The organism is Pseudomonas sp. SDI (genome assembly GCF_003105155.1).
Lineage (GTDB): Bacteria > Pseudomonadota > Gammaproteobacteria > Pseudomonadales > Pseudomonadaceae > Aquipseudomonas.
Map to the genome: position 1 here is coordinate 1 of NZ_QETK01000030.1, position 55230 is coordinate 55230.

A 55230-nucleotide genomic window follows, 5' to 3' on the forward strand; every position below is an offset into this window, starting at 1 on the left:
CAAGGATCAGCGCGATCCCTGTGGGAGCGGGCTTGTCCCGCGAGGCCCTTTCAGCTCAATGCGCGCCAGCCGCCTTGTTCAGGTCGCTTTCCGCCCATTGCGTATACACACAGGCATCCGCCACCGCCCAGCGCACCTTCACGTTATCCCCCGGCTGCATTGGCATCCCCGTCGCCGACAGGGCTTTCACGGTCATCGCCGTGCCCCCTGCGGTGACCACGCTGCACGTCTGGCTCTCACCGAGGAACAACACCTCGCCCACCCGCGCGCTCAGCTCGTTCCAGCCCGCTGGCACTGGCTCGCGCAAGGCCTGTTCGGCGGTCAGCGCCAGGGCCTTCTCCGGCCGCACCATCAACAAGACTGGCTGATCCTGAGCCAACCCCGGCGTCAGCCGCATCGCCAGCGGTTGCCCCTCGAAGCGCGCCGCGCCATTGCCCTGCGCCTGCACCCGCAGGAAATTGGAGTTCCCCAGGAACGATGCCACAAAGGCATTCGGCGGGTTCTGGTAGAGGTCATAACCGCTGCCCAGCCCGACAATCTTGCCGTGACTGAAAATCGCGATCCGCTGCGACAGGCGCATCGCTTCTTCCTGGTCGTGGGTGACATAGACGATGGTGATGCCCAGGCGCCGGTGCAGCTGGCGCAGCTCATCCTGCAGGTCTTCGCGCAGCTTCTTGTCCAGCGCCCCGAGCGGCTCGTCCATCAACAGGATACGGGGCTCGTAGACCAGCGCCCGGGCGATGGCCACCCGTTGCTGCTGGCCACCGGACAGCTGCGCCGGGCGCCGATGGGCAAAGCTGTCCAGTTGTACCAGCTTGAGCATCGCGTCGACCTGCTTGTCGCGCTCGGCGGCATTGCGCTTGCGGATCGCCAGCGGGAAGGCGATGTTGTCGCGTACCGACAGGTGCGGGAACAGCGAATAGCGCTGGAAGACCATGCCGATATCGCGCTTGTGCGGCGGCACATTGACCAGTGACTGGCCGTTGACCAGGATCTCGCCGCTGCTCGGCGTCTCGAAGCCGGCGAGCATCGACAGGGTAGTGCTCTTGCCCGAGCCGCTGGAGCCGAGGAAGGTCAGGAACTCGCCGTCCTGGATGTCCAGCGAGATATCGTCCACGGCGGCAAAGTCGCCATAGTGCTTGTTCAGGTTACGCAGGCTGACGAGGGTCTTGGCCTGGCCGGGTTCTTGGATGACTGCACTCATTGTTGTTCTCTCCGGGCGCTCAGGCGCTGACTTGATTGCGCCGGCGCAGGGCGGCGGCGATCACCATGACCAATACCGACAGGCCGATCAGCAGCGTCGAAGCGACGGCGATCACCGGAGTCAGGTCCTGGCGCAAGGTGGTCCACATTTTTACCGGCAGGGTCTGCAGGTTGGGGCTGGCCATCATCACGCTGAGCACCACCTCGTCCCAGGAGACGAGGAAGGCGAACAGCCCGCCGGCAATCATGCCCGGGCGAATCGCCGGGAAGGTCACCTTGACGATGGCTTGCAGGCGCGAGGCGCCGCAGATCACTGCCGCATCCTCGATCGACTGGTCGAACAGCTTCAGCGAGTTGATGATCGAGATGATGGTGAAGGGCAGGGCGACGATCACATGGCTGACTACAAAGGCGAACAGCGTGCCGGTATAGCCCAGCTTGAGGAACAGCGCGTACACCGCCACCGCGATGATCACCAGCGGCACGATCATTGGCAGGGTAAACAGCCCGTAGAGCATTTCCCGGCCGGGGAAGCGCCCGCGCACCAGGGCGAAGGCGGTCGGCAGGCCGAGGGCGACGGCGCACAGCGTGGTCAGTATGGCCACCTTGAGGCTGGCGAAGGCGGCGTCCATCCACTCGGCATTCGAGAAGAACTGGCCGTACCACTTCAGCGTCCAGCCCGGCGGCGGGAACACCAGCCATTGCGACGAGCCGAACGACAGCAGCACGATGAACACGATCGGCAGCAGCAGAAACAGCGCGATCAGCCCGGTGGTGGTGTAGAGCCCGAAGCGCAGGCGTCGGCTCATGGCGTTGGGGGTCAGGAGCATGCGCGCTTACCTCGCGTTGCTGTTGCCGACCGGGGATTCCGGTTGCAGCTTCAGGTAGAAGTAGAACAGCACCAGGGTGATGGCGATCAGCAACGCGGCGGCGGCGCTGGCCAGGCCCCAGTTGAGGAACGACTGCACCTGCTGGACGATGAATTCCGGCAGCATCATGTTCTGCGCACCGCCGAGCAGTGCCGGGGTGACGTAGTAACCCAGCGACATCACGAACACCATCAGGGCGCCGGAGAACAACCCGGAGCGGCACAGCGGCAGGAACACCTTGAAGAAGTTACTCCACGGGCTGGCACCACAGATCGCACCGGCCTGCAGCACCATCGGGTCGATGGCCTGCATGGTTGCCTGCAACGGCAGCACGATGAACGGAATCATGATGTAGCTCATGCCGATCACCACGCCGGTGAGGTTGTGCACCATTTCCAGCGGCTGATCGATGATGCCCATGGCCATCAACGCCTTGTTGATCACCCCCGAGGCTTGCAGCAGCACCAGCCAGGAGTAGGTGCGCGCGAGCAGGCTGGTCCACATCGACAGCAGCACTATATTCAGCAGCCAGCGGCCCCAGCCACGCGGCACCAGGGTGATCGCCCAGGCCAGCGGAAAGCCCAGCAACACGCTGAACAGGGTGACCAGGCCGGCCACCGAGAACGTGTTGAACAGTACCCGCGCATAGGCCGAGTTGGCGAACAGCTGTTCGTAGTTGCCCAGGCCCGGCACGGGCTCCAGCACCCCGCGCAACAGCAGGCCGATCAGCGGGGCGAAGAAGAACAGGCCGAGAAACAGCAGCGCCGGCAGCAGGTTGCGGCTGCCGCGCCAGCGCTGGCGCAGCGACGACGATGGATTCATGGCCGTGCCCTTGGCGCCGGCGCCGCTGGCGGCGCCGGATGGGGTTTGCAAGGCATTGATGGCGACTTTCATTTGACCAGCCACTCATTCCAGCGGGTAGCGATGGCCGGGCCGTTCTTCGCCCAGTAGGCAAAGTCGAGGGTGACCTGATCTTGAGCGTAGGCGGTCGGCAGGTTCGACGCGAGCTCGGGTTTGAGCAGGCCGATGCTGTCGAGGTTGACCGGGGCATAGGCGGTCAGGTTGGCAAACTCGGCCTGGCCTTTGGCGCTGCTGGCGTTGGCCAGGAACTTCATCGCCGCGTCCTTGTTTTTTGCGCCTTTGGGGATGACCAGGAAGTCGGCCATGACCAGGTTCTGTTTCCAGCTCACGCCGACCGGTGCGCCGTCCTGCTGCAGGGCGTAGACGCGGCCGTTCCAGAACTGCCCGAGCGAGGCTTCGCCGGAGGCCAGCAACTGCTGCGATTGCGCGCCGCCGCCCCACCAGACGATGTCTTGCTTGATGGTGTCGAGTTTCTTGAAGGCGCGGTCCAGGTCCAGTGGGTAGAGCTTGTCGGCAGCGACGCCGTCGGCCAGCAGGGCCAGTTCCAGCACGCCGGGGCTCGGCCATTTGTACAGGGCGCGTTTGCCGGGGTAGGTCTTGGTGTCGAACAGTGCGCTCCAGTCCTGCGGTTTGTTGGCGCCGAGCTTGCCTTCGTTGAAGCCGAGCACGAAGGAGAAGAAGAACGAGCCGACGCCGTGGTCGGAAACAAAGCGCGGGTCGATGCGCTGCCGATCGATGGCGGTGAAATCCAGCGGTTCGAGCAGCCCTTCGCTGGCGGCACGCAGGGCGAAGTCGGCTTCGACGTCGACCACATCCCATTGCACGTTGCCGCTTTCGACCATGGCCTTGAGTTTGCCGTAGTCGGTCGGGCCGTCCTGGACCACGCGAATCTTGCTGCTGGCGCTGAAGGGTTCGGCCCAGGCGGCTTTTTGCGCGTCCTGGGTGGTGCCGCCCCAGCTGACGAAGTTCAGGCTGTCGGCGGCCAGGGCAGCCTGGCAGGAGATGGTCAGCAGGCTGGCAGCTAGCACTGCGCTAACGCGTTGGGTGAACAGCATGGATACGCCCTCATTTCTTGTGTTTTTGAGCGGGCTGTTGTTGCCCGCCATTTGATCGGGAGCACGAGCATTTCAAGGTCTACGGGATATCATATTATGGTATTCCAAACTTTTCGCAAGCGGCTTGATGCTACCGGCTATCCGGGTCCCTCTAGTCGCAGGCAAGCCAGCGCCTACAGCGATGAGGCCAACCGGTTCAGCCCAGGGCTTCAGCAGTAAACGGAATACTCTGCACCACCTCCAGGTCATACCCGGTCAGCCCCGCGTATTTCAACGGCGGCCCCAGGTGGCGCAGCTTGCCCACCCCCAGGTCTTGCAGGATCTGCGCGCCGGTACCGACTTCCGAGTAGGTCCGCGACTGCCCGCGCTGATACGGCCGGGGCGGTTGGGTCAGTTGCGGCACACGCTCCAGCAACGCCTGCGACGACTCGTGATTGGCCAGCACCACGACCACTCCGCAAGCCTCCGCCGCGACCTTCTGCAACGCCGCCCACAAGGTCCAGTTCGGCGGCCCGGCATACTCGGCGCCGACCAGGTCGCGCAGCGGGTCGATCACGTGCACGCGCACCAGGGTCGGTTGCTCGCGGCGGATCTCGCCCATCACCATCGCCATGTGCACGCCGCCGCCGATGCGGTCTTCATAAGTGACCAGGCGGAACGTGCCGTGCACCGTCGGCAGTTCGCGCTCGCCGATGCGTTTGACGGTTTGCTCGGTGCTCAGCCGGTAATGGATCAGGTCGGCAATGGTGCCGATCTTGATGCCGTGCCTGGCCGCGAAAATTTCCAGGTCCGGTCGACGTGCCATGCTGCCGTCATCGTTGAGCACTTCGACGATCACCGACGCCGGGCTGAACCCGGCCAGCCGTGCCAGGTCGCAACCCGCCTCGGTATGCCCGGCGCGGGTCAGCACGCCACCCTCGCGGGCGCGCAGGGGGAAGATATGCCCCGGCTGGACCAGGTCTTCGGCGCGGGCCCCGGGCGCCACCGCTGCTGCCACGGTGCAGGCACGGTCGGCCGCGGAAATGCCGGTGGTGACCCCACGCGCCGCTTCGATCGACACGGTAAAGGCGGTGCTGAAGGCGCTACCGTTAGTCGGCACCATCTGCTCCAGGCCGAGCCGCTGGCAGTGCTCCTCGTTCAGCGTCAGGCAGATCAGTCCGCGCGCCTCCCGGGCCATGAAGCTGATGACGCTGGCGTCGCAACGCTCGGCGGCGATCAGCAGGTCACCTTCGTTCTCCCGGTCCTCGTCGTCCACCAGCAGGACCATCTTGCCCTGGCGGTAGTCTTCGAGAATCTCTTCGATGCTGTTGAAAGCCATGCTGCAAGCTCACTATTGTTGGGTAGAAATAATGGTATACCATAATACCAATTTACCCCGTAGAGGAGCGTTGCGATGAAGGCGTACTGGATTGCTCACGTCGATGTCACCGATCCGCAGCAATACCTGCACTACACCCAGCGCGCGCCGGCGGCGTTCGCCGCGTTCGGCGGCAGGTTGCTGGCCCGTGGCGGGCGCAGCGAAGCGCTGGAGGGGCGAGCGACGCCGCAGCGCAGTGTGGTCATCGAGTTCGACTCCTACGCGCAGGCTCTGGCCTGCTACCACTCGCCGCAGTACCAGGAGGCCTGCCGTCACCGTGAGGGCGCGGCACGGGCCGAGGTGATTATCGTCGAGGGTTACCAGCCGTAGTCGCAGCGGCGTTGTGCCGAGTTCGTCATCTACTCCGGGCAAAGCGATCAAGCCGCTGGCGCCGGTATGCGGCAGGCTGAGCAGTCTGCCCAAGGAGATGACCATGACCCGACTGACCCTGTCCGAAGCGCACACGCTGGCCTATTCGATCCTGCTGCACAACGGCTTCGCCGCCGACCATGCGCGGGCGGTGAGCGACACCATCATTGCTGGCGAGCGCGACGGCTGCGCCTCCCACGGCCTGTACCGCGTGCTGGGGTGCGTCAGTTCGCTGAAGGCCGGCAAGGTGGCCGCCGATGCGCGGCCGGACGTGATCGACCAGGCGCCGTCGATCGTGCGTGTGGATGCTGCCGGCGGCTTCTCGCCACTGGCCTTCCAGGCCGGCTTGCCGTTGTTGCAGGCCAAAGCCCGGAGCAATGGCATTGCGGCCCTGGCGATCAATCGCTGTGTGCACTTTTCCGCACTGTGGGTGGAGATCGAGCAGTTGGCTGAGGCCGGTCTGGTAGCCTTGGCGTTTACCCCGAGCCATGCCTGGGTGGCTCCGGCCGGCGGTCATCGGCCGGTGTTCGGTACCAACCCGATTGCCTTCGGTTGGCCGCGTACGGGGGCGCTGCCGTTTGTCTTCGACTTCGCCACCAGTGCGATTGCCCGTGGCGACATCGAATTGCACCGGCGTGCCGGCAAGGCCATCCCCGAAGGCTGGGGGGTAGACGAGCAGGGCCAGCCGAGCACCGATCCGAACGTGGTGCTGGACCGTGGCGCCATGCTGACGTTTGGCGGGCACAAGGGCTCGGCGTTGGCGGCCATGGTGGAACTGATCGCCGGCCCGCTGATTGGCGACCTGACCAGCGCCGAATCGCTGGCGCATGCCGAGGGCAGCAAGTCGTCGCCCTATCACGGCGAGTTGCTGATTGCGCTGGATCCGCAGCGGTTCCTCGGGGCCGCTGCCGCCGAACATCTGGCGCGCGCCGAAACGCTATTTGAGCGGATCGAAGGGCAGGGCGCACGCTTGCCGTCACAACGGCGTTATGCAGCACGCGTGCGCAGCCTGGAAGAGGGGGTAGAGATTCCGCAGGCGTTGTATGAGGACTTGCAGGCGTTGCTGGGCTAGGGCGCTGGGCGGGCCTCATCGCGGGACGAGTCGTCCCGCGATGAGGTTGCGCTGCGACCGCTGTGTTACAACGCCTCGCGACTGTCCTGGCCATCCAGCAACCGCCTGATCCCCAGTGGATTGGCGTTCTGCAACGCTTGCGGTAGCAACTCATCCGGGCAGTTCTGGTAGCACACCGGGCGCAGGAAACGCTCGATGGCCAGGCTGCCCACCGAGGTTCCGCGCGCATCCGACGTGGCCGGGTACGGCCCGCCATGCACCATTGCGTCACACACCTCGACCCCAGTCGGGTAGCCGTTGAACAGTACCCGGCCAACCTTCTGTTCCAGCAGCGGCAGCAGCTCGGCGTGCGCGTCCAGGTCGGCCGCTTCGGCGATCAAGGTTGCCGTGAGCTGGCCGTGCAGCGCGTCCAGGGCCTGCCGCAATGCCTTGGCATCGGCCACCGCCACCAGCACCGTTGCCGGCCCGAACACTTCTTCCTGCAACAGCGGCTCACCGTCGATCAGCAAGCGCACGTCTGCCTCGAACAGCTGCGCCGCCGCCTGCCGGCCCTGCTGCGGCTTGCCGGCCACGTGGCGGATGCCAGGGTGTTCGTGCAGCGCCTGCACCGCGCGGTTGTAACTGGCCAGGGTGCTGCTGTTGAGCATGGTCTGGGGCGCCTGCTGCTCCAACTGCGCCGCCAGTTGTTCACGGAATGCGTCGAACGCCGGCGAGCGCAGGCCGATCACCAGCCCCGGGTTGGTACAGAACTGCCCGCAGCCCAGCACGACCGAGCCGGCCAGTTCGCGGGCAATCTGCTCGCTACGGTTGTGCAAGGCCTGCGGCAGCACCAGCACGGGATTGATACTGCTCATCTCGGCAAACACCGGAATCGGCTGCGGACGTGCCGCGGCCATGTCGCACAGGGCGCGGCCGCCCTTGAGCGAGCCGGTAAAACCGACCGCCTGAATCGCCGGGTGCTTGACCAGCGCTTCGCCGACACCGGCCCCGTAGATCATGTTGAACACGCCCTTGGGCATCTCTGTGCGCTCGGCGGCGCGCAAGATCGCATCGGCGACCTGCTCGGCGGTGGCCATGTGGCCGCTGTGCGCCTTGAACACCACCGGGCAGCCGGCGGCCAGCGCCGCCGCGGTATCGCCGCCTGCGGTGGAGAATGCCAGGGGGAAATTGCTGGCGCCGAAGACCGCTACCGGGCCGACGCCGATGCGGTACTGGCGCAGGTCGGCGCGGGGCAGTGGCTGGCGCTCGGGCAGCGCCCGGTCGATGCGTGCGCCGAGGTAATCGCCGCGCCGCAGCACCTGGGCGAACAGCCGCAGTTGGCCGCTGGTACGCCCGCGCTCGCCGAGGATGCGCGGCTTGGGCAGGGCGGTTTCTTCGCTTACCAGCTGGATGAAACGGTCGTCCAGGGCATCCAGTTCGCTGGCGATGGCGTCGAGAAATTCCGCGCGGCGCGCCGGCGCCAGGCTACGGAACCTCGGGTAGGCCTGGGCGGCGGCGTTGGCGGCGGCGTCCACTTCTTCGGCCGTGGCCTGGCGGAAGCGATATGGCAGCGGCTCACCGGTGCTCGCGGCATGGCTGAACAGCACTTCGTTGCCGGCGGCGCTGCGTGCGCCGCCGATGTAGTTGTGGCCGACAATCTGCGGCATGTAAGACTCCTGCAAATAAGGTTGGGGCCAGGCCGGCGGCGATAATGATGCCGTCACTCAGAGGCCGACATCCGGCAGGCGTGGGCGGTTGGCCAGGGCCTTGGCCATGATCTGCTCGACGTAGAGGCGGTCGGCGTCCGGCAGGGCCAGGCGCGGTGGCCGGGTCAGCGCGCTGCCGCGACCGGCAATCGCTTCGCAGAGCTTGATGCACTGCACCAGGTCGGCGCGGGCATCCAGGTGCAGGATCGGCATCAGCCATTCGTAGATCGGCATGGCCTCGGCGAAGCGCCCGGCCTTGGCCAGGCGGAAGATGGTCTCGCCTTCTTTCGGGAACACGTTGGACATGCCCGAGACCCAGCCCTGGGCGCCCACCGCAATGCTCTCCAGCACCACATCGTCGAGGCCGGCGAACAATACGAAGCGGTCGCCCACTTCGTTGCGCACGTCGATGAAACGGCGGGTGTCGCCGGAGGAATCCTTGAAGCACACCACGTTGTCGCAGTCGGCCAGGGAAATCAGGATGTCCGGGGTCACGTCGTTTTTGTAGATCGGCGGGTTGTTGTAGACCATCAGCGGCACGTCGGCGTGCTTGGCCACGTAGCGGTAGTGCTCGGCGGTTTCGAACGGCTTGGAGCCATACACCAGCGCCGGCATCAGCATCACGCCGTCGACCCCGACCTTGCGCACTGCGTTGGCTACCTTGGCCGCCTGCACGCTGGTGAACTCGGCAACGCCACAGATCACCGGCACCCGGCCGCGGGAGGCGTCGACCGCGACTTCGGTCACGGCGATCTTCTCTTCGGCGGTCAACGAGGTGTTCTCGCCGACCGAGCCGCACACCACCAGGCCCGAGACGCCGTCACGGATCACGTTGGAAATCACCTCGTGGGTTTTCTCCAGGTTGATCGAGAAGTCGTCGTTGAATTGAGTGGTGACCGCAGGGAAGACGCCGCTCCAGTTTACGTACTTGCTCATGGTGTTCTCCGGTTGTTTATTGTATTTCGTATACGATATTTGAAGTATTTAAGGGCGACCAGTGTTTTTTTCGTTTAACCCCGGTCGATTTTTAACGGTGTTTTCAAATCAATGAGTTAGCGATCAGGCGCCGGGCCAGGTGTCGGACAGGCGGTAGCCTTGTGGCCACGGATCGCTCGGGTCGAGCATCAATTGCTGGGTGCCGGTGATCCAGGCGCGCCCGGCAATGCATGGGTAGATGGCCGTGCGCCCGGCGAGGTCGGTTTGCGATTCGATGCGGCAGTGGAACTCCGATCCGATGATCGAGCGGCCGATAAAGCGGTCGCCAACCTTGAGCAAGCCCTTGGCCTGCATCACCGCCATGCGCGCCGAACAGCCGGTGCCGCACGGCGAGCGGTCGATCTTGCCGGGGCGGATGACCACCGCGTTGGCACCGGTGGCAATGCCGTTTTCATAGGCGATGGGAGCGGCGATCTGGCAGAACGAGAGGTGCGACCAGTCCGGGTTCAGCGGGTGCTGAAAGCCCAGTTGCTCGTTGGCGGCGCGGGTGATCTTCAGGCCGATGTCGACGATGTCCCTGGCTTCGTCGGGGCGGATCGCAAAACCCAGCTGGCGGGCATCGACGATGGCGAAGCTGTCGCCGCCATAGGCCGTGTCGACTTGCAGCGAGCCGTGGCCCTCGACTTCGATCCAGGCGTCGAGGCGGTCGGCGAACGATGGTACGTTTTTCACTTCCACCCGCTGCACCTTGCCGTCACGGCACTCGGCGACGGCCTCGATCAGGCCGCCAGGGGCTTCGAGCACCAGCCGGGTCTGCGGCTCGGTCATCGGCAAGATGCCGCTGTCGAGCAATACGGTGGACACGCACAGCGAGTTGGAACCGGACATCGGTGGGGTGTCGGCGGGCTCCATGATGATCCAGGCCATCTGCGCACGCGGGTCTTTCGGCGGCACCAGCAGGTTGACGTGGCGAAACACGCCACCGCGCGGTTCGTTGAGGACGAAGTTGCGCAGGCTGTCGTCGTCGGCGATCCAGCGCCGCTGTTCCCACACCGTGGCGCCGGGTGGCGGGGCGACGCCGCCGACGATCACGTCGCCGACTTCACCTTCGGCATGGCAGTTGACGATGTGGATGATTTTCGATGAGCGCATGCAGGGACTCCTTGGCTTGTTGGGGAGGGCTTCATCGCGGGGCGAGTCAGGTCGCGATGCTTCTATTTCACCGACTTCAGGAACGCCGCCGTTTCTGGCTGCAACGGGTTGCCGATCACCTGCTCCGGCGAGCCGATTTCATGTACCAGGCCATTGCGAAAGAACGCCACCCGGTCCGACACATCCCGCGCAAAGCGGATTTCATGGGTTACCAGAACCATGGTCATGCCGTCTTCGGCGAGCATGCGCATCGTGTCCAGCACCTCGCCCACCAGTTGCGGGTCGAGCGCCGAAGTGGCTTCGTCGAACAGCATGTAGTCCGGCGACATCGCCAGCGCCCGTGCAATCGCCATGCGCTGCTGCTGGCCACCGGACAACTTGCCGGGGAAGGTCTTCAGTTTGTCGCCCAGGCCGACATGGCTCAGCTGTTGCACCGCCAGGGCCTCGGCTTCTTCCTTGCTCTTGCCGAGCACCTTGCGTGGCGCCAGCATGACGTTCTCCAGCACCGTCAGGTGCGGAAAGGCGTTCCATTGCTGGAAGACAATGCCGATTTTCTGGCGCAACCGGTTAAGGTCGGTGGCGCGGTCGTGAACCTCGATGCCGTCGACGCGAATGCTGCCCTTCTGGATCGGCTCCAGGCCGTTGATGCACATCAGCAGGGTCGACTTGCCCGAACCGGAACCACCGATGATCGATACCACTTCACCCTTGTCCACGGTCAGGCTGACGCCCTTGACCACTTCGAGGTTGCCGAAGGACTTATGTACGTTGTCGATCTCAATCATTTTCCTGCCACCTTGTTTCCAGTCGGGCGCCGAGGCGGGCGACCACCAGGCTCATGACGTAGTAGATGAGGCCCGCGATGCACAGCACCAGCAGGGGTTCCTGAATTCGCGTAACGATGGTCTGCGAGGCCCGCAACAACTCGACGATGCCGATCCACATCACCAGCGCGGTGTCCTTCATCACCCCGAGCACCAGGTTCAGCCAGCCGGGAAACGCCACCCGGGTCGCCATCGGCAGGACGATCCAGCGCAGGTCCTGCAGGTAGCTCATGCCCAGCGAGCGGCTGGCCCGGCGTACGCTTGGCGACACCGCCAGCACACCGCCGCGGACGATCTCGGTGAAGTACGCCGCGGTGTACACGCCGAGCACGATGCAGCCGACGCTGAAGGCGCTGATATCCAGCCCGGCAATGCTCTTGAACGAGTTGAACAGCACGAACTGGATCAGCAACGGCACGCTGCGAAACACGTCCAGCAGCCACGCCAGTGGCAAGCTCAGGCGTGGCCACAGGGCGCGGGCCAGGCCGAACAGCAGGCCGGCGCCGGTGCCGAGCAGGATCGCCCAGAAGGTCAGTTGCAAGGTGACCCAGGCGCCGTCGAGGAGAAACACAAAGTCGTTCCAGGTAAAACTGGTGGAAAACATGCCTAGCTCCTCAATAGCGGAACAGTCGCCACGACAGCAACCGCGCCATGCCGACGATCGCCTTGGCGATCACGTAGTACAGCGCCGCCGCCAGGGCGAAGTATTCGAAGGTACGGAAGGTCTTGACGTTGTAGTCCTGGGTCACCCCGGTGAGGTCGTTGTTCAGCCCCACCACCACCCCCAGCGAGGTCATCAGCACCGACCAGACCATTTGATTGGTCAGCGGGTAGTACACCACCCGTAACAGCTGCGGGATGATGATCATCCGGTAGGCCTGGAACGCGCTCATGCCCAGCGAACGCGCCGCGCGCATCTGCGTGGTCGGCACCGCCTTGAGCCCGCCGCGGAAGTTCTCCGCCAGGTAGCCGGCGTTGTTGAAGGTGATCCCGGCCAGCAGGGCCAGCCAGGAACTGACGTGCAGCCCCAGCGAGCCGAGGCCGAAGTAGAGGATGTAGATCTGGAACAGCGACGGCGTGTTGCGCGCAATCGATACCCAGCCGTTGGCAAAGCCGCGCAGCAGCGGCTGCTTGCCTTCGCGCATGACGGTCAGGGCCAGGGCGATCAGCACGCCGAAGATCATGGCCAGCGCGGCGGTCTGGAAGGTCACCCAGGCGCCGCCAAGCATGTCCGGTAGTGCGCGTAGCGCCGAGCGCCATTGGAAGGTGTAGTCAAACATGCGCGGGGCTCTCCTTGGAGGCGGCAGGTTGCAGCCAGGCCGGCAGACGCCCGCTGGCCTGGCCGCTGCAGGCCGACTCGACGCACTCGGCGAGGCTGGCGAAATGCACCGGGCGACCGGCCAGGCCGGGGCCGTAGTGGGCGTACTTGCCCGAGTTGGTCATCAGCGTGCGGGCGGCCGGCGGGATCACCGGCTCGCCGAGCATGCACCAGCAGGTGTCGGTCACCAGGGTTGCGCCGAAGCGTTCGAGCCCGGCGAGATGCCCGGCGGCGCGCGCCTGTTCCAGCACCGCGCGACCACAGGTGATCGCCAGCACCACCTGCGGGTGTTTGTGCCGGCCCTGGCACAGCCGGTCGAGTGCAGCGAACTCGCTCAAGGAAAAGTGCGGGTTGCCCAGCGACACCACATCCACCTGCGCGTCACGGGCGCTGTTGAGCTCGCGCCAGCTGTGCAGCAGGTCGCCCAGTTGCAGGCGCTCGCGCGGCAGGTTTTGCGTGGGCGCCAGCACCTGCTGCGGATCACGCGCTTCCGGGGTGACCCCGGCAATATGAAACAGCGGCGCGGCGGAGGTGGTGGCAAAGGCCGCACCGAACGCCTTGAGATCGTCCAGGCTTGGCTGCGCCTGTTCCAGACCGAGCACCAGCGGGATCCGCGAGCCGGCGAGGGCGCCGATGTGGTAGCCGAGCAAGGGGTAGAAGCTGTCGTCGAGCCCGGTCAGTGGCGGCACCTCGACGATCAGCTGGGCCTTGCGCTGGCTGTCCAGGTGGCAGCCGATGCGCGGCGCACGACCGGTGAGGGCGATGCAGATGTCGAGGTAGTCCGGGTACTTGAGGGTACGCGCGCCGAGCACGCTGTTGGCGTAGACCACGGCGTTGGATTCGGCCCAGACGATCTGTTCACCGAGCCCCGGCGCGCTGTCGAGCAGGTAGGGCGCGCAGGTGAAGCTGAGCTGTGCCCCCATTGCCATATAGGCATCGCCGAGGGCACTGGCCGGTACGCCAAGGGCCGCGTCGATGCCCAGCTCGCGCCAGCGGCGCTGGTCGACCGAGATCGAGTTGAGCGTGGTCGGTACCCGCACCTGCGCGCCCCACTGCACCAGCTGTTCGGCAAAGCGCAGGCTGGCCGGGCCGGTGTAGATACAGCCGTCGATATGCGCCTGGGTGACGTCGAGCAACTGCTCGGCGCCTTGCAGCTCGGCCATGCGCAGGACGAGCTGCATCGCCACCTGTGCCGCCCGGCCGTGACGGCCGTCGAGCAGCGCCCGGTCCTCGTCGCTGAGGCTTAGGGCCGTGCCCGCCGGGCGCTCGCCCTCCACCCGCACCAGCGCGCCGCCGCGCAGACCGGCAAAGGCCTCCCGGCCGATGCAGAGCACCGGCAGGGAACGCCCGAACAGGACCTGCGCGACCAGCACGCCGAGGGTGAGGATCTCGTCCGGCTCGGCCAGCACCAGCGCCGCCGGGGCGTGACCATTGCTGATCAGCTCCATCATCACGCTGCTGCCGGTGCACGAGCCGCGCCCGCTGGGGATCGCCAGCACGCGGCCGGCGATGCACTGGCCGCTGAGCGGATGATGGCGGTCGATCACCTCGCCGCTGAACGGGTCGACCCCGCCCCAGAAGCTCAACCCGGTATCGGCATACAGCAGCGCGCCTTCGGCCGTGCCCTCGACCAGGCTACGCCCGCTCAGGGCCGTAGAAGTGCTGGTCATGCGGCCCACCTCAGTAGTAGACCTTTGGCACGGTCAGGTCGGTGGGGGCGATTTCGGTGCCGACCCACTTGGTGAACAGTTCCTGGTAACGCCCGGTGCGCACCTGCTGGTTGACGAACAGGTCGAGGTAACGCAGCAGGCCGTACTCGCTACGCTTGGCCCCCAGCGATACGTAGTCGATCACGTACGGCGCGTTGCCGGCGACTTTCAGGTTCTTGTACTTGCCGGACTTGAGCGTGGCGGCGGCAACGGTGTTGGTGACCACGGTGGCGTCGATATGGCCCTGGGCGACGGCCAGCAGCGTGTCGTTCTGCGACTGGTAGGCGCGGAAGGTGCCGCTGCCCCAGCGCTTCACGTCTTTCTCCAGGGCAATCGCTTCATAGGTACCGCTGGTGTTACCCAGCGCCTTGCCCTTGAGGTCGTCGAAGCTGTTGATGCCGGTGTTGTCGCGGGTCAGCACGACCATCTGGAAGGCGAAGTAGGGCACGCTCAGGCCGACCGTCTTGGCCCGTTCGAGGGTGTCGGAGGTGGACGCGACGATCACGTCGGCGCGCCCCGAGACCAGCGCCGGGATACGGTCGGGGAACGGCGTTTCGACCACTTCGGCATCGACGCCGAGCACTTTCGCCAGGTCGTTGCAGTAGTCCACGTCGAACCCGGCCGGCTGGTTCGCTTCGTCACGGAAACCCATCGGCGGGAAATCCAGGGTCACGGCGCAGCGTAGCTTGCCGGAACCGATGATGTCGTCGAGCTTGTCGGCCTGGGCGTTGGCGATGCAGGCGGTACTGAGAACAGCGCTGAGGGCTACGGCAAATGTGCGGTTTTTCATAGGTGCCTCGTGGTCGGAAAAGTGCTGTTAGATATCGTATTGGTAATTTCGTATACGATATTTTTAAGAGCAATGACCGTGCCTATTCTGGCTTTGCTCTAGGAAATATCTGGCAGCCCGCGGGGCAGGGCGGTTGCCGGAATGTGTCGGGCAGGGCGGCGCTTTCAGCCGGTCCGCCTCGCGCCGGGGGAGGTGTTACATAAGGGAGCACCGCGCGCCCGCAGCGCCCCGGAAAGGAACACTCAGCGCTGGCTGTCGCGGTACTGGCTGGGTGACATACCGCTGAGCGCGCGGAACTGCCGGCTGAACGCGCTGTGGTCGGTGTAACCGCAGCGCAGGGCGATCTCGGTGATCGGCAGGTCGGGGTCTTGCAGCAGCCGCGAGGCTTCCTCCAGCCGTGCCTTGTGGATCATCTGCCGCGGTGTGAGCTGGAAGATGCGCTTGCAGTGGCGCTCCAGCTGCGCCACCGACAGGCCGGCGATGGCGGTGAGTTCGGCGAGGCTGATCGGCCGGGTGAAGTGCGCGCGGATATGCGCGTCCACCGCCGCCAGCTTGGGGAAGGCTGGGTGATTCGACTGCGGCAGTTGCAGGTCGCGGGAGATCCCGGCCAGGCCGACGATGTTGCCGTCGGCGTCTTTCAGCGGGCGCTTGTGGGTCAGGCACCAGATCGGCTGGTTGGCATAATAAAGGTGCAGTTCGAGCTGGTCGGCCAGTTCCCGGCCGCTGCTCAGCACGGTGCGATCCTGAGCGGTGTAGAGCGGCCCGTAACGCGCCGGAAACACATGCTCGGCGGTCAGCCCGAGCAGTTCGGCGGGCTGCTTGCGCCCGCAGCGGCGGGCCAGGGTCTGGTTGACGAAGGCGTAGCGCGCCTCGCGGTCCTTGATGAAGAACACCACGTCGTTGAGCGTATCGAGCAGTGGCGCGATCGGTTGCAGGCTGCGCAGCAGGGTCGGCAGATCGCAGGGGGCGAGGTGGTTGAGCGTGGCGTGCATGGCGACGGTCCGGGGGCGACCGTCGGATCATAGAGCGCCGCCGGCGTCTGGCTCAAGCGTCGGGCGTTTCGTCCAGGCACAGCAGGGTGTCGATCCGCGCCGGGTGGAACGGCGGACGTGGCGCCGGCTGCTCCCAATCGAACAGGTGGCGGGTGGCCGCGCCGCACACCCGGCCCTGGCAGGCGCCCATGCCGCAGCGGCTGGCCAGTTTGGCCGAGCGCCAGTCGCGGTGCTCGACGAGGGCTGCGTAGGGGATGTCTTCGCAGCGGCACACCAGGGTGTCGGCGGCGGCCAGGGATTTCAGCGCCGGGTCGAGCTGGAAGGCCTTGTTCAGGCTGGCGGCAAACGCCTGCCAGCGCGCACGCCGGGGGAACAGGCGCTGCGCTGCTTCCAGCGCGCCGACGGCGGCGTGGCCGGCAATCGCACCTTCGACCAAGGCCTTTTCGCTGCCGCCGAAGCCGGTGCATTCGCCGGCGGCAAACACGCCCGGTAGCGAGCTGGCCTGCCAGGCATCGACGGCCAGCGCCGGACCATCGAGGGCACAGCCCAGGGCCTGGCCGAGCTGGCTGTTGGGGATCAGGCCGAAGCCACAGGCCAGGCGCTCGCAGGCCAGCTCGACCACTTTGCCGTGCTGCAGCAGGCGCACGCCCTCCAGGCGCTCGCTGCCCAGCGCCGCCAGCACATGGCTGGCGGTGCGGTACTGGCGGTCGAACAGGCCGAAGGCCTGCAGCAGTTTGTGCGGCCAGCGTGGCAGTTGCGCAGCAAAGCCGGCAACGGCCGTGAGGGATGCCTGTTCGGCGATGCGCAGCACCTGCGCGCCGTTGGCGCGCGCGGTGGCGGCACTGGCCAGCAGCAACGGGCCGCTGCCGGCAATCACCAGGCGCTGCCCGCGCACCGGCAGCCCGGCCTTGATCAGGGCCTGCAAGCCACCGGCGCCGGTGACCCCAGGCAGGGTCCAGCCGGGGAAGGGCAGCAGCAGTTCGCGGGCGCCGGTGCAGAGGATCAGCGCGTCGTAGCGGATCTGCCAGCCGCGCTCGGCGTCTTCGACCAGCAGGGTGTAGGGCGCCGGGTTGGCGATGACGCGGGTGCCACGGTGGTAATGCACATTGGCGCAGGCCATCACCTGCTCGCGTAACTGCTGCGCGGCGGCTGGCAGTTTGGCCTGTGGGCCGTCGCGCCAGATCTGCCCGCCGGGCAGCGGGTTGTCGTCGAGCAGGACGATCCGGGCACCGCTCGGCGCCGCAGCGAGGGCGGCGGCCAGCCCGGCCGGGCCGGCGCCGACGATCAGCAGGGTGGTCTGTGCGCTCATGGCCGGGTCTCCACCTGCATGCCGTCGCGGCACAGGGTCTGGCAGGCCAGTCGGCGGCGGCCGTCGATGGTCACCCGGCACTCCTGGCAGATGCCCATGCCGCACAGCGGCGCGCGCCGCTGTCCGCCGACGGCAGTACGCGAGCAGCCGTCGCCGCCCAAGGCCAGGGCGGCGGCCACGCTGGTGCCAGCGACCACCCGCAGCGGGCGGCCATCGAGGGTCAGGTCAGGCATGGGCGAGTTCTCCAAGGAAGCGTTCCGGCCGGTACGGTTGGGCCGCCAGTGGCGGGGTTTCGGCAAACAGTTGCGCGGTCAGCAGGTCGGCGGTGGCGGGCGCGGTGGTGACGCCCAGCCCTTCATGGCCGACCGCCAGCCACAAGCCGGGTTGCTGCGGGTGCTCACCCACCAGCGGCAGGCCGTCGGGGCTGGCGGCGCGAAAACCGGTCCAGGCGCGCAGACCGTTGAGCTCGGCCAGGCCCGGCATGTATGCGCAGGCCCGCTTGAGCATGCGCGCGAGCATCCAGCCCTCCACGGCCGGGTCGGTGGTGCCGAACTGCCGCGAAGCGCCGATGAACAGCTGGCCGGTCGGCCGCGGCTGGATATTGCAGGCGGTGGAAGGCCCACTGGCGTTGTGCGCGCTGGTCACGTAACCGAGTTCAACCAGGGTATGGGTGACGGTGCCGGGGTAGCGGTCGGTGATCAGCAGGTGGCCCTTTTTCGCTTCGATCGGCAGCTCCGGGCACAGCGCGCTGGCGTGAATGCCGTTTGCCAATACCACGGCCTCGGCGCTCAGCCACTGACCGTCGTCCAGCCGCACGCGGTTGCCCTGCACCGCAGCGACCCGCGCCCGGCGCTGCTCGATGCGCGGCGACTGGAGCATCCAGCGTGCGGTCGCCGGCGCATAGAGAATGCCGTCACCCTTGATCAGCAAGCCGCCTTCGAGGCCGTCGCGCAGGGCCGGCTCGCGCTCGCGCAGGGCGCCCCCGGCAACCAGCTCGCAGGCCACGCCATGAGCGCGCAGCACGCTGAGCTTGTGCTCGGCCACGGCCATTTCCTCGGCATTCGCCGCCAGCCATAACGTGCCGTTGCTGCGGTAGGCGCAGGCGTCGGGCAACTGTGGTGCGAGCTCGCGCCAGCGCTGCAGCGAATGTTGGCTGAGCGCCAGTTCCGCGGCATTGTCGTCGAGTACCAGCAGGTGACCCATGCCAGCGGCGGTGGCTCCGTGCAGGCCGGCATCGAGCACCAGCACGCGCAGGCCGCGGGCGGCCAGCGAGTGGGCGCAGGCGGCACCGATGATGCCGGCGCCGATCACGATCACATCGGCCACGGCGCCGGCGCTCACGGGCGAATGCCCCAGGCGAACGGATCGTCTTCCTCAATGATCAGCGTGGCCTCGGCGCTGATGTGCGCGCGGCCGCGAATGGTCGGCACGATGCGTTCGCCGGCGGTTTCGAACGCGCCCTCGAACTGGCTGCCGATCACGCTGGCCTGACGCCAGATCTGCCCCGGCTGCAATTTGCCATCGGCGGCCAGGCAGGCCAGTTTGGCGCTGGTGCCGGTGCCGCACGGCGAGCGGTCGTAGGCTTTGCCGGGGCAGAGCACGAAGTTGCGGCTGTCGGCCTGCGGGTCGGCGGCGAACAGTTCGATATGGTCGATCAGGCCGCCGTCTTCACCGCGCAGGCCCTGGTCTTCCAGCGCCTGCTGCACGGCGTAGGTGTAGGCGGTGAGTGCCTCGATGTTGTCGCCGGCCACTCGCAGGCCATGATCGGCGATCAGGAAGAACCAGTTGCCACCCCAGGCGACATCGCCGACCACCCGGCCGACGCCCGGCACCTCCAGCGCCAGGTCCTTGCGATAACGGTAGGCCGGGACGTTGCGCACGCTGACCGAGTGGTCCTCGTGCAGGGTTGCCTGCACCGTGCCGACCGGGGTCTCGATGCGGTGCAGGCCCGGCCCGATCCGCCCCAGGTGCGCCAGCGACGCCACCAGGCCGATGGTGCCGTGGCCGCACATGCCCAGGTACCCGGTGTTGTTGAAGAAGATCACCCCGGCACAGGCGCTGGGGTCGACCGGTTCGCACAGCAGCGCGCCGACCAGCACATCGCTGCCACGCGGTTCGAGCATGCAGGTGCTGCGCCAGTGGTCGTGCTGCTCGGCCAGACGCTGGCGCCGTTCGGCCATGCTGCCGTGGCCCAGCTCAGGGAAGCCGGCGGTGACCAGGCGGGTGGGTTCGCCGCCGGTGTGCGAGTCGATTACGCTGATGCGTTTCATGGGAAGGCCGCGTCCGTTCAGGGAAGTGAACGACAGAGTGGCCTGTGCGCCGGCCTATCGGCTTGATGCCTTTAGGCTTGGCGAGCGACGAAATCGGCACAGTCAGTGGGTTGGTGGCAAGTGTTCGAACAACGTCCGGCAGACCCCGGCGATATGTTCGTCGAGCAGGCTTACGGCACGCTCGACGTCCTTGGCCCGGCAGGCATCGAGAATTTCCCGGTGCTCGTGGTCGGCGCGTTCCTTACCGGCCGAGAGGCTCATCTGCATGCGCAGGTAGCGCTCCAGCTTGTCGTTGACCGAACGGATCATGTTGACCAGAAACGGGCGTTGCGCCGGCTCGTAGAGGCACGCGTGAAGTTCCCAGTTGAGCTGCGCCCAGCGGCCGACGTCGTTCTCGCCAACGAACTCCTGGCAGATCCTTTCGGCGCGGGCAAAGGTCGCGTCGGTCATGTTCGGAATGGCCAGGCGCAGGGCTTTGTCTTCGAGCAGCATGCGTACTTCGAACATCTGCGCCAGCTCGGCCTCGGAGACCCGCGTGACCATCGCCCCGCGGTTGCGCTGGAACATCACCAGGCCTTCCGCCTCCAGGCGCTTGAGCGCCTCGCGCACAGGGATCTTGCTGACGTTGAACTGGCGGGCGATATCGTCCTGGCGGATCGGTTCGTCTTCGGCGAAGTGCCCGGCAATGATCGCATCGCGCAGGTGCCGGGTAATGATTTCCGAAGTCGAGGGCGTGTTGCCCAGGTCCGGGGCGTTGAGGCGAGGTACGGTCACGGTGGCGTTGTCCGAAGTTGTTTCTGGATATGGTATACGAATTTATCCAGAGTCGGCGCCGCACGCGCCCGACGGCCACTGTCGCGATTACGCCAAAAGGTCGGGTTCAGCGGATGAAATGCACCTTGCCGGTGTCGTCGTTGCCCATGTAGATGCCGTACACGCCGGCCTGGCGCTCTTCGATATAGCGTTCGAGGATCTGCCGGATGGCCGGGTAGTAGATCTCGTCCCAGGGGATTTCATCGGCGGCAAAGAAGCGGTACTGGAGGGTTTCCGCGCCGAACTGGCCGGTGATTTCCACGGCGATGGCGCGGAAGATGATGTACACCTCGCTGATCTTCGGCACGCTGAAGATCGAGTATGGCGAGACGATTTCGGCGCGTACGCCGCTTTCTTCCCAGACCTCGCGCAGCGCCGCCTGCTCGGTGGTTTCGCCGCTTTCCATGAACCCGGCCGGCAGCGTCCAGGTGCCGGGGCGCGGAGGGATCGCGCGCTGGCACAACAGGTATTTGCCGTCCTGCTCGATGATGCAGCCGGCAATGATTTTCGGGTTCACATAATGGATGTAGCCGCAGGCGCTGCACAGCAGCCGCTCGTGCGTGTCGCCAGGCGGCAGACCCCGGCCAAGCTCGGCAGTGCAGTGCGGGCAGTAGCGCGGGGCGGCAGGCATGATCAGTGACCTATGCGGGGTTCTTTGAGGGCGATGGGCGTGGCGATCTCGCGGATCTTGCTCGAATCGCTGTGCTTGGCGCGCAGGTAGTCCAGGGCCACCTTGGCCGCTGCGCGGACGTGGTCGACGCAGGCCTGGTGCGCGGCCAGGGGATCGCCGCTCTTGATCGCGGCAACGATCTTTTCCATCTCCTGATTGCTCGCGCCGCGGCGGTTTTCCTGCGATACCGAGGTCGCCCGCAGGTAGCTGATGCGCGCCTGCAACTGGCGCAACTGGGTGGCCGCAACCTGGTTGCCGGAACCTTCGAGGAGCACGTCGTAGAAGCCCTGCACCGAGTCGATCACCTGTTGCAGTTCGCCTTCTTCCAGCGCTTTGCGGTTCTCCTCCAGGGCTTTTTCCAGGGCGCGGATGTCCTTGGCTTTGGCATTCAGGGTAAACAGCTGGACGATCAGCCCTTCGAGCACGCAGCGCAGCTCGTAGATGTCGCGGGCGTCTTCCAGGGTGATGATGGCGACGCGCGGGCCCTTGGCATCGGCAAATTCCACCAGGCCTTCGGATTCGAGGTGGCGCAGGGCTTCGCGTACCGAGGTGCGGCTGACGCCGAGGCGGTCGCAGAGGTCGCGTTCGACCAGGCGATCACCTGGCAGCAACTGGAAACTGATAATGGCGCTGCGCAGTTTGTCGAGCACGATTTCGCGCAGGGTAACGGGGTTGCGGTTGACCTTGAAGCTGTCGTCGAGGGGCTGGCGTTTCATCGTGTGCGCTCTGAAATCGGCTGTTGCGCCGGCCCACGGCACACCTCGAACCCAGGTGCGCCGTGCGGCGGTTTCGAACAGCCAGTGTTTAACGGGTTGGCTCCGAGTCGGCTTCGGCGAAGGCCTCGCGGGCCAGGCGGAAGCTGTCCACGGCCGCGGGCACACCGCAATAGATTCCGACCTGAAGCAGGATCTCGCGTATTTGTTCACGACTGAGGCCGTTACGCAAGGCGCCGCGGATGTGCAGCTTGAGTTCATGGGGGCGGTTGAGTGCCGAAATCATGGCCAAGTTTATCATGCTGCGCTCTTTGAGCGATAAGCCGTCCCGGCCCCAGACATGCCCCCAGCAGTACTCGGTCACCAGCTCCTGCAGCGGTTTGCTGAACTCGTCGGCATTCTCCAGCGCCGTGTTGACGTAGGCCTCGCCTAGCACCTGGGTGCGAATCTGCAGGCCTTTTTCGTACTTCGCGTTGCTCATTGCGCTACTCCCGCAAGAAAAGCGGGGGCCGCAGCCGAGGGTGATCGGCGTGCAGCCCCCGGCAGCGTCAGTCCAGCGCCGGCAGGGCGCCAAGCTTGCCTTTGTGATAGATCATCGGCGTGGCCGGCTGCTCGGGCAGGATCAGGTTCTGCACGGCGCCGACGATGATCGCGTGATCGCCGCCGTCGTATTCGCGCCACAGCGCGCACTCAATGATTGCCGTGGCGTTGGGCAGCAGCGGGTTGCCCAGCGCGCTCAGTGTCCACTCGATGCCTTTGGCCTTGTCTTTGCCTTTACCGGCAAAGGCGTAGGCCTCGGCGGTTTGCCCGGCGGCCAGCAGGTGGATGGCGAAGCGCTTGCTGTCGCGCAGGATCGGGTAGGTGTCGGAGGCGTAGTTGGGGCAGAACAGCACCAGCGCCGGCTCGATCGACAGCGCGCTGAAGGCGCTGGCGGTGATGCCGACGATGGCCCCGTCGGTGTCCAGGGTGGTGACCACCGTGACGCCGGACGGGAAGGAGCCCATCACGTCTTTGTAGATGCCGGGTTCGATCATTTCAGTGCACCTCTAGCGCATCACGAAGGGGTCGGGCATGGGCGCGGTCGACAGGTTGATCCAGACCGTTTTCAGCTCGGTATAGGCCAGCACCGAATCGATGCCGCTTTCGCGGCCATAGCCGCTGTTCTTGAAGCCGCCGATCGGCGCCATGGCCGACACCGCGCGGTAGGTGTTGACCCAGATGATCCCCGAGCGCACGTCGCGGGCCAGCCGGTGGGCGCGGCCGAGGTCGCGGGTCCAGATGCCGGCAGCGAGGCCGAACTGCGAGTCGTTGGCCATGGCCAGGGCCTCGGCCTCGGTCTTGAAACGGATCACGGCGGCCACCGGGCCGAACACTTCTTCCTGCATGATCGTCAGTGAGTTGCTGTCGCACTCGAACAGGGTCGGTTCGTAGAACCAGCCGTCGCCGGCGACCTTGGCGCGTTTGCCACCCAGGCGCAAGATGGCGCCTTCGGCCTGCGCGGCGGCCACCAGGCCTTCGACCACGGCCAGTTGCTGGGCGGTGGCCATCGGGCCCATTTCACTGGTTTCGTCTTGCGGGCTACCGATACGGATGCGCGTTGCCCGCTCGATCAGCCGTTCGACGAACACGTCGAAGATCTCCTCCTGCACCAGCAAGCGCGAGCCGGCCACGCAGCTTTGCCCGGAGGCGGCGTAGATGCCGGCTACCGCGCCGTTGATCGCGCTGTCGAGGTCGGCGTCGGCAAAGATGATGTTCGGCGACTTGCCGCCCAGCTCCAGCGACAGTTTGGCGAAGTTCTCGGCGCTACTGCGCACCACGTGCCGGGCGGTGGCGGCGCCGCCGGTGAAGGCGATCTTGCGCACCAGCGGGTGACGGGTCAGCGCCGCGCCGGTGCTCGGCCCGTAGCCGGTCACCACGTTGATCACCCCGGCCGGGAAGCCCGCCTCATGGGCCAGGCGAACCAGCGCAAGGATGCTCGCCGAAGCGTGCTCGGACGGCTTGATGACGATGCTGTTGCCGGCGGCCAGGGCCGGGGCGAGCTTGATTGCGGTGAGGTACAGCGGGCTGTTCCAGGGAATGATCGCCGCCACCACACCGATCGGTTCGTGCACGGTGTAGGCAAACAGGTCGGGCTTGTCCAGCGGCAGGGTGCCGCCTTCGAGCTTGTCGGCCAGGCCGGCGGTGTAATGGAAGAACTCCGGCAGGTAGCCGACCTGACCGCGGGTTTCGCGGATCAGCTTGCCATTGTCGCGGCTTTCCAGCTGGGCCAGCGGTTCCTTGTTCTCGCTGATCAGGTCGCCTAGACGACGCAGCAGCTTGCCGCGGGCGGTGGCGCTAAGGCCGCGCCAGGCCGGACTGTCGAAGGCCTTTTGCGCGGCCTGTACCGCCAGCTCGACATCGCTTTCGTCGGCGTCGGGCAGTTGCGCCCAGGTTTGCGCGGTGGCCGGATCGAGGCTGTCGAAGGTCTTGCCGCTGCGCGCATCGAGCCACTGGCCGTCGATGCACATCTGGAAACGTACGAGTGTCATGCAACGATCCCCTTGGCTGAATCGGAGAGGGTTCGGGCGTGCCCGAGGAAGTCCAGCAGCATCTGGTTGACCAGGCGCGGCGACTCTACCGGCATCATATGCCGTTGTTCGGCGAGTACGACGCTCTGCGCGCCGGGGATGCGCTCGGCGAGCTGGCGGGTCATGGCCGGGGTGGAGCCGAGGTCGAATTCGCCGGTGGCGATCAGCGTCGGCACCTGGATACTGCCCAGGTCGGCGGCGCGGTACATGTCCTGGGTGGCGAACAGTTCGTAGGTGGTCAGGTAACCCTGCGGGTCGTTGCCGGCCAGGGTCTGACGGATCGCCGCGACCTGGGCCGGGTTGGCTGCCTGGTATTCGCGGCTGAACCAGCGCGCCAGGGCTGCTTCGGCGTTGGCGTCCGGGCCGTGTTCGGCGGCCTGGGCAGCACGGGCGATGACCCCGGCACGCTGCTCGGGGCTGCGGTTGAACACACTGTTGAGCACGGCCAGCGCGTCGAGACGCTGCGGGTAGTGCAGGGCGAAGGCCCGGGCGACCAGGCCGCCCATGGAGAAGCCGATCACGGTGGCCTGGGGCAATTGCAGGTGGTCGAGCAGTTCCGCCAGTTGCGCGGCGTAGCCTTGCAGGTCGGTGCCGGCGGCCGGACGCGGGCTCTGGCCATGGCCGAGCATGTCGTAGGCGATGACGCGGTAGTCGCCGGCCAGGCCAACGATCTGTCCGCCCCACATTTCTTTGTTCAGGCCCACGCCGTGGATCAGCACCACGGGTTGGCCTTGGCCGGTGGTCAGGTAACTGGTTCCGGCCGGGGTGCGTTCAGCAGCAAGCTGAATCATGGGGCGCTCCTTGAGAGTCGGGCGTGTTGCAGTCGATTTGCCGCTGGGCGCCGGGCATCGACCGGTGACACGCCCCGGCCCGTTGCTGTTGTTATTGGGCTTTTTCCGCAGCCAGCTCTTCCAGGTCGATGTAGCGGTTGCCGATGCGTGGATGCAGGCGGCCGCCGTCGGCACAGCCCAGCACGACCACGATCTCGTCGGCGCGTGGCGCGTCTTCGATCTGCATTTCCAGGGTGATGTAGTGCGAGCGCAGGCCTTCGTCGTCCTTGTGCATCATCGGGATCTGGATCGAGGTGCCCGGGCCGCCGCGCTTGTTGGTGAAGCTCAGGTAGCTCTTGGCCTTGACCGCTTCGCGGTAGTGGTTGCCGAAGCGCAGGGTGTGGATCACCGCCGAGGCGTGCTCGATTTCGCCGTCGGCGCCGACCACGGCGGCCTTGCCATAGGCTTCGATCTTCTCGGCTCCGCCGATGGCGGCTACCAGGCGTTCGACCATCAGCGCGCCGAGGTCGGAGCAGTTGGCGCGGATTTCCGGCTTGAGGTCGTCGACGAAACCACGACCCAGCCATGGGTTCTTGATCACCACGGCCAGGCCGACCATGGTCACCGGGGTGTCGGTGGCCTTGCCGCCTTCGATGAAGGTTTGTTCGGCGTAGGTGACGATTTTGCGGATTTCAAAACTCATGAACTGCTCCTGTGGCGGGTGATTAGCTCTTGTTGTCTGATGGTATACCATAATATTTGATGTGCAAGAGGTTGCCGAACATTTCTGCGGACGAGGGGATAAGTGGTGGGTGCAACAAAAAGCATCGCGGGACGCGCCCACTCCCACAGGGTTTTGCGTTAACCGTGCGGGAGCGGGCGCGTCCCGCGATGCGCTTGAAGGCGCTAGAAAATCAGAACCACCGCCGGCTGACATGGCCCTCGGGATCGGTCGATCAACGGAACGCCGGCACCACTTCGTTGATGAACAGTGCCAGCGACTTGCGCTTCTCGGCATGCGGCAAGCTGTTGTCGCACCAGAAGCTGAACTCGTCGACACCCAGCGCCTGGTAGTATTTGATCCGCGCAATGATTTCTGCCGGCGTACCGATCATGGTGTTCTTGCGGATGGTGTCCAGTTCGAACTCCGGGCGCTCCTTGAACTTCTCTTCCGGGCTGGGCGCGAGGAAGCCGTTCTGCGGGGTCTGCTTGTTGCCGAACCAGGCGTCGAAGGTGCGGTAGAAGCGCGAGATCGCCTGGGCGCCGATCTTCCAGCCCTCCGGTTCGGCCGGGCTGTGCACGTGGGTGTGGCGCAGCACCATCAGTTGCGGGCGCGGTACGTCCGGGTTGTTGGCCAGGGCGGCTTCGAACTTGTTCTTCAGGTCGACGACTTCCTCGTCACCCTTCATCAGGGGGGTGACCATCACGTTGCAGCCGTTCTTCACCGCGAAGTTGTGCGAGTCCGGGTCGCGCGCGGCGATCCACATCGGGGGCACCGGTTGCTGGATCGGTTTGGGCACGCAGGTGGAGGTGGGGAACTTCCAGATCTCGCCGTCGTGGGCGTAATCGCCTTGCCACAACGCACGCACCACTGGGACCATCTCGCGCAGCGCCTGGCCGCCCTCGGAAGCCGGCATGCCGTTGGCCATGCGGTCGAACTCGAACTGGTAGGCACCGCGCGCCAGGCCGACTTCCATGCGACCGTTGCTGATCACATCGAGCAGGGCGCATTCGCCAGCGACCCGCAGCGGGTGCCAGAACGGCGCGATGATGGTGCCGGCACCGAGGTGAATGGTCGTGGTGCGTGCCGCCAGGTAGGCCAGCAGTGGCATCGGGCTCGGCGAGATGGTGTATTCCATGGCGTGGTGTTCGCCGATCCACACGGTGCTGAAACCGCCGTCTTCGGCCATCAGGGTCAGTTCGGTAAGGTCTTCGAACAGCTGGCGGTGGCTGACCTGTTCATCCCAACGTTCCATGTGTACGAACAACGAAAATTTCATCAGGCATTCCTCGGATCGTGTTGGCGGTCGCCTGTCGGATCAGGCGGGGTCAGGCGCGACGGGCACCGGGTGGGTGCCGCTCATAAGAACAGGGGCTCAGGCAAAGGCCGGCAGTGCGGCCATCTTGCCGCGGCAATACACCAGCGGGCTCGGTGCCTGCGCGGGGACGATCAGGTTCTGTACCGCGCCGACCATGATGGCGTGGTCGCCACCTTCGTACTCGCGCCATAGCTCGCACTCGATGATTGCCGTGGCATTGGCCAGCAACGGGTTGCCCAGCGCGCTCAGGGTCCACTCGATGCCCTGGGCCTTGTCCTTGCCCTTGCGGGCGAACGCATAGGCTTCGGCCTGTTGTGCGCCGGAGAGCAGATGGATGGCAAAGCGCTTGTTGCGGATCAGCACGGGGTAGGAGTCGGAACTGTAGTTGGGGCAGAACAGCACCAGCGGCGGGTCCATCGACAGCGAACTGAAGGCGCTGGCCGTCAGCCCGACCACTTGGCCGTCGTCGTCGAGGGTGGTGATCACCGTAACGCCGGAAGGGAAGGAGCCCATAACGTTCTTGTAGACAGTTGCGTCGATCATGGCGTGGTCCTCGGAATGCCGCGGTGTGTTCCGCGTTTTTATCGTTGATGTGTCTGATGGTATACCGTAATACCTATTTTGCAAGGGGAATTTTCGACGACGGACGAACGCGCCCGCTTAGGCGTTAAGCCCAGTAAACACGGGGTTTTCAGACGGTTTTGGAGACTTTTACTGGGGTAGAAAGCGCATAAGATGGTCGGCAGCGTGATCGCGCTTTCGGCCGCTATGGGCCGCTGCTGATGGTGCGTGACTACGCCCATCGCGGGACGAGCCCGCTCCCACAGAAGAGCAAGCAGGGGCTTTCTGTGGGAGCGGGCTCATCCCGCGATCTGGCGCGTAGCGCCAGCAATATTGCGCTCGACTTTCGGGGCGTGCGCGAGTCAGAACTCGGTCGGCTGGATGATTTCGACCCAGTAGTCGTCCGGGTCCTTGACGAACGCCAGGTGCTTCATGCGGCCGTCGCTCAGGCGCTTCTGGAAGGTCACGCCGAGGGCTTCGAAGCGCTCGCAGGCCGCGCGGATATCCGGTACCGAAATGCAGATATGGCCGAACCCGCGCGGGTCGGTGTTGCCATTGTGGTAGGCGAAGGCCGGGTCGTTCTCGGTGCCGTGGTTGTGGGTCAGCTCAAGAATGCCGGGAATGGATTTCATCCACTCGTTGCGCTTGGCGTCGTCGGCGGGGATCTGCGCCTTGTCGACCAGGGCGAGGAAGTACAGGCTGAACTCGGCTTCCGGGAAGTCGCGTTTCTCGACCAGGCTGAAGCCCAGTACGCGGGTGTAGAAGTCCAGGGACTTGGTGATGTCCTTGACCCGCAGCATGGTGTGGTTGAAGACGAAATTCTGGGTCGCGGCATCGGGTTGCGCGGTGACACCGGGGAAGGTGTTGAGGTCTTGCAGGCTCATGGGCACTCCGCAGGAGAGGCCGACGCCAGAAGCGCCGGCGGAACAGTCAGGTGGCCATGATACGGCAGTGAACCGAGAGCGCAAACGGTTTGCGCCCCGTGAGCCAGAAGCCGACGGGGCGCAAGAAATAGATGCCCGCCGAAGCGGGCTTATGGGGCGCTAATCCTTTAGCAGCCTCCATCCTGAAACAGCCGATGTGAAAAATATGTGAAGCCATTGTCAGCGGCGCAACCAACTTTCCACGGTTGTCGCGCCATACTGTTGTTTCCATGCCTTGAGGCCGCGGTGGTTACCACCCTTGGTCTCGATCAGCTCGCCGGTATGCGGGTTTTCATAGACTTTCACTACGCGCGCGCGGCGGGTTCGCGGCGTGTGCGCAAGCGGTTTGGTGGCAGCCCTGGGGTCGAGAATGTCGATAATGTCGCGCAGGTCTTTGTCGTAGCTTTTCATCAGGCTGACAAGTTTCTGCTCGAATTCGATTTCGCGTTTGAGGCCGGCATCCTTTTTCAACGTCTCCAGTTGTGCGAGCTGTTCCTGGAGGGCTTTTTCGGCAGCACGAAACTCTGCAAGTCGGGACACTGTGATCACTCCTCTGTAATCGGCAAATGGGCGCACGTGTTGGCACGAACAATCAGTGGTTATAAACGCAACGGCCACCGGGTGGATAAAAGCAACACCGTGAATAACAGTGTAGTCAAGCACAGGGGGGGGATCATTAAACTTTTTAGTGCCGCTTCATGGAACTTTAACAGGCACTGCTTACTTGCTCTAACAGCGCATACTAAAGCATTAAGCCGACGGCCCGCGCGCAGCCTTAGACCATGGTCCAATGGCCCGAGATAGAGCGTTTTCGAGAAAATTATCGATCACCGTCGGGTTGCCTGCGGTGGTGCATGGCCGGCGCCCGGATTGCGCCCGTTGATTCTTTGTCCCTCTATTCGGATATTCGTTTCTGATGTTTGCCCCATTCCCTTTCGCCTCCGGGCGCCGTCTTGGCAGCCTGGTGGCGTTGTTCGTCGCTGGATCGGCCCAGGCCGGCGGTTTTCTTGAAGACAGCAGCGCCAAAGTCGAAGCGCGTAATGTTTATTTCAACCGTGATTTCCGCGACGGTCACAGCAGTGCCAGCCAGGGTGCGTCGAAACGCGAAGAGTGGGCACAAGGCTTTATTCTGAACGCGCAGTCCGGTTATACCGACGGCACCGTCGGTTTCGGCGTCGATGCCCTGGGCATGATCGGTTTTAAACTCGATTCAAGCCCGGCCGACAGTAACAGCGGCTTGCTGCCGTCCTCCGGGCATGATCCACGGCGTTCGGTGGATCAGTACGCGAAACTCGGCGTGGCCGGCAAAGTGCGCTATTCGAAGAGCGTGCTGAAGATCGGCGCGCTGCTCCCGGATATGCCGCTGCTCAAATACAACGACGGCCGCTTGTTGCCGACCTTGTTCAATGGTGCGCTGCTGACCTCGGAAGAAATTCGTAATCTGAAGTTCAGCGTGGCCCGCCTGGACAAGTACACCGCCCGCGATTCCACCGATGCCCAGGACATCCGCGTGCACTGCAAGAACAAGCGCTATGCCTGCGATACCAGCGCCGATCACTTCGACATGGCCGGCGTCGACTATCGCTTCAACGAGCGCCTCAGTGCCCAGTACCAGGTCGCCAAGCTGGAAAACATCTACCGCCAGCACTTCCTCGGCCTGCTGGCCACTCAGCCGCTGAGTGTCGGCAGCCTGTCGGCCGACCTGCGCCTGATCAAGAGCGACGATATCGGCCGCGCCCGTGCCGGCGATATCGACCACCGCGCCTTCAGCGGCATGCTCGGCTACAGCCTGGGCGGGCACAAGCTCAGCGCCGGCTGGCAGCGCATGTTCGGCGAAGACGCCATGCCGTACCTCGATGGCAGCAACCCGTACCTGGTCAACTACGCGCAGGTCAACGACTTCGCCGCCGCCCAGGAGCGGTCCTGGCAGTTGCGTTACGACTACGACTTCAAGGCCTTGGGCCTGAACGGCCTGACGTTCTTCACCCGCTACATCAACGGCGACCATATCAAGGTGCCAGGCAGCCTGGCCGAGGGCAAGGAATGGGAGCGCGATAGCGAGCTCAAGTACCAGGTCCAGAGCGGTACCTTCAAGGATGTCAGCGTGCGCCTGCGTAACTCTACTTACCGCAGCAACTATGAAAAGTGGGCGCGGGACATGGACGAAACCCGGGTCATCGTCAGCTACACCTTCTCCCTGCTGTAAGCGCGGCGCTTTGCCAAGGGGCGCCGGCCGGCCGACAATGGTCGCGTGCCCATGGGAGAGTTTTCGCGATGAAACACCTGCTACTGATCGGCATCGGCCCGGGCAACCCGCGGCAGATCACCCTGGAGGCCATCGACGCACTGAACCGTGCCGAGGTGTTCTTCGTGCTCGACAAGGGGCCCGCCAACGACGACCTGTTGCGTCTGCGCAAGGCGTTGCTGGCAGAGCATGCTCGCCAGCCGTATCGTCTGCTGCAGGTCGAAGACCCGCAGCGCGACGGCGCGGCCAGCGACTACGTTGGCGCCGTGCAGGACTGGCACCGCCAGCGTGCCGTGCTGTATGCCCGGCTGATCGCCGACGAACTGCTCGACGGACAAACCGGGGCGTTTCTGCTGTGGGGCGAGCCCGGTCTCTACGACAGTACCTTGCGTATTCTCGAACGCGTCGAAGGCCACGACTTCAGCCTGGAGGTCATCCCCGGCATCAGCAGCGTGCAGGCCCTGGCCGCGCGCCACCGTATCCCCCTCAACCGCATTGGCGAGCCGCTGACGATCCTGCCTGGCCGGCGCCTGGGCGAGCAGTCGCGGATCGACAACCTGGTGGTGATGCTCGACGGCCACGGTGCCTTCGCCGAACTCGACGACCCTGACCTGCACATCTATTGGGGCGCCTACCTCGGCACCCCGGACGAACTGCTGATCGAAGGCCCGCTGGCGACGGTGAAGGCGCAGATCCTGCAGCAGCGCGAGCAGGCCCGCGCGCGCAAGGGCTGGATCATGGACACGTACTTGCTGCGGCGTCGGTAAGCCGGCAGAGCATCGCCCCGGTGAAGTTGAACAGGCGGTGCTGGCTCAGGTCCAGCAGCGCCTGTTCGATGCGCTCGGCCAAGGCCTCGCAGTGCCAGCGCGGTGCGTAACGGTTGGCCAGCAGTTGCCGGGCCTGCTGCTGCGCCTGCTGCCAGCGGGCTTCGTCGCGGTACAGGTTGGCAGCGGCATCGGCCAGGGCTTCGGCCAGCGACACCACGGCGCCGGGCCAGGGCAGGGCGCCGTGCATGGCTTCGCTGCCGATGGGGGTGGTCACGCTGGGCGTGCCGCAGTGGAGGGCGTCGAGCAGCGCCGGCTTGATCCCCGCCCCGAAGCGCAGGGGGGCCAGGCAGACCCGCGCTGCGCTTAGTACCGCCGTCGGGTCTTCAGCCGGGCCGTGCAGGTGGAAGCCTTCCGTGGGGCAATGCAGGGCGACGGTGTTGTCCGCCAGGTTGGCGCCGTACACGTGCACCTGGGCATCCGGCAGGCGCCGGCGCAGCATTGGCCAGAGGCTGTGTTTCAGCCACAACAGGGCATCGGCGTTGGCCGCACTGCGGTAATCGCCCAGCATGACGAAATGTTCGCGTTCGGCGTACGGGTGAAGCGCTTCGGTGACCGCGGGGCGGCTGCCCGGACACCAGTGCAGCAGGTGTTGGGGCAGGCCGAAGCCGTTGCACAGCAGGTCGATCTCGACGTCGGAACTGATCAGGCTGAGGTCGCAGCGGTACAGCGCGGCGATTTCCCGTTGGGTCAGCGCGGCAGTGGCCATCTGCTGGTAGAGGTCGGGGCCGGAGGTGGCGAACAGTGCGCGGAAATCGTTGCTGTCCAGGCCTTCTGCCAGGCGTCGGCGCAGCAACTGCTGGCGGGCGTCGTGCAGGCTGTGCAGGGCGTCGACGGCAAGCACGCGCAGGGCCTGAGGGTGCTCGCGGCGGATCCGCGTGCCGTGCTGTTCCTCGCTGCGGTAGTGGTCGAACAGGATAACGTCGGGGCTGTCGTCGCTGAGCTGCCAGCCACGGGCGTGGAAGGTGTCGAGGAGATCGGCGCGGGGGTGGCCGATGAGCTGGAACTTGAGCATGGGGCGCCCCAGGGGAAAAGGCCGGCTATTAAAGCAGAATCAGGCTGGCAGGGCTGGCCCTATCGCGGGACGTTCCCACAGTGGACCTGCGGCACATCCCGCGAAGCCTTGTCTAACCATTCAGAACCCTGTTCACCGTGTCGCGCAACTGCTCGATGTTGAACGGTTTGCCAATCGAATGCATGCCGTCCGGCACCTCCACCGTTTCGGCATAGCCACTGGCAAACAGAATCGGCAACAACGGCCGTGCTGCCCTGGCCTGCAGGGCCAGTACCTTGCCGTCCATATCCGGCAAACCGACATCGGTCATCATCATCGCCAGCGCCTGGTCCGGATCGTTGAGTACCCTCAGTGCACGTTGTGCATCGCTGGCTTCAACCACGGAATAACCAAGCTCCTCCAGCACGTCGACAATCAACATGCGCACGATATCGTCGTCTTCAACGACCAATAGCGGGGCGGTAACGGGCATGGCAGTAATCCTGTGCAAAAGGTGACACTTAATCTGTAAACAGCGCGCTGGGTGAAGTTCCCCCAAGCGACGAAAAACTGCTCGGGCGCGCAGCATAACCACCTCGCACACAACAGGGAACGATTGTGCTGGATGCCTCTCAAATGCTGGCTAAATGCCCTGTCAGAATAGGCAAACGCAGATAGACTCGAAACCCGAGAAGGCAATTTTTCCTAGAATAATTGCTCGAAATTCCGTCACACTTCTTTGAACGACCTTTGTCCGGACCTTTGCCATGACCCGACCCGTCTCGACCGACCAGCAAAGCTTTCGCAGGCTGCTGAGCCGAAACATCGGCTTGCCCCTGGGCGTCGGCCTGCTCAGTGCCCTGGTGTTCATCGCGGTAATCGCCTACCTGCTGTCGGCCATCCAATGGGTGAAACACACCGACCGGGTGATCAACAACGCCACCGAGGCGGTCAAATTGTCCATCGACATGGAAACCGGCATGCGCGGTTTCATGCTCACCGGCGAGGAGCACTTTCTTGATCCGTACGAAGTGGCCAAGCCACGGATCAACGCCGAGCTGGCCGGGCTCAAGGAACTGGTTGCCGACAACCCGCAGCAGGTCGATCGTCTGAGCCGTCTGCAGGCGCTGCAGAACGAGTGGAATGTCTTCGCCAAGGAAATGATCGAGCTGCGCCGGCAGAACGGTGACTACCGTGCCTCGATCAGTTCCGGGCGCGGCAAGCGCCTGACCGACGAGATCCGCAAGGAGTTCGACACCTTCGTCGGCATGGAGCAGCAGCTGCGCCAGCAGCGCAACGACAACGTCAGCACCACCACGGTGGTCTCGGTGTCGGTGTACCTGGGTTTCGTCCTGCTGCTCAGTGGCCTGCTGGCCTACACCGGCCGCCGCGACTTGCTGAGCCTGTCCAGCAACTACACCGCCAACCTCGAGGCCCAGCAGCGCGCCACCGAGCGCCTGCAACAACAGGCCTGGTTGCGCAGCGGGCAAACCCGGCTGGCCGAGCAGGTGCTCGGGCAACTGACCCTGCCGACGCTTGGCCACAATATCCTGCAGTTTTTCGGTAACTACCTCGGCAGCGTGGTCGCCGCCCTCTATGTCCGCGACGACCATGGCAACCTGCGGCGGGTCGCCAGCTACGGCTTCTCCCGCGAGCAGGACGGCCAGGAACAGCTGCTCGGCGCCCAGGAAGGCCTGCTTGGCCAGGCGGTGATGCAAGGCCGGCTGATCCGTCTGGACGACGTGCCGGAAGGCTACTTCAAGGTCAACTCGGGCCTGGGCGACGGCCTGCCGCGCAGCGTACTGATGATGCCGGCGAGCAACGACGGGCAGATCAACGGCGTGGTCGAGTTGGGCTTCCTGCGCCCGCTTGACGAGCGCGACATCGAGTTCCTCGAACTGGTCAGCGACAACGTCGGTATTTCCATCGAAAGTGCACGCTACCGTCAGCGCTTGCAGGAAGTACTGGCCGAAACCCAGCAGCTGAACGAAGAGCTGCAGGTGCAGCAGGAAGAACTGAAAACCGCCAACGAAGAGCTCGAAGAGCAATCGCGGGTGCTCAAGGAGTCCCAGGCGCACCTGGAAACCCAGCAGGCCGAGCTTGAGCAGACCAACGAGCAACTGGCCCAGCGCACCGATGCCCTGGCCGACCAGCGCGACGCCCTCGACCGCAAGAACAACGAGTTGAACCAGGCTCAGGTCGAGTTGCAGGCGCGTGCCGAGGAACTGCAGCGTTCGAGCAAGTACAAGTCGGAATTCCTCGCCAACATGTCCCATGAGCTGCGTACTCCGCTGAACAGCTCGCTGATCCTGGCCAAGCTGCTGGCCGAGAACGCCCAGGGCAACCTCAGCGCCGAACAGGTCAAGTTCGCCGAGTCGATCTACTCGGCCGGCAACGACCTGCTCAACCTGATCAACGACATCCTCGACATCGCCAAGGTCGAGGCCGGCAAGCTCGATGTACGTGCCGAAACCACCCACGTCACGCGCCTGGCCGAAGGCCTGCGCGGGCTGTTCGAACCACTGGCCAGCGAGAAGTGCCTGGGCTTCGAGGTGAGCATCGCGGCCAACGTGCCGGCGACCCTCTACACCGACCGCCAGCGCCTGGAACAGATCCTCAAGAACCTGCTGTCGAACGCCTTCAAGTTCACCGAGCAGGGCAAGGTCAGCCTGGAAATCGGCTACCAGCCCGGCAATGGCCTGGTGTTCGCCGTGCGCGACACTGGCATCGGCATTGCCGCCGATCAGCAGCAGAGCATCTTCGAGGCCTTCCACCAGGCCGATGGCACCACCAACCGCCGCTATGGCGGCACCGGCCTGGGCCTGTCGATCTCCCGCGACCTGGCGCAACTGCTCGGTGGCCAGATCAGCCTCGACAGCCGCCTGGGCACCGGCAGCGTGTTCAGCCTGATTCTGCCCGAGCGTTACGAACCGGTGGTCGAGCAGAGCCGCCCGGTGGTGCTCAACCAGCCGGCGCCGTTGCCGGTGGCGCCAGTGGCCGCGGTCGCCCCGCCGGTGCTGGAAGTGCCACGGCCGCCGGTGAGCTTCGCCGACGACCGAGGCAATGCGCCGTTCAGCAACCGCTGCATCCTGGTGATCGAGGACGAACCGAACTTTGCTCGCATTCTCTTCGACCTGGCCCATGAACTGGGCTACAGCTGCCTGGTGGCCCAGGCCGCCGACGAAGGTTTCGAGCTGGCCGCCAGCTACCTGCCCGACGCGATCCTGCTGGACATGCGCCTGCCCGACCACTCCGGGCTCACCGTGCTGCAACGGCTCAAGGAGCAGGCCAGCACCCGGCACATTCCGGTGCACATCATTTCTGTCGAAGACCGCGTCGAGGCGGCCATGCACATGGGCGCCATCGGCTATGCGGTCAAGCCGACCAGCCGCGAAGAACTGAAGACGGTGTTCGCCCGCCTGGAAGAAAAGCTCACGCAGAAACTCAAGCATATCCTGCTGGTCGAGGATGACGACCTGCAGCGCGAAAGCATTGCCCGCCTGATTGGCGACGACGATATCCAGATCACTGCCGTCGGCATGGCCCAGGAGGCCCTCGACCTGCTGCGCGAAAAGATCTACGACTGCATGATCATCGACCTCAAACTGCCCGACATGCTCGGCAACGAGCTGCTCAAGCGCATGACCGCCGACGACATCCGCTCGTTCCCGCCGGTGATCGTGTATACCGGGCGCAACTTGACCCGCGACGAAGAGGCCGACCTGCTCAAGTACTCGCGCTCGATCATCATCAAGGGCGCGCGCTCGCCGGAGCGCCTGCTTGACGAAGTCACGCTGTTCCTGCACAAGGTCGAATCGACGCTGTCCCATGAACGCCAGCGCATGCTCAAGACCGCGCGCAGCCGTGACAAGGTCTTCGAGGGGCGCAAGATCCTCCTGGTGGACGACGACGTGCGCAACATTTTCGCCCTCACCAGTGCCCTGGAGCACAAGGGCGCCATCGTCGAGATCGGCCGTAACGGCCGCGAAGCCATCGACAAGCTGGAGAGCACCAGCGACATCGACCTGGTGCTGATGGACGTGATGATGCCGGAGATGGACGGCTACGAAGCCACCCGGCTGATCCGCAAGGACCCGCGCTGGCGCAAGCTGCCGATCATCGCGGTCACCGCCAAGGCGATGAAGGATGACCAGGAGCGCTGCCTGCAAGCCGGCGCCAACGATTACCTGGCCAAACCGATCGAGCTGGACCGACTGTTCTCGCTGATCCGCGTCTGGCTGCCGCAACTGGAGCGAATTTGATCATCGAACGCAATACCGACATTGAAATCCGGCTGTTGATCGAGGCGATCTACCTCAAGTACAGCTACGACTTCCGCGACTATTCCGGCGCCTCGATCAAGCGCCGGGTGCTGCATGCCGTGCGTCAGTTCGACTGCGCCACCGTATCGGCGTTGCAGGAACGGGTGCTGCACGACCCGGGGGTGTTCATGCAGTTGCTGCAATACCTGACCATCCCGGTGAGCGAGATGTTTCGCGACCCCGAGCACTTCCTCGCGCTGCGCCGCGAGGTGGTGCCGCACCTGAAGACCTGGCCATCGATCAAAATCTGGATCGCCGGTTGCAGCACTGGCGAAGAGGTCTACTCGATGGCCATCCTGCTGCGCGAGGAAGGCCTGCTTGAGCGCACCATCCTCTACGCCACCGACATCAACCCCAGCTCGCTGGAAAAGGCCAAGCAGGGCATCTACTCGCTGCCGAGCATGCGCGAGTACACCGAGAACTATCAGAAGGCCGGCGGCCTGCGCGCGTTCAGCGACTACTACACGGCGGCCTACGGCAACGCCATCCTCGACAGCAGCCTGCGCGAGAACGTGACCTTCGCCGACCACAGCCTGGCCACCGACAGCGTGTTCTCCGAAACCCAGCTGGTGTCGTGTCGCAACGTGCTGATCTACTTCAACAAGGGCCTGCAGGACCGCGCCTTTGGCTTGTTTCACGAATCGCTGTGTCATCGCGGCTTCCTGGTCCTGGGCAGCAAGGAAACCCTGGACTTCTCGGCCTATTCGGAGCGTTTCGAGCCACTGTGCCGGCCCGAGCGGATCTACCGCAAGCTATGAATCCGGTCGATGCGATTGTCCTTGGCGCTTCGGCGGGCGGCGTTACGGCGCTGCTGGCGGTATTCGCCGCGTTGCCGCGCGACTACCCGATTCCACTGCTGTGCGTGCTGCACCTGCCGGACGGCCGTCACAGCCAGCTCGCCGACGTGTTCGCCAAGCGTCTGCAACGGCCGGTGCGCGAGGGGCGCGACAAGGAACGTATCGCGCCGGGGATGATCTATGTAGCCGGCCCCAGCTATCACCTGTCGGTGGAAAAGGACTACAGCTTGTCGTTGAGCCAGGAAGACCGCGTGCATTTTTCCCGCCCGGCCATCGACTTCCTGTTCGAGTCGGCGGCCGATGCCTATGGCAGCGGGTTGGTCGGCGTGTTGCTGACCGGGGCCAACGAAGACGGTGCCAGAGGCCTGGCGCGCATCCAACAGTGTGGCGGTCGGACCATCGTTCAGGACCCGGCCCAGGCGCAAGTCGCCGTCATGCCCGAAGCAGCGCTGGCGCTGTTGCGGCCTGACCATATACTCCCTTTGAACGGCATCGGGCACTTGCTCGCCACGCTGGAACCACGTGAATGCTAAGCCATATCCAAGCCAAACTGCTGATCGTCGACGACCTGCCGGAGAACCTGGTGGCGCTCGAGGCCCTGATCAAGGCCGACGACCGCGCGGTGTTCAAGGCGCAGTCGGCTGACCAGGCGCTGTCGCTGCTGCTCGAGCACGAATTCGCCCTGGCCATCCTCGACGTGCAGATGCCCGGCATGAACGGCTTCGAGCTGGCCGAGCTGATGCGCGGCACGGAAAAAACCAAGAACATCCCGATCGTCTTCGTCAGCGCGGCGGCGCGCGAGATGAACTACGCCTTCAAGGGCTACGAAAGCGGTGCGGTGGACTTCCTGCACAAGCCGCTCGACGTGCATGCGGTGAAGAGCAAGGTGACGGTGTTCGTCGACCTGTTCCGCCAGCGCAAGGGCCTCGACGAGCAATTGCAGGAGCTGGAACGCAGCCGCCAGGAGCAGGAACTGCTGCTGGCCCAGCTGGAGGTGGCGCGCGGCGAGCTGGAGCACGCGGTGCGCATGCGCGACGATTTCATGTCGATTGTTTCCCACGAAGTGCGCACGCCGCTCAACGGCCTGATCCTCGAAACCCAGCTGCGCAAGCTGCACCTGGCGCGGGACAACGCCGACGCCTTCAGCCTGGACAAGATGCGCGCCATGGTCGAGCGTGACGAGCGGCAGATCAACAGCCTGATTCGCCTGATCGAAGACATGCTCGACGTGTCGCGGATCCGCACCGGCAAACTGTCGATTCGCCCGTCGTCGTTCGACCTGAGCCAACTGGTCAGCGGCCTGCTGGAAAACTTCGCGGCCCAGGCCGCCGCCGCCGAGTGCAGCCTGAGCCTGGAGGCGGCGCAGCCGGTGCTGGGGGTGTGGGATGAATTCCGCATCGAACAGGTGATCGCCAACCTGCTGAGCAACGCCCTGCGCTACGGACGCAAGGGCCCGGTGCAGGTGCGCGTGCGCGAAGTACAGGGGCTGGCCTGCGTGGAGGTGCGCGATTTCGGCATTGGCATCAGCGAAGCCAATCAGCAACGGATCTTTCAGCAGTTCGAGCGGGTTTCATCCAGTCAGAGCACGGCCGGCCTCGGTCTGGGTTTGTACATCTCCGAGCAGATCGTCCTGGCCCATGGCGGCAGCATCAGTGTGAGCAGTGTCGAAGGCGAGGGCGCGACCTTTATCGTGCGCCTGCCGCTGCTGCGCGACATGCAGGAAAATACCCAGCAACAGGCAACCTCTGCTTGAGCCCGGGGTCCTATGGCGACTCTACCGAATGAACACAGCTAAGGCATTGGCATGAGCGAAGATGCACAAGACGTGGTGCTGGTCGTCGAAGACGAACCGGTGATCCGCATGATCCTCAGGGACTACCTGGCGGGCGAGGGCTACCATGTGCTGGTGGCCGAAAACGGCGCGCAGGCGTTCGATATCCTGGCGAAAAAGCCGCATCTGGACCTGATGGTCACCGACTTCCGCCTGCCCGGCGGCATCTCCGGGGTCGATATTGCCGAGCCGGCGATCAAGCTGCGCCCGGACCTCAAGGTGATTTTCATCAGTGGCTACCCGCTGGAAATTCTCGAATCGGGCAGTCCGATCGCCCTCAAGGCGCCGATCCTGGCCAAGCCGTTCGACCTCGACAGCCTGCGCGAGCAGATTCAGAAGCTCCTCGCCTAGGGGCGTTCAAGCCGCCGAACTGATGCGGCCGCTGGGCAGGCTGCGCTCAATGGCGCCGAGCAGCATGCTTTCCATCAAGGTCAGGCGCTGTGCTTGTGGCAGCGGCGACTGCTGCAGCCAGCCGGGCAGGCTATTGAGCAGGCTGGCGATGACGTGGGCGGTAGCGGCCAGGCTCGCTGCCGGCAGCGCTGCCTCAGGTGCGATCAGGCGCAACAGGCCGGTTTCGTAGTCGCAGCGCAGCGCGGCAATCCGTGCCTGCTGCGCGTCGCTCAGGCAGCACAGGTCACGTTCCGCCAGGCGGAACTGCAACGGCCGCTCGGCGTGCAGGGCCCAGTGGGCACCGATCACCGCCGACAGCCGCTGTGCCGGCGAACGGCCCTTGGCCGGCGGTGCGAGGGTGGCCAGCAGCTCTTCGAACAGCTCTTCGATCAGATCGAAGAGCAGGTGCTGCTTGCTCGGAAAATGGTGGTACAGCGAGCCTGCGGTCAGCCCCAGGTGGCTGGCCAGCTCGCGCATGCTGACCTGGCCGAAGCCTTTGTTCGCGAAGAGTTCCAGCGCTTTGTCGCGCCGTTCTTCGAAATTCGCGCAGCGTTCGGCGCAGGTCAGTGGCATGGGGCTACCTCAATAGGTGAAGAAACCACGGCCGCTCTTGCGGCCCAGGTAGCCGGCGGCGACCATTTCCTTGAGCAAGGCGGCCGGGCGGTACTTGCTGTCGTTGAAGCCGTCGTGGAACGACTCGACGATGGCCAGCAGGGTGTCCAGGCCGATCAGGTCGGCCAGGGCCAGCGGGCCGATCGGTTGGTTGCAACCCAGGCGCATGCCGGTGTCGATGTCCTCGGCACTGGCCAGACCTTCCTGCAACACCATGATCGCTTCGTTGATCATCGGCACCAGGATGCGGTTGACCACGAAGCCCGGGCGGTTGCCGGCGCTGATCGCGGTCTTGCCGACGCGGGCGGTCAGGGCATGGGCGGCGGCGAAGGTCGCGTCGCTGGTTTGCAGGCCGCGGATCACCTCGACCAGGGCCATCATCGGCACCGGGTTGAAGAAGTGCACGCCAATGAAGCGCTCGGGCTGGCTGACCGCCGCGCCGAGCTGGGTGATCGACAGCGACGAGGTGTTGGTGGCGATCACGCAGTCGTCGGCCACGCTGGCCGCCACCTGCTGGAGGATGCGGATTTTCAGCGCGAGGTTTTCGGTGGCGGCCTCGATCACCAGTTGCGCTGAGTGCAGCGCGGCGTAGTCGGTGCTGGTGCTGATCCGCGCCACGGCCGCTTGGGCCTCGGCGGCCTGCAGGGTCTGCTTGTTGACCTGGCGTTCGAGGTTCTTGCGCAGGGTGGCCAGGCCACGCTCCAGCGCAGCCTCGGAGACGTCGATCAGGGTGACCTGGTAGCCGGCCACCGCGCACACCTGGGCAATCCCGTTGCCCATGGTGCCGGCGCCGATCACGGCGATATTTTCAATGCTCACGGTGCTGCTCCTCAAACGCGCTCGAAGACAACGGCAATGCCTTGGCCGCCGCCGATGCACATCGTCGCCAGGGCATAGCGGCCCTGGATACGCTGCAGTTCATGGATCGCCTTGGTGGCGATGATTGCGCCAGTGGCGCCGACCGGGTGGCCGAGGGAGATGCCCGAGCCGTTCGGGTTGACCTTGTCCGGGTCGAAGCCGAGCTCGCGGGACACCGCGCAGGCCTGGGCAGCGAAGGCTTCGTTGGATTCGATCACGTCCAGGTCGTTGACGCTGATACCGGCTTTTTCCAGCGCCTTGCGGGTTGCCGGTACCGGGCCCAGGCCCATCAGCTCCGGCTCGACACCAGCGTGGGCGTAGGCCACCAGGCGCGCCAGCGGGCGCAGGCCCTCGCGCTTGGCCATCGCACCGGTCACCAGCACCAGCGCGGCGGCGCCGTCGTTCAGGCCGCTGGCGTTGCCGGCGGTGACGGTGCCATCTTTCTTGAACACCGCTTTCATCCCGGCCAACTGCTCGGCGCTGACGTCGCCGCGCACGTGTTCGTCCACCTCGAACGTCACCGGGCCCTTACGGCTGGGGATCTCGATCGGCACGATCTGGCTGGCGAAGCGGCCTTCGGCGATGGCGCGAGCGGCACGTTGCTGGCTGGTCTGGGCGACCTCGTCCTGCATCTGCCGGGTGATGCCGTTTTTCTCGGCCACGTTCTCGGCCGTGATGCCCATGTGGAAGCCGGCGAACGGATCGTGGAGGATCCCGAGCATGTAGTCGACGCCGTGCAGGTCACCCATGCGCGCGCCCCAGCGGGCTTGGGGCAGCAGGTACGGGCCACGGCTCATCGACTCGGCACCGGCGGCGATCACCGCTTCGGCTTCGCCCAGCAGCAGGCTCTGCGCGGCCGAGACGATGGCCTGCAGGCCCGAGCCGCACAGGCGGTTGACGTTGAAGGCGGGGGTTTCCTTGGGAATGCCGGCGTTCATCGCGGCCACCCGGCCCAGGTAGGCGTCGCGCGGTTCGGTCGGGATCACGTTGCCCATCACCACATGGCCGATCTGCTCGGCCTTGACCCCGGAGCGCTCGAGGGCGGCGCGGGTGACCTGGGTGGCGAGGTCGGCCAGGGGCAGGTCCTTGAGCGAGCCGCCGAAGGTGCCGATGGCCGAGCGAACGGCGCTGACTACGTAGATATCGTTGTTGTTCATTGTCGACTCCAGTGTGCGAAAGCGTGGCGGGGCGCCGTGCGGCTCTGCCAGAATGGCGCCCGGGCCACGTCCGGGATGGGCCCGAGTCTAGGCAAAGGCCACGCCCTGGCCTATGCCTTAACTGCCCAGGCGGGCTGACTGTTTTTGCCATACCTTGTGTTGCAGTGGAAAACCTCATGCGGGAAAACGATTCGGTCGCGGTGTACTTCGTCCATACCATGTTGCACGGCCTGCGCCAGCGGCCCGCGCAGGCGCAGGCGTTGCTGCACAAGGCGGGGATCGATCCGCAGGTGTTGCAGCAGGCCGAGGCACGGGTACCGGCCAAGGCGTTTGCGCGGTTATGGCTGATCCTCATTGAGGCGCTGAACGACGAATTTTTCAACCTCGACAGCCATGGCATGCCGCAAGGCAGCTTTGCCCTGATCTGCCGTGGGCTGATTCAGGAGCCGACCCTGGAAAAGGCCCTGCGCCAGTGCCTGGGCAATTTCGCCCTGTTCCTGCGCGATGTGCGCGGCAGCCTGACGGTGCGCGGCCAGCGCGCAGTGATCAGCCTGCACAGCCAGATCGACGATCCGCTGACCCGGGTGTATGCCGAGGAAACCTTGCTGGTGCTGGTGATCAGCCTGCTGTGCTGGCTGGGCGGGCGGCGGATTGCCATCGATCGCACCGAACTGCGCGATGCACGTCCGCCGCTGGAGGACGATGCCTTGCTCTGGGGGCCGAACCTGCAGGTGGGCAGCGGGCGTACCGAGGTTGAGTTTGCCGCGGACTACCTGCGCTTGCCGGTGGTCCAGGACCTGAGCGCACTGAAGACCTTCCTGCGCAGTGCGCCGCAGTGGCTGGTGGTGCGCTATCGCAACCAGAATGGTTTGGCGGCGCGGGTTTATCGGCATCTGCGCGGACGCTGTTATGGGCAGTGGCCGACCTTGCTGGCGATGGCCGCGGGCGAAGGCCTGAGCCCGAGCAGTTTTCGCCGGCAGTTGGAGCGCGAAGGCTGCTCGTTCCAGCAGATCAAGGATGAAGTGCGTCGGGCGACGGCGTTCGAGTGTTTGCGCGACAGCGATCTGAGCGTGGCGGAGATTGCCGAGCAGACCGGCTTTCAGGAGCCGAGCGCGTTTCATCGGGCATTCAAGAAATGGACGGGGGAGAGCCCAGGCGGGTATCGGTTGCGGGTGGCGGGCCGTTTGTAGGCGCTGGCTTGCCTGCGACCGGCTGCGTAGCAGCCGTAGCACCTGAGTCCGCGGTACACCAGGCGCAATGTGGATGCCGAGTTTACTGCCGCTTTGCCCGAGCGCGGACCGGGCATCGCCGGCAAGCCAGCTCCAGCAGCGAGCTTTCCAACCCGGATTTACCCACGGCCAGTTCCAGCCCGGCCATTGCCTTGTAGGCCTTCGGCGCCTGTTTGGCCCATTCGATACGTTTGCTCATGTTGCGCTTCCTGTGCTGTTACGTGATGGCGCTCCTGTAATGGCCTCGCCTGGCACCCCGAATAGCCAATCCGGCTATTTGCCAGGAGGCCAATGCGAGGGTATTTGCAAAGCCACTGCCTGTAATCCAATCATTTAATTTCTAGATGCGCGCCGCGCTCGGGATAATTCCCGCTCAGCCGTTATCGAGCCCTGCACATGCCTTGCCAACGCCACACCCACAGCCTCACCTTGCTGTTGCTGGTGGTCGTCGTCGCCCTGAACCTGCGACCGATCCTCACCAGCATCGGGCCCTTGCTGGAAGACATCCGCCAGACCACTGGCATCGGTTACCAGCAAGCCGCCTTGCTCACGGCCTTGCCGGTGCTGTGCATGGGCCTGGTGCCGCTGCTGCAGCCCTGGCTGCGGCGCTGGCTCGGCGAGCGCAGCGCGCTGCTCGGCGGGCTGCTGGCCATCGCCCTGGCTTGCAGTTGGCGACTTTGGCTGGACAGCAGCAACGCGCTGATCGCCAGTGCAGTGCTCGCCGGCCTCGGCGTGGCCTTCGTCCAGGCGCTGATGCCGGGTTTGGTCAATCGCTGGTTCCCCAAGCGCCTGGCGCTGGCCATGGGCATCTATTCGGCCGCGCTGATGAGTGGCGGCGGCCTGGCGGCGGTGCTCGGTTCACGGCTGGCCGAACACTTCGCCGGCTGGCAGGCCGGGCTCGGTATCTGGGGGGTGCCGGCACTGCTGGCGGTATTGTTCTGTGCCACCGTTCGGCCGACGCTGGAGGCGGCCAGCGCTCGTAGCGCTGCCAGCGGGCATTTCTTCGGCAGCCGCCGCGCCTGGCTGCTGGCGGTGTATTTTGGCCTGATCAACGGCGGCTACACCAGCATGGTGGCCTGGCTGCCGGCCTACTATCAGCAGATCGGTGGCAGCGCCCATGGCGGCGGTGAACTGGTCGGGGTGATGACCGTGTTCCAGGTGTTCGGCGCACTCGGCTTGCCATTGCTGCTGCGCGGCCTGAGCGACCGCCGACCGGGGTTGATGCTGGCGTTGGCCAGCCAGCTGGTTGGTTTTGTCGGCTTGCTGGCAGCGCCGGGCGCGTCGCCGGGGCTGTGGGTGGCGCTGATCGGTTTCGGCCTGGGCGCCTGTTTCAGCCTGAGCCTGACGCTGACCCTCGAACACCTCAAGGCCCCGGCGGCGGCCGGCAGCCTGGCGGCGTTCGTCCAGGGCATCGGCTTTATCATCACCGGCATCGTGCCGTACGTGACCGGCTGGCTGCGCGATATCAGCGGCGACTTCCAGGCCTCCTGGCTGCTACTGACCCTGAGCGTACTGCTGATGCTGCTGGTGACCTGGCGCTTTGCCCCGCACGGCTATGCCGTGGCGATGTCAGGTCAGCGCCTGCAAGGTGTCGCGGACCCGGCCCAGGGCCGGGTCGATGTCGAGCAGCTCGATGGCGCCAAAGCCCAGTAGTAACCCGGAGCTGGCCGGTGCACTCAGGTGGTAGCCGGCGATAGGGTCAGCGCTCGCAGATGGCCATTTTTCCGCAGCAGGTCTGCTTAATCGCCCGCCATGTTCTCTATCACCGCCCACAACCGCGCGTCCGCGAAATCCTTCACCACCAGTTGCGCCCCGGCCGCCAGCAGCGCCTCTGGCGGCTGGCTGGTCGACAGGCCCACGGTAACGATCCCGGCCTTGCTCGCCGCGGTCACCCCCGGCACCGAGTCCTCGAACGCCAGGGCCCTTTCGGCCCGTGCGCCCAGGCGCTGCAAGCCGCTCAGATAGGGCAGCGGGTCGGGCTTGGTCCGTGGCAGTTCCTCGGCCACCAGCACATGCTCGAAGCGCCCGCTCAGCCCCAGGGCATCGAGCATGTGCGTAGCGTTCGCCCGTGGTGCATTGGTGACCACCGCCATGCCGATGCGCTGTTGCTCGGCGTACTCGATCAGCGCCAGCAGCCCCGGCGTTGGCGCCAGGGTCGGCGACAGCGCGCGAAACCGCGCTTCCTTGCGCTCGGCAAAGGCCAGGTGCTCGCTTAGCGGCCGGTCGGGGAACAGGTAACGGCACAGATCGGCATTCGCCCGGCCGCTGACATGCGCGTCGAACTCGGCTTCGCTCAGCACCCGGCCGTCTTCCTGCAACAGCTGTTGCATGGCCAGCAGGTGAAGTTTGTCGGTGTCGCTCAGGGTTCCGTCGAGGTCGAACAGCAAGGCTTCCAGCATGGGCAGGTATCCGTGTGAGAGGCCGCCCATCATACCCAGAAATACAAGCTGATCAGCGGGGCTGGTCAGTGTGCGCCGAAAAGAGTACAAATGTACTCCATGACCAGACTCTCTCCCAAACGCAGCGCCATCCTCACCTTCATCCGTGATCGCATCGCGCAGCAAGCCCAGCCCCCCAGCCTGGCCGACATCGCCCAGGCCTTCGGTTTCGCCTCGCGCAGCGTGGCACGCAAGCACATCCAGGCCCTCTGCGAGGCCGGTTTCATCGAGGTCACGCCGAACCAGGCGCGCGGCATCCGCCTGGCCGGGCCGTTGCGCCGGCCCGAGGTGCTGGAGATCCCGGTGCTCGGCCAGGTGGCCGCCGGCCGGCCGATCGGCCCGGACATCGATATCCATGAGCAATTGATGCTCGACTCGCACCTGTTCAGCCGTTCCCCCGACTACCTGCTGAAGGTGCGCGGCGACTCGATGATCGACGACGGCATCTTCGACGGCGATCTGGTCGGCATCAAACAGCAGGCCGATGCCCGCGACGGGCAGATCATCGTCGCCCGCCTCGACGGCGAGGTCACCATCAAGCGCTTCCAGCGCAGCGGCGGCCATTACCGCCTGCTGCCACGCAACCCGGCCTACGCGCCGATCGAGGTCGGCCCCGAGCGCGACTTCGTTATCGAAGGGGTGTTCTGCGGCCTGGTGAGACGCGACTGATGGGGGCCGTGGTCAGCCCCAGGGCCTGCAACTAGTCAGACCATCGCCAGGCGCTGTTTGCGGGTGGGCGCCGGGAACACCTGATCGATGGCTTGCAGGTCCTCGGCGCGCAGGGTCAGCCCGGCTGCGGCGGCATTCAGCTGGACATGGCGCGGCTCGACCGCCTTGGGAATGGCGATCACCCCGTCGTCGCGGGTGGCCCAGGCCAGGCACACCTGGGCCGGCGTCGCGCCATGCGCTTCGGCAATCTGTTGCAACAGTGGGTGCTTGAGCAAGCGCCCGGCCTGGGCCAGTGGGCAGTAGGCCATGGTCGGTAGCCGTTGTTGCTGGCTCCACGGCAGCAGGTCGAACTCGATGCCACGTTGCTGCGGGTTGTACAGCACCTGGTTGACTGCGCAGGCTGGGTTGTCCAGCGCCAGCAGGTCGTCGAGGTCGAAGTTGGATACGCCCCAGCGGCCGATCTTGCCGGCCTCGCGCAGGCGCTCGAAGGCCTCCACGGTTTCTTCCAGCGGGTACTGGCCGCGCCAGTGCAGCAGGTACAGGTCGATGTGCTCGGTACCGAGGCGCTGCAGGCTGCGTTCGCAGGCGGCGGGGAGACCCTGGCGGCTGGCATTGTGCGGGTAGACCTTGCTGACCAGGTAAACCTGCTCGCGGCGCCCCTGCAAGGCCTGCCCGACCACGCGCTCGGCGCCGCCTTCGGCGTACATCTCGGCGGTGTCGATCAGGCTCAGGCCGAGCTCGATGCCTTGTTGCAGGGCGGCCACTTCGCGCCGCTGCTGGGCGCTGTCTTCGCCCATGTACCAGGTGCCCTGACCAATGACCGGGACCGAACGATTACCGAGTGTGCTGCTGCGCATGGGATCTCCTGAAAAAGTGGGCGTCGGGGCGAAGGGCTATCTTGCACTATCCTCAGAGGCCTACAGGAGTCCCTTGTTCAGCGCGAGCTGGATTGTTTTATAATTTCAATCAATCGATCAAAAAAACAAAATTAACAAAACAGTCGGCAGGGGTGAAGATGCAGCCAGACGCTCTCCGACAACCCTTGTCGGTTCTACAACTACAAAAGGCGGATCAGCATGGCCGGACTGGACAAGCGCGTAGCAACCTATGAACAGGCCCTTGAAGGCCTGACCGACAACATGACGGTACTGGCCGGTGGCTTCGGCCTGTGCGGTATCCCGGAAAACCTGATTGCCGAGATCAAGCGCCGTGGCGTCAAGGGCCTGACCGTGGTCTCGAACAACTGCGGCGTCGATGGCTTCGGCTTGGGCGTGCTGCTGGAAGACCACCAGATCTGCAAGATGGTCGCCTCGTATGTCGGTGAGAACGCCGAATTCGAACGCCAGTTGCTCAGCGGCGAACTGGAAGTCGAACTCACCCCGCAAGGCACCCTGGCCGAGAAAATGCGCGCTGGCGGCGCCGGTATCCCGGCGTTCTTCACCGCCACCGGCTACGGCACGCCGGTGGCCGAGGGCAAGGAAGTGCGCGAGTTCAATGGCCGCAAGTACATCCTCGAAGAAGCCATCACCGGCGACTTCGCCATCGTCAAAGGCTGGAAAGCCGACCACTACGGCAACGTGGTGTACCGCAACACTGCGCAGAACTTCAACCCGCTGGCTGCCACCGCTGGCAAGATCACCGTGGTCGAGGTCGAGGAAATCGTCGAGCCGGGCGTACTGCTGCCGAGCGAGATCCACACGCCGGGTATCTATGTAGACCGGATCATCGTCGGCACCTTCGAGAAGCGCATCGAAAAGCGCACCCTCAAGGCCTGAACCGTCCCCGCACAGAACAACAAAGAGATCCTGACCATGGCACTTTCCCGCGAACAAATGGCCCAGCGCGTCGCCCGCGAACTCAAGGACGGCTACTACGTCAACCTCGGTATCGGCATCCCGACCCTGGTGGCCAACTATGTACCGGACAACATCGACGTGATGCTGCAGTCGGAAAACGGCCTGCTCGGCATGGGTGAATTCCCCACCGAAGCGCAGCTCGATGCCGACATGATCAACGCCGGCAAGCAGACCGTGACGGCGCGTACCGGTGCTTCGATCTTCAACTCTGCCGAATCTTTCGCGATGATTCGCGGCGGCCATGTCGACCTCACCGTGCTCGGTGCCTTCGAGGTGGACGTGGAGGGCAACATTGCCTCGTGGATGATCCCGGGCAAGCTGGTCAAGGGCATGGGCGGGGCGATGGACCTGGTGGCTGGTGCCGACAACATCATCGTCACCATGACCCATGCCTCCAAGGACGGCGAGTCCAAGCTGCTGAGCAAGTGCAGCCTGCCGCTGACCGGCGCCGGCTGCATCCGCAAGGTGCTGACCGACCTGGCCTACCTGGAAATCGAAAACGGCGCGTTCATCCTGCGCGAGACGGCGCCGGGGGTGAGCGTCGAGGAGATCGTCGCCAAGACCGCAGGCAAGCTGATCGTGGCCGACGATGTGAAAGAGATGAGCTTCTGACCTGACCTGCTGCTCTGCCTGCGTTGGCCCTATCGCCGGCCGTGCCGGCGATAGGGCCATTGTCTGGGCGATCTGGGCGCAGCGGCTGGCCTTGCACGGGGCCAGCCCGGTGCCACCGGCCGCGGTTTTTTAGCGCAAGGCCTCCAGCAGTTGCGCCAGGCGTGCCTGGCCGGCTGCATCCAGGGCGAACACCGGCTTGCGTGGTGCACCCATGTCCAGTCCGGTCAGGGCCAGGCCGGCCTTGATCGTCGCCGGTAAGCCGCCCTTGAGAATGAACTCGAGCAGCGGCAACTGCCGGTAGAACAGCGCCTGCGCCTGTCCCAGGTCGTTGCTCAGCACCGCCTGATACAACTGCTGGTTCAACGCTGGAATCAGGTTGGCCGCCGCTGTGCACCAGCCCGTCGCCCCGGCCACGAATGCCTCCAGCGCCAACGGGTTGCAGCCGTTATAGAACGGTACCTGGCCTTCGCCCAGTTGCTGCAGCTTGTGCATGCGCTGAATGTCGCCGCTGCTTTCCTTGACCATGGTGACATTGTCGACCTCGGCGACGATGCGCAGGATCAGTTCCACCGACATGTCGGTGCCGCTAGTGGCCGGGTTGTTGTAGAGCATGATCGGTGTGTCGACGCAGTCGCCAATGTTGCGGTAGTGCTGCAGGATTTCCGCTTCGCTGAGCTTCCAGTACGCCGCCGGTAACACCATCAGCGCGTCGGCGCCATGCTGCTCGGCGTAGCGCGCGCGGCGCATGGCGCTGGCGGTGGTCAGGTCGGACACGCTGACGATGCTCGGCACCCGCCCGGCAATGTGCGCCAGGCTGAACGCGGCCACCTCATCCCATTCGCGGTCGCTCAGGTAGGCACCTTCGCCCGTGCTGCCCAGCGGTGCGATGGCCTGCACGCCGCCGGCGATCAGGCGCTCGATCGACTGGCCGAGGGCCGCCAGGTCAAGCCGCTCGCCGTCGGCGCTGAATGGGGTGACGGTGTAGCCGATAATGCCGTGAAAATGGGTGGTCATGGAAACGTGCTCCGTAGTAATCAGTTCAGGCAATCGGCATGCGCGCGCAGGCACTGGCGGGCATAGTAATTGAACGCGGCGCTGTGCCGCTTGGGCCGGGCAATCCAGTCATGTGCTTCACGGCCCAGTTCCGGTGTGATCGGCTTGATCTGCCCGGCCGCCATCGCCAGCAGTTGCAGCTTGGCCGCGCGCTCGATCAGTTGGGCAATCACACAGGCTTCCTCGATCGAGGCGCCCGTCGCCAGCTGGCCGTGGTGCGAAAGCAGGATCGCGCGTTTGTTGCCCAGCGCCGCGCTGATGATCGCGCCTTCCTCGTTGCCCACCGGCACGCCAGGCCAGGCTTCGAGGAACGCGCAGTCGTCGTACAGCGGACAGAGGTCCATGTGCGAAACCTGCAGCGGTACCTCAAGCATCGACAGCGCTGCGACGTGGGTCGGGTGGGTGTGAATGATGCAGTTCACATCCGGCCGCGCGCGGTACACCCAGCTGTGGAAACGGTTGGCCGGGTTGGGCATGCCTGCGCCTTCGAGCACCTCAAGGTCCTCGTTGACCAGCAGCAGGTTGCTGGCGCTGATTTCGTCGAAACCCAGCCCCAGTTGCTGGGTGTAGAACGTGCCCGGTTGCACGCCACGGGCACTGATCTGCCCGGCCAGGCCGGAGTCGTGACCGTTGTCGAAGAGAATCCGGCAGGTCAGTGCCAGCTTTTCTCGCACAGTCCACGTATTATCCGCGAGCGAGCCTTGCATCTGCGCCAGGGCCTGCTTGAGCAGTTGGTCCTTGGGGAGTGCTAATGTCTTGGCCATGGGGAATGTCCTCGGTGGCTTGATGGGGCGTCAGGGCTGACCCGTCCCGGTTGCTTGGAAGGTGAGTGGGGCGGTCAACCAGATGACACAATAAAGGCTATATGACACAAAGTGTCATAGGCAAGTAAAATGTTGCCCGCAGCACGGGGAAAATCTGCATCACATGTCTATGCGATTGAAAGTATTGAGAAAAAAACTCGGCATGACCCTTGAAGGGTTGGCCGAAAAAACCGCCATGACCAAGAGCTACCTGTCCAAGGTCGAGCGCGGACTGAACACGCCGTCGATTGCCGCGGCGCTGAAACTGGCGCGGGCGCTGAACGTCAACGTCGAGGAACTGTTCGCCGAGGACCAGCCCGGCCAGTCGCGCTACAGCCTGGTGCGTAGCGGTGAGCGCCAGGCACTCTCGGGTAGCAGCGGCGGCCCTGGTTATGCGGTGCTGGCCAACCAGATCAGCCAGCGCAGCCTGCTGCCGTTCATCATCTGCCCGCCGATGGATTTCAGCGATTCGACCTTCAAGGAGCACCTGGGCGAAGAGTTTCTGTTCGTTCACGAAGGGCAGGTGGAAGTCGATTTCATGAACGAGCGGGTGCTGCTCGAACGCGGCGATGCGCTGTATTTCAATGCCCAGACTCCTCACCGGCTGCGCTCGGTCGGCGAGGTTCAGGCGCAATTGCTGGTGGTGGTGCACGACGCTGCCGAATAAGGCTCAGGAGCGCAATTGATGGCAACGCTTTCGCAGTTCTGGCGCGACCCGGCGCTGCCGTTCATCGAGGCCCGCGGCGTCGCCGACGGGCGTGCGGTGTGCTACGCACGGCACTCCCATGCGACGTTTTCGATTGGTGCGATCACTGCCGGGCGCAGCACCTACCTCAACGGCGAGCACTGGCAGGAGGTCGAGCGCGGTACGGTGGTGCTGATGAACCCCGGCGCCGTGCATGCCTGCAATCCGATAGCCGCGCAGCCGTGGTCGTACCTGATGCTCTATGTCGATATGGCCTGGTTGGTCGGGCGCGGCTTCGAGCCATTGCAGGCAACGTCCAGTCACTCGCCGCAACTGTTTGCGGCGCTCACCGGGCTGTATGCGCAACTGATCGACGAGCGCCTCGCCAGCGCGCACAAGCGCAGTGCCTGCGAAGGTTTTTTCGATGAGCTGCGTGAGCAGTTGCAGGCCGCACCGATGGCTACCGGGCTGGGCAACCAGCGTCTTGAGCGGGCGGCTGCGTTCATTCGCGCGCATTGCACCGAGCCACTCAAGCTGGAAGACATCGGCGCGGCGGCCGGGCTGTCGACGTCCTACCTGATTCGCGCATTCAAGCAGCAGTACGGGCAGACGCCGCATGGCTACCTGCTGGACCAGCGCGTGCAGTTCGCCCGGGCGCAACTACGCGAGGGCAAGCTGATTGCCGAGGTTGCGCTGGAGGCCGGCTTTGCCGATCAGGCCCACTTGCAGCGGGCCTTCAAGCAGCACCTGGCGGTTACCCCCGGTCACTATCGCTCAGCTCGGTAGCAGGTACGCCGCGCTGGCCACCAGCATCAGCGCCAGGCTGCGGTTGAACATGCGCATGCGCCGGGGCTCTTGCAGGTGGCGGCGCACCACGGTGCCGGCCCAGGCCCAGCAGGCCACCGACAGGTAGCAGATCACCAGGTAGATCAGCGTGAACTGCCAGAGCAGGGCGGTCTCGCCCTGACCGACGAAGGCCCCGACCCCGGCCACGCAGGCCAGCCAGGCCTTGGGGTTGAGCCACTGCATCACGGCGCCGCCGAGCATCGACGGCGGGCGGTTGTCCTGGCCGTCACCCAGGCGGCCGTCGTCGCGCGTCAGCTTCCAGGCCATGTACAGCAGGAACAGTACTCCGGCCCAGTACAGTGCGCCGGTCAGCCCCGGCCAGCGTTCGAGCAGGGCGTGCAGGCCGAGGCCGATCAGCATCAGTAGCAGGCAGAAGCCCAGGGTGGCGCCGGTGACGTGGCGCATGGCCGGGCGCAGGCCATGACGGGCGCCGGCCGCGAGGGCGACGATGTTCACCGGGCCGGGGGAAATGGAGGCGGCCAGGGCAAAGGCGGCCATTGAAAGCATCAGGCTCATGAAGGTCTCGCAGGTGGGTGGGAGGTGGGCGCTAGGCTAGGCAATCGGGGCGGCGGGGTATTGAACAAAATTGCTCTTGGCTTGCGTTCGGTGGGGCATTCATCGCGGGACGAGCCCGCGCCCACAGAACAGTCTCCGGTTCTGGCGTTTCTCTGGGAGTGGGCGCGTCCGGCGATGCTTTTCTGGCTCAGCGTTTGGCCAGATCGTCGCCACTTGGCCGATGGACACCCCACAATCCCCATGTCAGCTTCGCCCAAGTCCCACTCGGTGTGTCACATGGACGTTGTCGCCCAGGGGCTTTTCCTATAACAACAAGGATGTCTTCCTATGGCTGCCTTCGATTACCGCAACCTCGATTCGACTGCCTCCAAAGCCTTGTTCAGCGACGCCATGGCCCTGTCGCTGTACGCTTACCACAACCTCGACCAGGGCTTGGCTGTCGGTTACCAGCAGTACGGTTTTGGTCTCGGCCTGCCGGCCACCCTGGTCAAGGCCCTGATCGGCGGCAGCGACGCCCAGGGTGCAATCCCCGGCATCCCGTGGAACCCCGACAGCGAAGCCGCCGCACTGGCTGCCGTCAAAGCTGCCGGTTGGACACCGATCAGTGCCAGCCAGCTCGGCTACCAGGGCAAGACCGATTTTCGCGGGACCTTCTACGGCGAGAAGCCCGGCTTCGACAGCGCCCAGGTAGAGATCCTCGGTAAATACGACAGCAACGGCCAGCTCAGCGCCATCGGCATCGGTTTTCGCGGCACCAGCGGGCCGCGCGAATCGCTGCTGGGCGACACCATCACCGACGCCATCCACGACCTGATGGCCGCCCTCGGTCCGGCCGACTTTGCCAAGCACTACGTAGCCAACGCCTTCGGCAACTTGCTCGGCGATGTGGCGGCGTATGCCCGCAGCCACGGCCTCAGCGGCCAGCACATCACCGTCAGCGGCCACAGCCTTGGCGGCCTGGCGGTCAACAGCCTGGCCGAACTGAGCAAGGCGCAGTGGGGCGGCTTCTACCATGACGCCAAGTACGTGGCTTTCGCCTCGCCGACCCAGGCCAGCGATCCGTCGCAGGTGCTGAACATCGGCTACGAGAACGACCCGGTGTTCCGCGCCCTTGATGGCACCCAACTGACCTGGGCCTCGCTGGGCGTGCACGACGCGGCCAAGCCGTCGAGCACCGACAACATCGTCAACTTCAACGACCATTATGCTTCGACCGCTTGGAACCTGTTGCCGTACTCCATCGGCAATGTCTCCAACTGGCTGGCACATTTGCCCAGCGCCTATGGCGACGGCCTGGGGCGGGTGCTCAACTCGGCGTTCTACGAATGGACCGGCAAGGATTCGACCATCGTGGTCAGCAATCTGTCCGATGTCAGCCGTGGCTCGACCTGGGTCGAAGACCTCAACCGCAATGCCGAGCAGCACACGGGCAGCACCTTCATCGTCGGCTCGCAAGGCGCCGACCTGCTGCAGGGCGGGCGCTGCAACGACTACCTGGACGGCGGCGCCGGCAACGACACCTTCCGCGACCAGGGCGGCTACAACCTGATCCACGGCGGCGGCGGGCACGACACCTTGCTACTGGGCGATTCGCTGCGCGATCTGGCTATCGCCCGCGATGCCGACGGTACGCTGTACGTGCGCGATGCGGCAGGTGGCATCAGCC

Annotated in this window: 58 protein-coding genes (1 of these 58 only partly in view); 17 read left to right on the top strand and 41 right to left on the bottom strand. The window is 65.0% G+C overall.

The window, feature by feature from the left end; translation table 11 throughout:
* Positions 1-55 precede the first annotated feature (55 nt).
* The 5 genes from DCO48_RS18405 to ribBA form a co-directional block, all read right to left on the bottom strand.
* Entirely contained in the window at positions 56-1204 is a 1149-nt protein-coding gene (locus DCO48_RS18405) for an ABC transporter ATP-binding protein (protein ID WP_116552035.1), read from the bottom strand.
* A 19-nt stretch (positions 1205-1223) separates the two neighbouring features.
* Positions 1224-2033: an ABC transporter permease gene (locus tag DCO48_RS18410; RefSeq protein ID WP_116552036.1), complete on the bottom strand. Its 810-nt coding sequence runs from the start codon at positions 2031-2033 to the stop codon at positions 1224-1226.
* A gap of 6 nt (positions 2034-2039) precedes the next feature.
* Entirely contained in the window at positions 2040-2966 is a 927-nt protein-coding gene (locus tag DCO48_RS18415) for an ABC transporter permease (RefSeq protein ID WP_116552037.1), read from the bottom strand.
* Positions 2963-3988 (bottom strand): polyamine ABC transporter substrate-binding protein, encoded by a 1026-nt coding sequence (locus tag DCO48_RS18420; RefSeq protein WP_116552038.1) that lies wholly within the window; start codon positions 3986-3988, stop codon positions 2963-2965. Before DCO48_RS18420 ends, DCO48_RS18415 begins: the two co-directional genes overlap by 4 nt.
* 196 nt (positions 3989-4184) lie before the next feature.
* The gene (gene ribBA, locus DCO48_RS18425) at positions 4185-5306 is read right to left on the bottom strand and encodes a bifunctional 3,4-dihydroxy-2-butanone-4-phosphate synthase/GTP cyclohydrolase II (protein ID WP_116552039.1); all 1122 of its coding nucleotides are present in this window, start codon (positions 5304-5306) and stop codon (positions 4185-4187) included.
* Between the two features lie 75 nt (positions 5307-5381).
* On the opposite strand from ribBA, the gene DCO48_RS18430 reads away from it, so the two are divergent.
* Together DCO48_RS18430 and DCO48_RS18435 are read left to right on the top strand one after the other, a co-directional pair.
* Positions 5382-5675 (top strand): DUF1330 domain-containing protein, encoded by a 294-nt coding sequence (locus DCO48_RS18430; protein WP_116552040.1) that lies wholly within the window; start codon positions 5382-5384, stop codon positions 5673-5675.
* Positions 5676-5778: 103 nt separating this feature from the next.
* On the top strand, positions 5779-6786 hold the full coding sequence (locus DCO48_RS18435; RefSeq protein WP_116552041.1) for an Ldh family oxidoreductase: 1008 nt from the start codon (positions 5779-5781) through the stop codon (positions 6784-6786).
* Between the two features lie 65 nt (positions 6787-6851).
* On the opposite strand, the gene DCO48_RS18440 is transcribed toward DCO48_RS18435, so the two are convergent.
* The 25 genes from DCO48_RS18440 to DCO48_RS18560 form a co-directional block, all read right to left on the bottom strand.
* A complete protein-coding gene (locus DCO48_RS18440) occupies positions 6852-8432 on the bottom strand; it encodes an aldehyde dehydrogenase (NADP(+)) (protein ID WP_116552042.1) in 1581 nt (526 codons plus the stop codon).
* 57 nt (positions 8433-8489) lie between these two features.
* Positions 8490-9407: a dihydrodipicolinate synthase family protein gene (locus DCO48_RS18445; protein WP_116552043.1), complete on the bottom strand. Its 918-nt coding sequence runs from the start codon at positions 9405-9407 to the stop codon at positions 8490-8492.
* A 123-nt stretch (positions 9408-9530) separates the two neighbouring features.
* Positions 9531-10559 (bottom strand): proline racemase family protein, encoded by a 1029-nt coding sequence (locus DCO48_RS18450; protein ID WP_116552044.1) that lies wholly within the window; start codon positions 10557-10559, stop codon positions 9531-9533.
* 62 nt (positions 10560-10621) lie between these two features.
* Complete coding sequence (locus tag DCO48_RS18455) at positions 10622-11344, bottom strand: amino acid ABC transporter ATP-binding protein (protein ID WP_116552045.1); 723 nt, start codon at positions 11342-11344, stop codon at positions 10622-10624.
* Positions 11337-11987, bottom strand: a complete 651-nt coding sequence (locus DCO48_RS18460; RefSeq protein ID WP_116552046.1) for an amino acid ABC transporter permease — start codon at positions 11985-11987, stop codon at positions 11337-11339. Before DCO48_RS18460 ends, DCO48_RS18455 begins: the two co-directional genes overlap by 8 nt.
* A gap of 10 nt (positions 11988-11997) precedes the next feature.
* Positions 11998-12663 (bottom strand): amino acid ABC transporter permease, encoded by a 666-nt coding sequence (locus DCO48_RS18465; protein ID WP_116552047.1) that lies wholly within the window; start codon positions 12661-12663, stop codon positions 11998-12000.
* Complete coding sequence (locus DCO48_RS18470) at positions 12656-14371, bottom strand: aconitase X (protein WP_116552048.1); 1716 nt, start codon at positions 14369-14371, stop codon at positions 12656-12658. The genes DCO48_RS18465 and DCO48_RS18470 overlap by 8 nt, the downstream gene beginning before the upstream one ends.
* A 10-nt stretch (positions 14372-14381) precedes the next feature.
* Positions 14382-15200 carry a transporter substrate-binding domain-containing protein gene (locus tag DCO48_RS18475; RefSeq protein WP_116552049.1) on the bottom strand — a complete coding sequence of 273 codons (819 nt, stop codon included), beginning with the start codon at positions 15198-15200 and terminating at the stop codon, positions 14382-14384.
* 242 nt (positions 15201-15442) lie between these two features.
* Positions 15443-16192, bottom strand: coding sequence for an AraC family transcriptional regulator (locus DCO48_RS18480; RefSeq protein WP_116552050.1), 750 nt, complete (start codon positions 16190-16192; stop codon positions 15443-15445).
* 52 nt (positions 16193-16244) lie between these two features.
* Complete coding sequence (locus DCO48_RS18485) at positions 16245-17501, bottom strand: FAD/NAD(P)-binding oxidoreductase (RefSeq protein ID WP_116552051.1); 1257 nt, start codon at positions 17499-17501, stop codon at positions 16245-16247.
* The gene (locus tag DCO48_RS18490) at positions 17498-17734 is read right to left on the bottom strand and encodes a (2Fe-2S)-binding protein (RefSeq protein WP_116552052.1); all 237 of its coding nucleotides are present in this window, start codon (positions 17732-17734) and stop codon (positions 17498-17500) included. Before DCO48_RS18490 ends, DCO48_RS18485 begins: the two co-directional genes overlap by 4 nt.
* Positions 17727-18842, bottom strand: coding sequence for an FAD-binding oxidoreductase (locus DCO48_RS18495; RefSeq protein WP_116552053.1), 1116 nt, complete (start codon positions 18840-18842; stop codon positions 17727-17729). Before DCO48_RS18495 ends, DCO48_RS18490 begins: the two co-directional genes overlap by 8 nt.
* Positions 18839-19771: a 4-hydroxyproline epimerase gene (locus DCO48_RS18500; RefSeq protein WP_116552054.1), complete on the bottom strand. Its 933-nt coding sequence runs from the start codon at positions 19769-19771 to the stop codon at positions 18839-18841. The genes DCO48_RS18495 and DCO48_RS18500 overlap by 4 nt, the downstream gene beginning before the upstream one ends.
* A gap of 102 nt (positions 19772-19873) precedes the next feature.
* On the bottom strand, positions 19874-20545 hold the full coding sequence (locus DCO48_RS18505) for a GntR family transcriptional regulator (protein ID WP_116552055.1): 672 nt from the start codon (positions 20543-20545) through the stop codon (positions 19874-19876).
* 106 nt (positions 20546-20651) lie between these two features.
* Positions 20652-21215 carry an NUDIX hydrolase gene (locus DCO48_RS18510; RefSeq protein ID WP_116552056.1) on the bottom strand — a complete coding sequence of 188 codons (564 nt, stop codon included), beginning with the start codon at positions 21213-21215 and terminating at the stop codon, positions 20652-20654.
* A gap of 2 nt (positions 21216-21217) precedes the next feature.
* The gene (locus DCO48_RS18515; protein WP_116552057.1) at positions 21218-21970 is read right to left on the bottom strand and encodes a GntR family transcriptional regulator; all 753 of its coding nucleotides are present in this window, start codon (positions 21968-21970) and stop codon (positions 21218-21220) included.
* Positions 21971-22058: 88 nt separating this feature from the next.
* Positions 22059-22448 (bottom strand): carboxymuconolactone decarboxylase family protein, encoded by a 390-nt coding sequence (locus DCO48_RS18520; protein WP_116552058.1) that lies wholly within the window; start codon positions 22446-22448, stop codon positions 22059-22061.
* 67 nt (positions 22449-22515) lie between these two features.
* The gene (locus DCO48_RS18525; RefSeq protein ID WP_116552059.1) at positions 22516-23001 is read right to left on the bottom strand and encodes a flavin reductase family protein; all 486 of its coding nucleotides are present in this window, start codon (positions 22999-23001) and stop codon (positions 22516-22518) included.
* 12 nt (positions 23002-23013) lie between these two features.
* Positions 23014-24495, bottom strand: coding sequence for an aldehyde dehydrogenase (locus DCO48_RS18530; protein WP_116552060.1), 1482 nt, complete (start codon positions 24493-24495; stop codon positions 23014-23016).
* Positions 24492-25325, bottom strand: a complete 834-nt coding sequence (locus DCO48_RS18535; protein WP_116552061.1) for an alpha/beta fold hydrolase — start codon at positions 25323-25325, stop codon at positions 24492-24494. The genes DCO48_RS18530 and DCO48_RS18535 overlap by 4 nt, the downstream gene beginning before the upstream one ends.
* Before the next feature lie 91 nt (positions 25326-25416).
* A complete protein-coding gene (locus DCO48_RS18540) occupies positions 25417-26007 on the bottom strand; it encodes an amino acid synthesis family protein (RefSeq protein WP_116552062.1) in 591 nt (196 codons plus the stop codon).
* 253 nt (positions 26008-26260) lie between these two features.
* On the bottom strand, positions 26261-27304 hold the full coding sequence (locus DCO48_RS18545; RefSeq protein ID WP_116552063.1) for an LLM class flavin-dependent oxidoreductase: 1044 nt from the start codon (positions 27302-27304) through the stop codon (positions 26261-26263).
* Positions 27305-27400: 96 nt separating this feature from the next.
* Positions 27401-27886, bottom strand: coding sequence for a flavin reductase family protein (locus DCO48_RS18550; protein ID WP_116552064.1), 486 nt, complete (start codon positions 27884-27886; stop codon positions 27401-27403).
* Between the two features lie 380 nt (positions 27887-28266).
* Positions 28267-28788, bottom strand: a complete 522-nt coding sequence (gene gloA / locus DCO48_RS18555; protein WP_116552065.1) for a lactoylglutathione lyase — start codon at positions 28786-28788, stop codon at positions 28267-28269.
* A gap of 219 nt (positions 28789-29007) precedes the next feature.
* Entirely contained in the window at positions 29008-29367 is a 360-nt protein-coding gene (locus DCO48_RS18560) for a histone-like nucleoid-structuring protein, MvaT/MvaU family (protein ID WP_116552066.1), read from the bottom strand.
* A gap of 376 nt (positions 29368-29743) precedes the next feature.
* Between DCO48_RS18560 and DCO48_RS18565 the strand changes: the two genes are divergently transcribed.
* Positions 29744-31033, top strand: coding sequence for an OprD family porin (locus DCO48_RS18565; RefSeq protein WP_116552067.1), 1290 nt, complete (start codon positions 29744-29746; stop codon positions 31031-31033).
* Between the two features lie 68 nt (positions 31034-31101).
* Positions 31102-31839: a precorrin-6A synthase (deacetylating) gene (gene cobF, locus DCO48_RS18570; RefSeq protein WP_116552068.1), complete on the top strand. Its 738-nt coding sequence runs from the start codon at positions 31102-31104 to the stop codon at positions 31837-31839.
* Here the strand turns inward: cobF and DCO48_RS18575 are convergent.
* Both DCO48_RS18575 and DCO48_RS18580 read right to left on the bottom strand, forming a co-directional pair.
* Entirely contained in the window at positions 31808-32911 is a 1104-nt protein-coding gene (locus DCO48_RS18575; RefSeq protein ID WP_116552069.1) for a glycosyltransferase family 4 protein, read from the bottom strand. The two genes, cobF and DCO48_RS18575, sit on opposite strands and share 32 nt — an antisense overlap.
* A gap of 112 nt (positions 32912-33023) precedes the next feature.
* Positions 33024-33383, bottom strand: coding sequence for a response regulator (locus DCO48_RS18580; protein WP_116552070.1), 360 nt, complete (start codon positions 33381-33383; stop codon positions 33024-33026).
* Positions 33384-33657: 274 nt separating this feature from the next.
* On the opposite strand from DCO48_RS18580, the gene DCO48_RS18585 reads away from it, so the two are divergent.
* From DCO48_RS18585 to DCO48_RS18605, 5 genes are read left to right on the top strand one after another with little or no spacing between them, the layout of a single operon-like run.
* Positions 33658-37152, top strand: a complete 3495-nt coding sequence (locus tag DCO48_RS18585) for a response regulator (protein WP_116552071.1) — start codon at positions 33658-33660, stop codon at positions 37150-37152.
* Between the two features lie 2 nt (positions 37153-37154).
* Positions 37155-37970 carry a protein-glutamate O-methyltransferase CheR gene (locus DCO48_RS18590; RefSeq protein WP_371919525.1) on the top strand — a complete coding sequence of 272 codons (816 nt, stop codon included), beginning with the start codon at positions 37155-37157 and terminating at the stop codon, positions 37968-37970.
* Positions 37967-38542 (top strand): chemotaxis protein CheB, encoded by a 576-nt coding sequence (locus DCO48_RS18595; protein WP_116552073.1) that lies wholly within the window; start codon positions 37967-37969, stop codon positions 38540-38542. The genes DCO48_RS18590 and DCO48_RS18595 overlap by 4 nt, the downstream gene beginning before the upstream one ends.
* Positions 38536-39762 (top strand): hybrid sensor histidine kinase/response regulator, encoded by a 1227-nt coding sequence (locus DCO48_RS18600; protein WP_116552074.1) that lies wholly within the window; start codon positions 38536-38538, stop codon positions 39760-39762. Before DCO48_RS18595 ends, DCO48_RS18600 begins: the two co-directional genes overlap by 7 nt.
* Positions 39763-39813: 51 nt before the next feature.
* Entirely contained in the window at positions 39814-40191 is a 378-nt protein-coding gene (locus tag DCO48_RS18605; RefSeq protein ID WP_116552075.1) for a response regulator, read from the top strand.
* 6 nt (positions 40192-40197) lie between these two features.
* Here the strand turns inward: DCO48_RS18605 and DCO48_RS18610 are convergent, their stop codons facing one another.
* Genes DCO48_RS18610 through DCO48_RS18620 form a run of 3 tightly spaced genes read right to left on the bottom strand, consistent with a single transcriptional unit; the run spans position 40198 to position 42857 of the window.
* On the bottom strand, positions 40198-40803 hold the full coding sequence (locus DCO48_RS18610) for a TetR/AcrR family transcriptional regulator (RefSeq protein ID WP_116552076.1): 606 nt from the start codon (positions 40801-40803) through the stop codon (positions 40198-40200).
* 9 nt (positions 40804-40812) lie between these two features.
* Positions 40813-41661, bottom strand: coding sequence for a 3-hydroxybutyryl-CoA dehydrogenase (locus DCO48_RS18615; RefSeq protein ID WP_116552077.1), 849 nt, complete (start codon positions 41659-41661; stop codon positions 40813-40815).
* An 11-nt stretch (positions 41662-41672) separates the two neighbouring features.
* On the bottom strand, positions 41673-42857 hold the full coding sequence (locus tag DCO48_RS18620; RefSeq protein WP_116552078.1) for an acetyl-CoA C-acyltransferase family protein: 1185 nt from the start codon (positions 42855-42857) through the stop codon (positions 41673-41675).
* A gap of 176 nt (positions 42858-43033) precedes the next feature.
* Between DCO48_RS18620 and DCO48_RS18625 the strand changes: the two genes are divergently transcribed.
* A complete protein-coding gene (locus DCO48_RS18625; protein WP_116552079.1) occupies positions 43034-44047 on the top strand; it encodes an AraC family transcriptional regulator in 1014 nt (337 codons plus the stop codon).
* An 82-nt stretch (positions 44048-44129) separates the two neighbouring features.
* On the opposite strand, the gene DCO48_RS18630 is transcribed toward DCO48_RS18625, so the two are convergent.
* Positions 44130-44285 (bottom strand): hypothetical protein, encoded by a 156-nt coding sequence (locus tag DCO48_RS18630; RefSeq protein WP_371919526.1) that lies wholly within the window; start codon positions 44283-44285, stop codon positions 44130-44132.
* A 197-nt stretch (positions 44286-44482) separates the two neighbouring features.
* On the opposite strand from DCO48_RS18630, the gene DCO48_RS18635 reads away from it, so the two are divergent.
* On the top strand, positions 44483-45739 hold the full coding sequence (locus DCO48_RS18635; protein WP_116552080.1) for a CynX/NimT family MFS transporter: 1257 nt from the start codon (positions 44483-44485) through the stop codon (positions 45737-45739).
* Positions 45740-45825: 86 nt separating this feature from the next.
* Here the strand turns inward: DCO48_RS18635 and DCO48_RS18645 are convergent, their stop codons facing one another.
* Positions 45826-46485 (bottom strand): HAD family phosphatase, encoded by a 660-nt coding sequence (locus DCO48_RS18645; RefSeq protein WP_116552082.1) that lies wholly within the window; start codon positions 46483-46485, stop codon positions 45826-45828.
* A gap of 90 nt (positions 46486-46575) precedes the next feature.
* On the opposite strand from DCO48_RS18645, the gene lexA reads away from it, so the two are divergent.
* On the top strand, positions 46576-47193 hold the full coding sequence (gene lexA, locus DCO48_RS18650; protein ID WP_165840801.1) for a transcriptional repressor LexA: 618 nt from the start codon (positions 46576-46578) through the stop codon (positions 47191-47193).
* Positions 47194-47228: 35 nt separating this feature from the next.
* On the opposite strand, the gene DCO48_RS18655 is transcribed toward lexA, so the two are convergent.
* Positions 47229-48050, bottom strand: a complete 822-nt coding sequence (locus DCO48_RS18655; RefSeq protein ID WP_116552083.1) for an aldo/keto reductase — start codon at positions 48048-48050, stop codon at positions 47229-47231.
* Positions 48051-48269: 219 nt separating this feature from the next.
* Between DCO48_RS18655 and DCO48_RS18660 the strand changes: the two genes are divergently transcribed.
* Positions 48270-48968 (top strand): CoA transferase subunit A, encoded by a 699-nt coding sequence (locus tag DCO48_RS18660; protein ID WP_116552084.1) that lies wholly within the window; start codon positions 48270-48272, stop codon positions 48966-48968.
* 36 nt (positions 48969-49004) lie between these two features.
* Positions 49005-49661 (top strand): CoA transferase subunit B, encoded by a 657-nt coding sequence (locus DCO48_RS18665; RefSeq protein ID WP_116552085.1) that lies wholly within the window; start codon positions 49005-49007, stop codon positions 49659-49661.
* A gap of 129 nt (positions 49662-49790) precedes the next feature.
* On the opposite strand, the gene DCO48_RS18670 is transcribed toward DCO48_RS18665, so the two are convergent.
* Both DCO48_RS18670 and DCO48_RS18675 read right to left on the bottom strand, forming a co-directional pair.
* Entirely contained in the window at positions 49791-50675 is an 885-nt protein-coding gene (locus DCO48_RS18670) for a dihydrodipicolinate synthase family protein (RefSeq protein WP_116552086.1), read from the bottom strand.
* A gap of 20 nt (positions 50676-50695) precedes the next feature.
* Positions 50696-51478, bottom strand: coding sequence for an aldolase (locus DCO48_RS18675; RefSeq protein ID WP_116552087.1), 783 nt, complete (start codon positions 51476-51478; stop codon positions 50696-50698).
* 163 nt (positions 51479-51641) lie between these two features.
* Here DCO48_RS18675 and DCO48_RS18680 point away from each other — a divergent pair, with 163 nt between their 5' ends.
* A complete protein-coding gene (locus tag DCO48_RS18680; protein ID WP_116552088.1) occupies positions 51642-52184 on the top strand; it encodes a helix-turn-helix domain-containing protein in 543 nt (180 codons plus the stop codon).
* Between the two features lie 18 nt (positions 52185-52202).
* On the top strand, positions 52203-52988 hold the full coding sequence (locus tag DCO48_RS18685; protein ID WP_116552089.1) for an AraC family transcriptional regulator: 786 nt from the start codon (positions 52203-52205) through the stop codon (positions 52986-52988).
* Here DCO48_RS18685 and DCO48_RS18690 read toward each other — a convergent pair.
* A complete protein-coding gene (locus DCO48_RS18690; protein ID WP_116552090.1) occupies positions 52977-53564 on the bottom strand; it encodes a LysE family translocator in 588 nt (195 codons plus the stop codon). The genes DCO48_RS18685 and DCO48_RS18690 overlap by 12 nt on opposite strands.
* A 327-nt stretch (positions 53565-53891) precedes the next feature.
* Here DCO48_RS18690 and DCO48_RS18695 point away from each other — a divergent pair, with 327 nt between their 5' ends.
* Positions 53892-55230, top strand: the 5' portion of a protein-coding gene (locus tag DCO48_RS18695) for a polyurethanase (protein WP_116552091.1). 506 nt of this gene lie beyond the right edge of the window; only the first 1339 of its 1845 coding nucleotides appear in the window; it begins with the start codon at positions 53892-53894; its stop codon lies beyond the right edge, outside the window.

Coding starts and splice junctions, on each gene's coding strand:
- DCO48_RS18670 (WP_116552086.1), bottom strand. CDS start 50,675: ATGACCACCCATTTTCACGGCATTATCGGCTACACCGTCACCCCATTC.
- DCO48_RS18520 (WP_116552058.1), bottom strand. CDS start 22,448: ATGAGCAACGCGAAGTACGAAAAAGGCCTGCAGATTCGCACCCAGGTG.
- DCO48_RS18500 (WP_116552054.1), bottom strand. CDS start 19,771: ATGAAACGCATCAGCGTAATCGACTCGCACACCGGCGGCGAACCCACC.
- DCO48_RS18645 (WP_116552082.1), bottom strand. CDS start 46,485: ATGCTGGAAGCCTTGCTGTTCGACCTCGACGGAACCCTGAGCGACACC.
- DCO48_RS18460 (WP_116552046.1), bottom strand. CDS start 11,987: ATGTTTTCCACCAGTTTTACCTGGAACGACTTTGTGTTTCTCCTCGAC.
- DCO48_RS18470 (WP_116552048.1), bottom strand. CDS start 14,371: ATGACCAGCACTTCTACGGCCCTGAGCGGGCGTAGCCTGGTCGAGGGC.
- DCO48_RS18420 (WP_116552038.1), bottom strand. CDS start 3,988: ATGCTGTTCACCCAACGCGTTAGCGCAGTGCTAGCTGCCAGCCTGCTG.
- DCO48_RS18430 (WP_116552040.1), top strand. CDS start 5,382: ATGAAGGCGTACTGGATTGCTCACGTCGATGTCACCGATCCGCAGCAA.
- DCO48_RS18485 (WP_116552051.1), bottom strand. CDS start 17,501: ATGAGCGCACAGACCACCCTGCTGATCGTCGGCGCCGGCCCGGCCGGG.
- DCO48_RS18445 (WP_116552043.1), bottom strand. CDS start 9,407: ATGAGCAAGTACGTAAACTGGAGCGGCGTCTTCCCTGCGGTCACCACT.
- DCO48_RS18465 (WP_116552047.1), bottom strand. CDS start 12,663: ATGTTTGACTACACCTTCCAATGGCGCTCGGCGCTACGCGCACTACCG.
- DCO48_RS18480 (WP_116552050.1), bottom strand. CDS start 16,192: ATGCACGCCACGCTCAACCACCTCGCCCCCTGCGATCTGCCGACCCTG.
- DCO48_RS18625 (WP_116552079.1), top strand. CDS start 43,034: ATGCGGGAAAACGATTCGGTCGCGGTGTACTTCGTCCATACCATGTTG.
- cobF (WP_116552068.1), top strand. CDS start 31,102: ATGAAACACCTGCTACTGATCGGCATCGGCCCGGGCAACCCGCGGCAG.
- DCO48_RS18600 (WP_116552074.1), top strand. CDS start 38,536: ATGCTAAGCCATATCCAAGCCAAACTGCTGATCGTCGACGACCTGCCG.
- DCO48_RS18535 (WP_116552061.1), bottom strand. CDS start 25,325: ATGATTCAGCTTGCTGCTGAACGCACCCCGGCCGGAACCAGTTACCTG.
- DCO48_RS18510 (WP_116552056.1), bottom strand. CDS start 21,215: ATGCCTGCCGCCCCGCGCTACTGCCCGCACTGCACTGCCGAGCTTGGC.
- DCO48_RS18690 (WP_116552090.1), bottom strand. CDS start 53,564: ATGAGCCTGATGCTTTCAATGGCCGCCTTTGCCCTGGCCGCCTCCATT.
- DCO48_RS18440 (WP_116552042.1), bottom strand. CDS start 8,432: ATGCCGCAGATTGTCGGCCACAACTACATCGGCGGCGCACGCAGCGCC.
- DCO48_RS18580 (WP_116552070.1), bottom strand. CDS start 33,383: ATGCCCGTTACCGCCCCGCTATTGGTCGTTGAAGACGACGATATCGTG.
- ribBA (WP_116552039.1), bottom strand. CDS start 5,306: ATGGCTTTCAACAGCATCGAAGAGATTCTCGAAGACTACCGCCAGGGC.
- DCO48_RS18680 (WP_116552088.1), top strand. CDS start 51,642: ATGTCTATGCGATTGAAAGTATTGAGAAAAAAACTCGGCATGACCCTT.
- DCO48_RS18405 (WP_116552035.1), bottom strand. CDS start 1,204: ATGAGTGCAGTCATCCAAGAACCCGGCCAGGCCAAGACCCTCGTCAGC.
- DCO48_RS18515 (WP_116552057.1), bottom strand. CDS start 21,970: ATGAAACGCCAGCCCCTCGACGACAGCTTCAAGGTCAACCGCAACCCC.
- DCO48_RS18660 (WP_116552084.1), top strand. CDS start 48,270: ATGGCCGGACTGGACAAGCGCGTAGCAACCTATGAACAGGCCCTTGAA.
- DCO48_RS18455 (WP_116552045.1), bottom strand. CDS start 11,344: ATGATTGAGATCGACAACGTACATAAGTCCTTCGGCAACCTCGAAGTG.
- DCO48_RS18595 (WP_116552073.1), top strand. CDS start 37,967: ATGAATCCGGTCGATGCGATTGTCCTTGGCGCTTCGGCGGGCGGCGTT.
- DCO48_RS18530 (WP_116552060.1), bottom strand. CDS start 24,495: ATGACACTCGTACGTTTCCAGATGTGCATCGACGGCCAGTGGCTCGAT.
- DCO48_RS18475 (WP_116552049.1), bottom strand. CDS start 15,200: ATGAAAAACCGCACATTTGCCGTAGCCCTCAGCGCTGTTCTCAGTACC.
- DCO48_RS18675 (WP_116552087.1), bottom strand. CDS start 51,478: ATGGCCAAGACATTAGCACTCCCCAAGGACCAACTGCTCAAGCAGGCC.
- gloA (WP_116552065.1), bottom strand. CDS start 28,788: ATGAGCCTGCAAGACCTCAACACCTTCCCCGGTGTCACCGCGCAACCC.
- DCO48_RS18490 (WP_116552052.1), bottom strand. CDS start 17,734: ATGCCTGACCTGACCCTCGATGGCCGCCCGCTGCGGGTGGTCGCTGGC.
- DCO48_RS18410 (WP_116552036.1), bottom strand. CDS start 2,033: ATGCTCCTGACCCCCAACGCCATGAGCCGACGCCTGCGCTTCGGGCTC.
- DCO48_RS18525 (WP_116552059.1), bottom strand. CDS start 23,001: ATGATCGAACCCGGCATCTACAAAGACGTGATGGGCTCCTTCCCGTCC.
- DCO48_RS18545 (WP_116552063.1), bottom strand. CDS start 27,304: ATGAAATTTTCGTTGTTCGTACACATGGAACGTTGGGATGAACAGGTC.
- DCO48_RS18685 (WP_116552089.1), top strand. CDS start 52,203: ATGGCAACGCTTTCGCAGTTCTGGCGCGACCCGGCGCTGCCGTTCATC.
- lexA (WP_165840801.1), top strand. CDS start 46,576: ATGTACTCCATGACCAGACTCTCTCCCAAACGCAGCGCCATCCTCACC.
- DCO48_RS18620 (WP_116552078.1), bottom strand. CDS start 42,857: ATGAACAACAACGATATCTACGTAGTCAGCGCCGTTCGCTCGGCCATC.
- DCO48_RS18540 (WP_116552062.1), bottom strand. CDS start 26,007: ATGAGTTTTGAAATCCGCAAAATCGTCACCTACGCCGAACAAACCTTC.
- DCO48_RS18565 (WP_116552067.1), top strand. CDS start 29,744: ATGTTTGCCCCATTCCCTTTCGCCTCCGGGCGCCGTCTTGGCAGCCTG.
- DCO48_RS18415 (WP_116552037.1), bottom strand. CDS start 2,966: ATGAAAGTCGCCATCAATGCCTTGCAAACCCCATCCGGCGCCGCCAGC.
- DCO48_RS18575 (WP_116552069.1), bottom strand. CDS start 32,911: ATGCTCAAGTTCCAGCTCATCGGCCACCCCCGCGCCGATCTCCTCGAC.
- DCO48_RS18585 (WP_116552071.1), top strand. CDS start 33,658: ATGACCCGACCCGTCTCGACCGACCAGCAAAGCTTTCGCAGGCTGCTG.
- DCO48_RS18665 (WP_116552085.1), top strand. CDS start 49,005: ATGGCACTTTCCCGCGAACAAATGGCCCAGCGCGTCGCCCGCGAACTC.
- DCO48_RS18630 (WP_371919526.1), bottom strand. CDS start 44,285: ATGAGCAAACGTATCGAATGGGCCAAACAGGCGCCGAAGGCCTACAAG.
- DCO48_RS18435 (WP_116552041.1), top strand. CDS start 5,779: ATGACCCGACTGACCCTGTCCGAAGCGCACACGCTGGCCTATTCGATC.
- DCO48_RS18635 (WP_116552080.1), top strand. CDS start 44,483: ATGCCTTGCCAACGCCACACCCACAGCCTCACCTTGCTGTTGCTGGTG.
- DCO48_RS18610 (WP_116552076.1), bottom strand. CDS start 40,803: ATGCCACTGACCTGCGCCGAACGCTGCGCGAATTTCGAAGAACGGCGC.
- DCO48_RS18450 (WP_116552044.1), bottom strand. CDS start 10,559: ATGCGCTCATCGAAAATCATCCACATCGTCAACTGCCATGCCGAAGGT.
- DCO48_RS18550 (WP_116552064.1), bottom strand. CDS start 27,886: ATGATCGACGCAACTGTCTACAAGAACGTTATGGGCTCCTTCCCTTCC.
- DCO48_RS18655 (WP_116552083.1), bottom strand. CDS start 48,050: ATGCGCAGCAGCACACTCGGTAATCGTTCGGTCCCGGTCATTGGTCAG.
- DCO48_RS18605 (WP_116552075.1), top strand. CDS start 39,814: ATGAGCGAAGATGCACAAGACGTGGTGCTGGTCGTCGAAGACGAACCG.